This is a genomic window from Actinocorallia libanotica (genome assembly GCF_039525175.1).
Lineage (GTDB): Bacteria > Actinomycetota > Actinomycetes > Streptosporangiales > Streptosporangiaceae > Actinocorallia > Actinocorallia libanotica.
Window position 1 is genome coordinate 1 of sequence record NZ_BAAAHH010000006.1, and the last position, 54707, is coordinate 54707.

Genomic DNA, 54707 nt, shown 5'->3' on the forward strand with positions numbered 1-54707 from the left:
GATCGAGCCAAAATTAAACACCTTCCGGACAATCCCATTGTAGTGGGACCACTGTCCGGAACCTTCGGGGCGCTTCAGTGGGAGAAGCGCGACGGGCCGACGAACTCGACCAAGCACATGACGGCCAGGAGGGGGTCCTTGCCCCAGCCCTTCAGGCGTTGCAGCACACCCTTGCGGTTGGTGAAGCGGCCCATCTCGTCAAGCGCATACCAGTGCAAGACGAAGCGGAGCTGTTCCATGGTGAAGCGCCACGGGCCGCCATCTTCGGCACGCAGATACTCCGCGCACCAACCGGCAATCTGCCACCCGAGCGTGTACTTCGGGAGGAGCCAGGAGCCGTCCGGATTCTTCATCCAGGTAGGCCCGTAGAACGACGGCTCAAGGGCCTCGATGTCCTCGACGGTCAGAGTCGAAATGAGGCTCACCCCCCGTCGAGGTCCATCCCTTCCGTCAGCGGTTACGGACGTCGATCACGATGGTTCGTTCGTCCTGCCGTCCAGCCGCGGTGATGATCCGATTCGTTACTGCGTAGCTCCGAGAGGCCGCGCCTCCCGAAAGCCAGACGATGGTTCTCGTGCCGTCGATCGAGGGGGCCGGATCGGTGCTGATCACGATCCCGGTATCGGCTACCCACGACGACGATTCGATCTCGTCGCCGTTCAGCCAGGACCCCCACTCGAAGACGTAGTCCAGGACCGCATCGGGGTCCTTGGTGTAGCGCGCCAAGAGGACTCCTATCGGTCAGACGCGAACGGTGCGGCCCTCGGCCGCGATCACATACATGCGGTCCTCGTAGGGGACCGTGAAGAGATGGCCCTTCAACGGGAGCGGACCATTCGACCCGGCTGCCTTGGCCGTCGCCGAGAAGGCGAACGAGACCGAGCCCGAGCCCCGCACCGCACGGACGCCGTACGCCGAAGCAGAGAACCCGAACGACGCGACGGCCGAACCCGAACGAGCGGACTCGCCCCACGCGGAAGCACCGAACGACAGCACGACCGAGGCCGAACCAACGACGTCCCGAGCGCCCATGCCGGGCGCCGAGAACGCCCAAGAAGCCGTGCCCGAACCGAGCCGCTCGACCCTGCCCGAGGCACTCGCCTCCAGGCCACCGAAGACGGCCGAAGCCGACCCCTTCTGAGTCGAATCGCTCGATGCCGTCGCCTCGAAAGACCACGACGCAGACGCCGAACCGAGGGCCTCCCTCGCTCCCGAGGCCGAGGCTTCCAGCCCACCGAAGGTGACCGAGCCCGAGCCCTCCATGACCCGCACGCCGGAGGCTGTTGCAGACAGCCAACCGAAGGCGGCCTCGGCCGAGCCTGCGGTCTCTCGCGTTCCCGAAGCCGACGCCGCAAAAGAGGGCGCCGTCGAGGCCGAGCCGAGCACTGTTCGCTGCCCGCTCGTCGAGGCCGTCGTCGACCAGCTCGCGGACGCCTGGCCCGTCGCCGTCCTGGTGCCGATCGCACTCGCGGACAGGCCGCCGAAGGTCGGCGAGGCGGAGCCGCGCACCTCTCGCTTGCCCGCCGCCGTAGCGGTCAGACCCACGAAGGTGGCAGTCGCCCCGCCGTATGCGACCGGCGAGTGGTTGACGTTGTCGAACTCCGCGTAGCCCGCCGCCCCACCGTCCCGGTGAGTGATGAGCTGAACGTCGTTCGTACCGGCATTCTCAGCGGCAACCCACGGGGGACTCGCTACCGTGCGCCGGTTCGTCCACGCCACCCCGTCAGGGGAGGTATCCCAGAACGTTTGAGTGGCCGAGGCCCTGATCCGCCACCAGCGGTGAGCCACCGGATCGTATGGGATCGCCGTCGCTGTGGCTTCCCAGTAGTTGGCTCGCGCGCTGAACTTGATTACGCCTTCGAGCGCGTTGTGCTCGAAGCAGATGTCCGTGCCCTCGGTCGCGCTGCGCACGACGATCTGAGTCCACGCCTCGGTCGTCGCCGTACCGGCTGCGGCCGGATGAACGCGCACATGGACCGAGCTGTTCTGGAGGGTGTAGGACTTCGCCGAGATGATCTGGTTGTAGTCCACGGTCGAGGCGACGCGGGCACGGCCCTCGACGAGGGTGACGCCATCACTGACGACCGGCCATTTGGCGCGGTCGATCGTGGCGCCACTGAAGTGTTCGGTAAGGGTGGACAGCAAAGGCATCGTTCACCCCCGAGTGGCTTAGCTGGCGAGGCCGCCCTGGACGACGTCCAGCTCCCCAACGGGGATGGAGAAGTTGTCATTGACCAGAACCGCGTTCGCGGTCATGAGGCCGGAGAACTCGAAGGTCCCGCCCGTGGCGGCCGACCACGCCGAGAAGTGTGTGTAGTCCTCGTTCCCGGTCACGCCGCTCCACGTCAGCGCGGTCGTGTTCGAGATCTGGCCGTTCGCGGCATCCGTCGCGAAGACGGCCTGGACCCGACGAGTCTCGGCCGCGGGGTTGGCGGTCCCGTTCCCTCCGGGGTCACCAACGTGCAGCTTGATGTAAACCCCAGCCGGAGGGGTGAACGCGGAACCCTTGCACAGGGAGTTCAGGAAGGCGTGCGCCCGAGTAGCAGAAAGGCCGACAGGCATAGAGGTACTCCTTAAGGTCTTCGAGAAGGGGGGCTCAGACCAGCCCGAGGCCGGCCTTGTAGTCGTTGATCGCGGTCACGCTCGCCGTCTCGCCCTCTTCCTCGGGCTCTTGCAGCTCAATGCGTACGCGGCGCCGATCGCCCTCGGCGACCAGCAAGCGCTCGAAAGCGGAATAGATCGTCTGAAGCATCTGCCCGCTTCTCTTGCGGGACTTCTTGTACTCCGACAGGTCTTCGCACAGCGAGTAGGCGAACGCCCAGTCGCTGTTCTGGTAGAAGTCCGCCTGACCCGAGGTCTTCAGCGAATCCCACAGACGGCGCGCGATGGGGTGCCAGTCGCTCGGCGCGTTCGGAACCTTCACCGGGCGCATCACGCCCTTGGTCACAGGATGAATGTCCGCGCCCTTGCGCTCGCGAGGACGGGCGAGGTCGCTCTCGCGGTTGGGGACCGGGCCACGAGCGCCCATGAGGCGACCTCCTTTCGTCTTACAGCCAGCCGCCCGACATGAAGTGAACGGTGAGCCAGGTCATGAAGCCCAGCAGGGCGACCCGGCGAATCTGCACCCACGTGGTGCGCTTGGGGTGGTGGCCGTTAGTGCCGATGCCGAACCACTTCCACACCTTCTCGCTCAAGGTGTCGCCGGGCTGGCCGCGCTTGAGCGCGACCCCCTCGACAACCACGAAGGCTCCGATCCAGCCGAGCCAGATTCCATCCCAGACGTCGAACTCCACCGGGCCTCCTTTCGAGGGGCTTACCTTGCTGGGCGGGCAGGACTCGAACCTGCGACCGACGGTTTTGGAGACCGTTGCTCTGCCAACTGAGCTACCGCCCAAGAGCCCCCTGGGATGAGCCACCAGGGGGCGGGGCACCGCGCCAGGGGAGAGGGAACCCTGGGGTGCCGAGCGCGGCTCAACAGCCGCTTGCGGGGCTGGAGCAGCGCACTTATAAAAATCCGACAGTATTGATATTAATGCAAGGACCGATTCGGGATGTTCTGGCTACTTAGGAGTAATTTCCTGTTCCCGTGCGCCCTGAAGGCTCGCCGTGCTAGCCTGCTGAAACAACACCATGTAGGTGGAATTAGCAGGGGTGAGCTTCGCCGGTAGGAGACTCGCCCGCCGATGACGTGATGCCGTAGGGGGCGCCGCTTCGCTTGGTCTGCTAGGGCCGAAGCAAGCATTTCCTGAGATCCCTCTGATACCGGAATGGGCACTCAGTTCAACCAGAGAAATCTGGTCGAGCTGAGGCATGTCCGCCCCGCTCGGCCAGCCGAGTACGGGAGTGGAATTCCGTGGAATGGTGGGTTCCCGTGGTCGTCGTAGCGGCCATGTCCTTCGTCATCTACATGACGAAGCTGATCCTCGATCATCGCCTTCGCCGACTCCTTGCCAAGGAGATGCTGGCCGGGGCCTCGCCTGCCGACCGCGCCGTTGTCGCCGATTCGCTGACCGGTGTGTACGGCGTGCTGAACAAGGCGCCCGAGCAGAGGGCGCCCCAGATCACGCCGGGGCAGGTGCTTCCGATCGACCCCCAGCAGGCCGGCCCCCCGGTCGCCTGACGTAGGTCACCGCAGGCCGGGGTGATCCTCGGCCCTGCGGAATCTCTTGTCGTGCCTTCGCCAGTTGGCGACTCTCGCCGCCCCTCCCTCTCGGGAGGACTTGGCCCGGTGATGCCACTCGCAGAGTGAGGTCAGGTTGGCCTCTCGATGGTCATCACCGGGCCGGACGTGGTCCACATCCGTCGCGGCCTCGTCGCACCGAACGCCGTAGGCGTCCCTTGCAGTGCAGCGATGACCGTCCCGCTTGAGGACTCGGCGCCGAAGCTGGGACCAGTTGTCAGGCAGGCGCGAACGTCTGTCTGAGCCCTTCCAGTTCGGCATCGAGGCACCTCCCTGGGTGGTGTGGAGCTTGGCCCCGACCACGTGTGCAAGGGTCTCTTGCGTGGACTCGGGGTGTCTCGGTGCCTCTACTTGTAAGTAGTAAGTAGCTAGCCGCTTACCGCCTGTCACTTAAGCCTGTGTAGGTGTAAGTCTCATCGAGCCCCCGCAAGGGGGCTCAAGCCTTCTGGCCTGCGATTTCGTCTTACTGTCTAGCTACTTACACTTATATATCCGGGAAACGATCTTGGTTAGGCAAAGACGAACCCGTGTGACTCTGGTCACACTTACACATAGGGCAGCGGCGAAGTCGTAAGCGACGGCGAAGGTGTTGGCGAAGTCGCCCCCCTTCGGGGGGCCTACCAGGTCTTCCCCCTACGAAGCGCTCAGGGGCTGGCTGACGCCAGCCCATTAAGCCTTGGGGCTCAGGGCAAGCCTCTTGCTACACTCGCCCACATGAGCAACTCAGACGCACACGAGACAGGCAAGCAGTTCGCCGAGATCGTCCTCGGCGTGAAGATCGTAGACACCCCTCCTCCCGCGGACTCTGTCCACGGACGACTGCTCGCCTTCAAGGAGGCGAACCCCGACGTCGAGATCACGGCCGAGCACGTGGCCAAGGCGAAGCGCGGCGAACTCTGACGGCGCCGATCACCCCTCTAACCCGCCGTCGCCCCTGCTCAGGGGTGGTTTGGCGGCGCTTCCACCGCCCCTCTGATCGACCCTGAAACCGTGGCGGAATCCGAGCGGCTAAGACGAGGCGGTCGGCCGTCAGGCCGGCTCGGGGTCTCCCCCCACCCCCCGCACCCCGCCTGACCTGCGCAAACGCGCCGAATCCCCGCCGACCACCGCGCCGACCACCCCGCCGCCATCCCCCCGAATTCCCGGCTTGACCAGCGGAAACGCGCCCGGACGGGGCAGGCCGGCTGATCTTGAGACCGGGGGGAACGGGCACGGCAGGCACGGCAGGCACGGCCCTACGGGGCGACGAACGGCACGGCACGGGCACGGCACGGGGCAGGCAGGCACGGCCCTACAGGGCAGGATCAGGGGCGCCCAGACCCCCGCCACGCGGCGCGTTTGCCCAGCTCAAGCCCGACTTTCGGGGGTCGTGTTGACACGAGCTGTGCAAGTGTGCCAAGCTGTGGCCACGCCGAACGGGAGACCGGGAAGCGGGGCAGGACCAGCAGGACCGGCCGGGAAGCACAAGTTGCACACCGACCGAAAACCTGCTAGGCTTCAGCCACAGCAACACAGCAAGACAGCGTTTCTTGAGAACTCAACAGTGTGTGCAAGCAAGGTGCAGCGCACGGGCCTCGCGCCCGGTAAGTCGCCTGGTCATGCAAGTCCCCCGAACGGGGGGCGTACGGGTGAGTAACACGTGTGCAACCTGGCCTTGGCACCGGGGGTGACCCCGGATACGACACTCCCCCGCATGGGGAGGGTGTGGAACCTGCCAAGGGTGGGCACGCGGCCTATCAGCTTGTTGGTGGGGTAACGGCCTACCAAGGCGACGACGGGTAGCTGATCACAAGATCGGCCACACCGGGACTGAAACACGGCCCGGATCTCCCGCGAGGGAGAGCAGCAGACCAACGGGCACGGCGCACGGTATCGAGCGGATAAGGCCCTTCGGGGTACTCAAGCGGTACCGCCATGCCCAAGATCAGCCGGCATCCGGCTCCCACTTTGCCACCCTTCCCGATGATCGCGCTGAAGCGTAGGGAGGACGCCGCTATGCCCAACGGGATAGGCGACCTAACGGGGTGGCACGGGAGACGCGAGAGACGCTGAGCAACATGCACAGCTTGACGCACACTAGCGAGTGTGATAGTGTCGCTGACATCGCAAGACGCCGCGACCCCGCAAGGGGAGACGGTCCTGCGAGTCCGATTCTTGAGAACTGAACAGTGGACGGCGAACTTTCCCCGCCAGGTCGAGATCTCCAGCCCGAGCACGATGGGCCGGCTGATCTTGCTACAGCCTGGCCGGATGTCAATCGTGCCTGCCAGGACGTATGAGTCCTGGGGGCCTCTGCCGAGACTTGGTCTCGGGTCCTGGGTCGTGCCAGGGGAGGCTACTGTCTCACACGCACAAGGTGTGTGAGTGTCGCTACTCAATCGAGGAGTGCATCATGCTTGAAGTTCGTCGCGTCTCCCTGGAGATCTTCCGCGCCATGCTGGGTCACGCTCGCAACGAGTCGGCCCTGATCGCGGACATGACCTCGACGCCGGAGCAGATGCCGGAAACCGCCACGTACTACGTGAGCGCTGACGGTAGGTCCGGGTTCGGTGTCGCCCACAACGGCGAGCTGATCGGGGTGTTCTCCCTGGAGCGTGGGCGCGGTGAGGCCCTGGTGTCTCACGCCGTCGCCAATGGGGCGCGTCGCCTGGACTGCTTCGACGGCTACCTGCCGAAGCTGTACGCCCGTCACGGGTTCTGGGAGGTGGCCAGGGTTGCGAACTGGACCCCCGGTGAGCCGGACGTGGTCTTCATGGAACGCCTGTAGTTCGTGGCGGGGTGTGTAACTTGCGCATCCCGCATGGCGAAACATCCCCTCATCACGGGATGTCCGTCCGGAGTGGTGTCCGGGCGCCGATGATGCCAGCCATCACTGATGAACCACCGCCCATGAGGGCCGGATGCCGCTCATGGATGAGCTGTCTTTCGGGACACGTCAGAGGGACGTGCCCTGACCTATAAGGAATGACATGCGTTACGCAATCACACAGGTTTGGCTCGACGCGCGACGGGATCGCGAGGACAGCACCGGCTACCCCGGAATCCACAGGAGGACGGGGGGAGTAGTGCCCTCATGATCAGCCGGCCTGTGTGCCTACCCCCCCTGCAAGACCCGTCTCCCGTGACCGGTCGGTCGCGTACCTAGCGGGAGACATCTGCGCCCCCTCCCTGACTGGACATCTCCGGGGGAGGGGGTACGACGAAACACCCCTCATTACGGGTGTCCACCGGATTGGCATTCCGGTGCCGATGAGTCTGCGTGCAGATCACTGAGCCTTGCCATCCCATCCCCCTATCGCGAAAGCGAGAGTGCCATGCGCTACGAAGTCGCCGTGACCCCGATCTCCGCCCCCGTGTCCCTGGAGAAGGACCCTCGCGACATTCGGATCGCCGAACTGGAGCGACTCCTGGCCGTCGAGACCTACAAGCTCCAGGGGCTGGAGCAGGCCACCCGGTCCACCTTCGCCGAGTTGGTGGACGATGGTGTGGTGGCTCGCGAGGACGCGAATGACTACCTGGACAACCTGGGTGTCGAGCCCCTGGAGCCGAAGTACGACGTCGAGTACACCGTGACCTTCAAGGTCTCCGGCCTGTCCCCGAAGGACGGGGTCGCCCTCGACGAACTCGACGTGATCAAGGCGTTCACCCCCGTTCTGGAGGTGGCGTACGGGTTCACCTACGGCGAGTACGAGGTGACGAACATCGAGACCACCGAGTTTGACGAGCATGTGTAAGTGATGCTGAGGCGAAACCTCTCGGGAGGGAGGTAGTGCGGGTGTAGTGGCCCGTGCCTGAAGATGCCAGCTCGCATCGTGTGTAACTGGGAGCGACCCATGACGCACCTTGACTCCGAGTACCTGGAGAAGGCCGCCCGCGAGGCCCTGACTCGGCCCCGTGACGCTGCCTTCTGGGACGAGCGCCTGTTCACCACCCACGGGGCGACCTTCTCGTGGGCCGAGCGTGGCGACGACCTTCTCGAAGAGTCCAACTACTTGACCGCCCTGGAGGAGATCCAGGGTGCGGCGGGTGACGCCGCCGACGAGCACGTAATCGACTCGTCCGCCCGACACTTCGCCTGCGGCTCGCTGCGCCAGATCTTCGTCCAGGTCTACGAGACGGCCCGCCCCTGCGCGTCGATCTTCTGTGACGACCTGGCGGAAGTGAACGTCTTCTCGCCGGACCTGGGTCACGGGGTGGCCCTGTGCGAGGACCACTGGGACCTGCGTCACGACGCCGGCGGGGAGGACCCGTGGGTTCGGCTCGGCCCCAGTGTCGAGCGTGACGTCTCGATCGACGAGTCGACCTTCGAGCGCCTGGAGCTGAAGTTCACCGCGGCCTTCGTCAAGGCGGCCGAGCTGGCGGACTACCTCCGTTGCGACGGGTCGATCTTGGATGAGTCGGACTACTGCGAACGGGAGTGGAAGGCGTACGAGTCGGCCGTCGAGGAGGCGATCGAGCGCGCCCAGCGTGAGTTCGACCTCGACAGCGCCGCTGAGATGGTCGCCATCCGTGACCTGTTCTTCGAGTCCGCCCGGTTCTGTGGCCTCGACTGGCACCGGGCCGAAGACGTGGATGAGGACGTGGTGGCGGAGATCTACGGCGCTGCCCGTGACGCCCACTTCGATGCCCTGCTGCGCCACCTGCTGTACGGCCCGATCGAGGGACAGATCCCCCTCGACCTGTGATCGCTGATCAACCCGACGAAACCTCCCGAAGGGAGGTCTGGGGGGCTGGCATCCCCCTACCGATGAGTCTGCCGCGATCGAAAGCGAGTGATCTTCATGCGCAACGTCAACACCTTCGAGTCCCGCCGCGCCGACAAGGCCCGGACCCTGGCGCGCAAGCAGGCCCGCCTCCTGAAGAACCTGACGCAGGCCAACGGCACCGAGGACGTGCAGCAGTGAGCGGCCGATACGACCGGGTGGTGGGTGTGGTCTCCCGCGCCCCCCTCCCCAACCACAAGCGCCCTGATGAGGACTGCTCGGACGGCCGTAACGGGTGGGGTTTCTACCACGGAGGCTTCCTGTCCCGAATCGACTCGACGACCCGCGCGCTCACCAAGGACTTCCCGAACGGGATGAGCCGAGCGACCTGGTACGACGCCGAAGGACGGCCGATCATGACCGGCTGGTTCCGCAGGCTGCGGGGTGGTTCCGCGTGACGCGCCCCCCGATCAAGCTCCCGACTCGTACGACCTACCGACCCCGCAAGAAGCACTGAAAGAGGGACACCTCCATGATCATCAAGAACACCTTCGCCCTGGCCGTGGCCTTCCTGATCTCCGTCGCCGTGCTGGCGGTGCCGTCGAAGACGGAGGCTCACGACCGCCCGCACCTGCCGAGCAAGCCGTGCGCCAGCGAGGACTCGGTGAACTGCTTCTGGGATGCCGGGCGCCGGGGCAACGGCAAGGGCTTCTCCTTCTGGGTCGACCGCCACGGGAACGTGACGTACCTGGACCCGCGCAAGAACTGACGCAACACCAAAGGCGAAACCTCTCGGAAGGGAGGTCTGCCGGAGTGGATCTCCGGTACCGATGAGCCAACCAGGTGTGAAAGTGAGACAACCATGAGGGCATGGGCACATCTGCACCTCCCGAGACTGCGCTCCGGTGAGAGCCCGGACGTGATCTCTCTGAAGGTGCCCGGACACAGGATCGACTACGTCTCGGCCGTGAGGCTGAGGCGCCCCGAGTTCAAGGTGCATGAGGCCGGGCGCCAGCGGTGCATCCGTGAGCAGCGCCGCAACGTCCACGCCTGGGTGGTTGGTGAGGTCGAGCACCTGGAGCGGGGTGGAGTCGAGGCCGTGACGCGAGACGAGCGTTACCGGCGCGCTGTGTACGACCCGTGGAAGGGGTCCACGTTCGTGGACGCCGAGACCTTCGAGCCCGTGATCACCGCCAGCGAGGCCGTGATGGTCGGCAAGGACGTTCATTACCTGCCCTGAGTGTGCAGGTGTAGCAGAGGAGAGCAGTATGGAGACCGTCTTCACCTTCGAGGTTCCGGAGGGAACCGTCAACGTGGTGATCCTGGCCGCGACCCTGGAGCAAGGGCACAGCCGGGAGAAGGGCGCGCGGATTGAGATCACGACGGACACCTTCGGTGAGTCGGGTCGCGAACCTGGCTTCCTGAAGATCCGCGGGCGCCGGTACCGCTTGAAGCAGCGGTTCCAGTTCGCGACGAGCCGGTGGGGCGATGGCCCCTACTGGCGGACCGAACACGACGGCTACAACACCGGCTACTGGAACGACAAGGGCCAGCCCGTCGGCTACGAGACCGCCGCCCGGACCCGCCTGTACGCGATCGAGCTGGAGATTCGGGAGCAGTTCGAGGCCGATCAGCCCGAGTGGCAGGCAGTGAGCACGGTCCTCGGCCTGCGCGATGAGTTGCACGGCGAGGAGAAGGTGATCAGCCGGCTTGAGGCCGAGATCGAGACGCGCACCGCGCGCATGTCCAAGCTCGTCGAGCAGATCACCTCTCTCGGCCAGCCCATCTTCGAGTTGTCCTGACCCGACGAAACCCCCCGGAAGGGGGTCTGGGGGGCTGGCATCCCCCTACCGATGAGTCTGCCAAGGACGGAGTACGCCATGACCGATAACCGATTCGCCTACGTGGTGCCCGAAGGCACCGTGTACGTGACGATCCTGCCCGGACGGGACGTGATCGGCTGGAACGAGACCGAGCACAAGACGGAGACCCTCGACTGGCCGAAGGTGCTCGTCACCACCGACGAGGAGGACGCGCCCGGACACCTGGTGATCCGCGGTCGCAAGTACCGGATCGACGAGGAGTTCCTGTGGACGCCGCCGAGCCAGCGCGTCAAGGGCGTGCGGATCTGGCAGCGAGACGTCTGCTCGGAGCGTGACGGCTACCTCAACGAGGAGGGCAACGAGGTCGGGTCTTCGGTGAAGGCTCGCTCGATCCTCCTGGACCTGACCGATCGGGCGCTGGCCGAGTTCGAGGCCGAGCGTCACGACTGGCGCAACGAGAGCGCGCGCCTGCTGTTCGAGCAGCGTTCCCGGTACTGGCGCCAGCGTGCGCTGAGTGCGCAGGCAGAGCTGAAGTACGCGCTGAAGATGCTGGCCGACCTGGACGCCGGGGCGCTCGTCTCGGCCTCCGCGTAGAGAGGAAACACAGAGTGACCTACGACCTGACCGCGGACTTCGCTGCGCTGGAGCACTCCCTGTCGGGAGTCTTCGGCCTCTTCGAGGTGGCCGAGGAGGAGATCGAGAAGGCGCAGAAGCGCCACGGTGAGCCGGTGGGGGAGCGCGGTCCGATCTGGAACACCTTCCGCCACCTGAAGCCGGGGTTCCTGGCCGACTCGGAGATGCTGTACCGGGCGCACTGCGTCGAGCTGCTCGACCGGGTGGCAGAGGGCCGTGACCTGCGTCCGCCGACTCGCCCCGAGATGATCGCGGCGCTGGCACGGGCGAGCAAGTCCGCCCCCCTGACGTCGGCTGCGGCAGGACTCTACATAGAGCTGTTCGAGGAGGTCTTCCCCGCCGAGTCCCGCGAGGCGTTCTCGGAGCACCCGAACATGGCGGCCGACTACCGCCGCGTTCACGGGCAGCAGATGGACGACCATCGCGAGTGGCTGCGGGGCACCCTGCTCCAGGCCGACCGGGGCGAGGGCAAGTGAGTACGACGGTGATGACGATGATGAGCGGCCCGCGCTGGCGGGTCCGCATCGTCCTCGACGAGGATGCCCGCAACCCGAATCACGAGTACGACCAGCTCGCGCACGTCGTCACCACCGACGACGACCGAGGCCGGTACCTGCCGATCTCGGACGAGACTGGCCCGCTGGGCTGGGTGTGGGACCGAGTGAAGGACAGCGCTCACTCTGGTGAGGTGTTCGAGCGGTACGCCCGCATGTTCCACGGTGCGGTGTGCGTCGAGGACACGCAGTGCCCCGGCTCGTCGGGCATCTGGTACGTGACGGGCGAGAAGATCGCCCGCGACGACCTGACGCACGGGGAGGTGGTCGAGGACATCGAGTCGCAGATCGAGGTGTACCGGAAGTGGGCGGCCGGCGAGGTGTACGAGTGCGTCGTCGAGAAGCTGACCACGTGGGTCGCGGTCGACCCTGACGTCGAGCCTTCCACGAAGCTGGACTGGGTCGAGGTCGAGCGGGTCGGGAACCTGTACGGGATCGAGACGGCCGAGGAAGCGGCGCGTAGCGAACTCGACCACTACGCCCGGAGTGGGGTGGCTGCCTGATGACGACCCCCTTGATCGGACTCAGCGGGTATGCCGGGTCCGGGAAGGACGCCGTGGCCGATGCCTTGGAGAGGCGTGGGTGGGAGCGTGCGGCCTTCGCCGACCGGATGCGGGAGTTCCTGATGCTCCAGGACCCTTCGGTTCCGACCCCGTTCTCGTCGCCTGTGCGCCTGTCCTCCCTGGTCAGGATGTACGGGTGGGACTCGGCCAAGCGCACCTTTCCGGAGGTGCGCGCCCTGCTCCAGAGGACGGGGACGGAGGCGGGTCGAGGAGTCCTCGGTGAAGACGTCTGGGTCAATGCCCTGCTGGGTCCGTGGGATGGCAGGCCGCTGGTCGTCAGCGACGTGCGGTTCCCGAACGAGGCGCAGAGGGTGCGGGACCTGGGTGGTGTGGTGGTGAGAGTGGTGCGGCCGGGTGTTGAGCCTGGCCGCACGGCCCACCGTAGCGAGACGGCTCTGGACGAGTGGCCCTTCGACGCTGTGATCGAGAACAGCGGGAGCCTCGGCGACCTGAGTCGAGCGGTGTCCAAGCTTCTGACCTGGGCAGACCTTGCGGACCACGGGCCGAATGTGTAACTTGTACCCACGTCAGCGAGAGGGGGTGTGCAAGTTGAAGTGGAAGCGGGTGAAGGCTACCCGAACCGACAACCCCTGTCGCGACATGAGGTGTGCGGCGAGGTGCCGGGGCGTTGAGCCCCGGTGCCCGCTGCCCGAGGAGAAGGGAGCCGAGGCGGCGTGAGGATCACCCCCCGCAAGGAAGAGATCGAAGAGATCAAGGCTCTGCTCGAAGACGACAGCTTCGAGTCGGCCGACCAGATGGCCAAGGCCATCTTCAAGGCAGTGGCCGACACCCTGTGGTTCCGCGACTGGCTCGCGATGGTCCACATCTACCCGAGCGGTGCGCACGGGGTGAACTTCGGCCCCTTCTCCAGTGAGGCGGAAGCCAAGGCGGTCGCCGCCAAGCTCGGCACGGGAGGCACCGCCAGGTTCGTGAAGCTCTACGCGCCGGGCGTCCTGCTCGGCAACACCGAGGGCGCCAAGGGGCGCAAGGGATTCTGTGCGGTGCCCGAGTGCGGGCACGCGCCCTTCGCACACTCGACCTCGGGAGGTCCGGGTCGGAGCAAGTGCATGTTGCCCGGCTGTACCTGCCCGAAGTGGGAGGCCACCGAGACGAAGACCAAGAAGAAGTGAGAGAAAGGTGTGTAACTTGATCCGAGAGGACTTCGCAGCCGCGGGAGGTTGCAGCACGGGTAAGAGGCTGGCCGGGGTCGAGGGTCGCGTGGTCGGCGTCGAATGGGACGCGGACGCCGTGGCCACGGCCAGAGCCGCGGGACACGAGAGACTCCACGCCGACGTGCGCAGCGACCTGATCCGAAGGCGCAACTGGGGACAGCTCGACGGCTACACCGCCGGCCCCCCGTGCCAGACGTTCACCACCACGGGCAACGGCGACGGACGCCGAGCCCTCGACCACCTGAAGAGAGCGGCCGAGCTGGTCGCCGAGGGTGCCCGGCCCGAGAACGCCATCGCCAGCGTGTGCGACGAGAAGCTCGACGAGCGCAGCGTCCTGGTGCTGGAGCCCCTCCTGGTGATCGCCAGGCACAGGCCCAAGTGGGTCCTGCTGGAGCAGGTACCCACGGTCCTGCCGATCTGGAAGGCGTTCGCCGAGATCCTCGCCGAGAAGTGGGGGTACCACGTGCGCGCTGAGATCCTGAACTCCGAGCAGTACGGCGTCGCCCAGACGCGCAAGCGCGCCTTCCTGGCCGCGCACCTGGAGCGTCCCGTCTCGATGCCCGCCCCCACCCACAGCCGCTTCTACGCACACGACCCCGAGCGCCTCGACGCCGGGGTGTGTAAGTGGGTCAGCATGGAGGAGGCGCTGGCCGACGAGGGGCTGCCCGCCTACGGCGGCCTGTACCTGCGCAGCAACTACGGCACCGGAGGAGACGCCTCCCGCAGGGGTGAGCGGCTGATCTCTCAGCCCTCCTTCGCCGTGACCGGGAAGGTCGGGCGCAATAAGTGGCACGGACGCCTGTCCGGCAACGAGCTGCGCAGGGTCAGCCACATGGAGGCGGGAGTCTTCCAGTCCTTCCCCGCGGATTACCCCTGGCAGGGCGCCAGCGGCTCCCAGTACCAGCAGATCGGCAACGCCGCCCCGCCCAAGCTCGTCGCCGCCGTGATGCGTGAGCTGGTCGACGCCAAGCCCGTCGCCCTGGCCGCGGCTGCGTAGGGGACGCCATGGGATTCAAGACCGTCGACTTCAGGCCTTGCCCCTGCGGCAAGCGGGGGTTCGAGGACGAGAGACAGGCCGACAGAGCCCTCGGCAGGGCGCAGGCCAAGCGCAATCGCACCGCCGACCGACACGGGACACGGCGAGGCATCGAGAGGGAGCGCCGCTACTACGAGTGCGAGTTCGGCACCTTCCACCTGACCCACAAGAACCGAGAGAGGGAGGCAGCGTGAGCGAGAGAGCGATCGAGAACGGATGGAGCTGGGTCCTGGGGCTGGGCTCCGACGCCCTCGGAAAGAGCCGCCTGACGGCACTCGACGAGACCCGCAGGACCGACGACGAGGAGGCGAGCCAGTGAGCAGGCCGAGAGACCGCAAGCACCAGGACATCAGCTTCGGCAGCCGCCCGAGCCTGCCCGAGCACCTGATGGCCGACCCCGATGACCTCCTGGTCGTCTTCAACATGGTCCAGGCGAGCCTGTACCGCCAGTTCAAGCCTTCGCAGGTCATCACCTACCTCACCCCTTGGGAACTGCGCGGAAGGCGTCCAAAGCGGGTGTTCACCACCGGACTGGGCATCTCCGACCAGGCTTGGCGGTTCCGCGGAGAGCTGGAGCTGCTCGCCCACAAGTTCGGCACGGAGATCTACGGAATCGAACAGTACGACGAGGTGTGCGGCCTCGCTGAGCTACAGGAGGCTGTGTAAGTGAGTGCCAAGATCGAGTTCCGCTCGGACATGACCGTCAAGCTCGGTCGGAGCCTGGCCCACGACCTCGACGTGACAACGACGGCCCGCGTCTCGACCCTCGGTCCCGAAGTGGACGAGCAGGTCGCTTCCTTCGAGGACAACCTGAAGGGCAACGTCGGTCTGATCAACTACCTGATGCGCGAGCGACACGGTTCCCCGTTCGAGCACACGCGCTTCACCTTCTACGTCGAGGCTCCGATCTTCGTCACCCGGCAGATGCTCAAGCACCGGGCGGGGACGTCGATCAACGAGGAGTCGGGTCGGTACCGCGAGATGCTGCCCAGCTTCTACATGCCGAGCCTGGTGCGACCGCTGGTCCAGACGGGCAAGGTCGGCGCGTACCAGTTCGAGGCCGGCGACGAGGGCCAGCACCTCACCGTTGAGCTGATGTTCGAGCGGGCCTGTCACGCCGCCTGGAGTTCCTACGAGGCCATGCTGGCTCGCGGGATCTGCAAAGAGGTGGCGCGCATGGTGCTGCCGGTGTCGACCTACTCGACGCTGTACTTGACCTGCAACGCGCGCAGCCTGATGCACTTCCTGAGCCTGCGCACCACCAACGAGGGGGCCAGGTTCCCCTCTCACCCCCAGTACGAGATCGAGCTGGTGGCGCAGAAGATGGAGGCGCACTTCGCCGAGCTGATGCCCGTCACCTACGAGGCGTTCGTCAAGCACGGGCGGGTGGCGCCCTGATGCGGGAGTTCCTGGAGTTCATGCTGGCCGCAGTGCTCGGCACCGCCCTCGGGTGGCTGCTGTGGGGGCTGTTCTTCTCCTCGACGGGGGAGGTCCCGTGGCCTGGGTGAGGCTGGCCCTTCTGTCGATCGCCTTCGTGCTCAGTGCGATCGCGACGGCCTTCTCCTTCCTGATCCTGGCCGCGGTGGTGCTCGGATGACCGGAGAGGAGTGGCTGTGCAAGTGGGTGAGCGAGGCCCCGGAGCTGAGCAGCGATCAGATTGACGAGATCCTGTACCTGATGGACCTCTCGTAACGCGCCAAGGCACCCTCCATTGCGGGGGGGTGCCTTTGGGTTGTTCGGCTACAGGAACGCCGGTTCGATCCGGCTGGAGTCGAAGCCTCCGCCTCGGCCGTGTGGAGACGGGTGGACGATGACGCCCGCCAGCACGGTTCGGACGATCTTCCGCTGGCGCTCCAGCGACAGGCCGCTCCAGCCCTTCTTGACCAGCTCGGGGGTGACGAGCCGCAGTTCCGGGCTCACGTTGTGGAGGGCGCGCTGGCCGAGCAGTTCCTTCTTGCGCTCCTCCAGCTCGTCAAGGGTGAGGAGGTAGAGGGCTGCCTTGACTTTCTTCTCTGCCCAGAGCTGCTTGATCTCGCGGATCTGCTCCTCTACGTCGGCGAGGTCGGCCTCCCCCTCCCACGGCTCGACCTTGGGGGCAACCTTGCGTGCCTTCAGGGACTTCTCCACCTGCGCCCAGACGAGTTCTTTGATCAGCTCGTCGACCCGAGGCCCGGAGACTCCCAGCTTCCCGCAGGCGTCGGGGTCCGTCTTGGTGCAGTTGTAGGCGAAGCTCGGAGTCTTCTTGCCTCGGACCCAGACGGGCTTCCCGTTCATCTTGTTGCCGCAGCGTCCGCACCGGACGATGTTGGTCAGTAGGTACTTGGCCGCGTCCTTTTCCTGCGGCTTCTTCGACGCCACATTCTTCATCTCGTTGAGCGCCTCGTAGGTTTCGATGGAGATGATCGGCTCCCAGTCACCCATGACATAGTTGCCGTCGTCGTCGAAGAGGGGCTCGTCCAGATGGACGCGGATTCCCGCATTGCGGGCGCGATAGATCAGAGTCTTCGTGCCAGCCCACGTGAATGGCTTATTGGTGTTCGGGTTGACGACCCCCTGAGCGGAAAGCCATTTCATAATGGTGCTCATTCGGTCGCCGGCGAAGTGCATCTCGATGGCCTTCTCGATGTGGCCAGCGGCCTTGCGGTCAAGCTTGGTGCGGTCATCTTCTCGCCATCCGTATGCGAGCTGACCCCCGTGGTACTTGCCCTTCTTCGCCTTGGCGAGGTTGTCGCGCTTGATGCGCCGACTAGTGTCCTCGGATGCCTTGTTGGCGATGTTCACGAAGAGGCGAGCAGAGAAGCGCCCGTCACCGGTGGTCAGGTCGAAGTTCATACCGGACTGGGTGTCGAAAATGAGGGGCCGCTTGGAGGACTCGTAGATGTCGATGACCCGCTCAAGGTCTCGCGGCTGCCGGTACACCCGGTCGATGTCGTAGGCAACGATCCCGTCGATCTTGCCCTGTCGCAGATCCTTGATCATGCGCTCGAAGTCAGGGCGGCGCACGTTCCGCTTGAAGGCGGAGAGGTCGTTGTCCTCGTAGATGACAACCTCTCGGCCGTGCTGGCGACCCAGCGCGCGAACGTCCTCGTGTTGCTTCAGGACGCCTCGGCGCTCCTCTTCGGCGCCCTCCTCGGGGGTGATCACCCCGTCCTTCACCTTGCGCCGGATCTCTGCAAGGTCCGCCTCGGAGATGCGGCAGTACCCGGCCAGTGGCTTCTTCTCCATGCCCCCTCCTCGTGTAAGTGGTGCAAGGAGGAGTAGACACTTACTACGCGCCTGTGTCAAACTTGGACCTACGGCACCTACCGCATCGAGCTACACTTAGACAAGTACGGAACAGAATCGAACCTTGGATGGGCGGGGTAGGCGTGGTAGCAGTTGGTCCAGACGCGGCCGGCCTTGATGGCGCGGCCGAAGCGGTAGGCGGTGTTGCCGTCGCGGGTCCAGACGCCGGCGCCGAGGCCGTACAGGGTGTCGTTGGCGATGCGGAGCGCCTCTTCGGGGGTGTCGAACGTGGTCACCGAGACGACGGGGCCGAAGATCTCCTCCTGGAAGATGCGCATGTCGTTGGTGCCGCGGAAGATGGTCGGCTCGATGTAGTAGCCGCCCTCCAGGCCCTCGACGGTGCGGGGGCCGCCGCCGGCGAGGACCTCGGCGCCCTCCTTACGGCCGATGTCCAGGTAGGACAGGATCTTCTCGTACTGGTCGTTGCTGGCCTGCGCGCCGATCATCGTCGCGGGGTCGAGGGGGTCGCCGGCGACGATCGCCCGCGTGCGCTCCAGCACCCGCTCCATGAACGCGTCGTAGATCGACGACGCCACCAGGGCGCGCGAGGGGCACGTGCAGACCTCGCCCTGGTTGAGCGCGAACATCACGAACCCCTCGACGGCCTTGTCGAGGAAGTCGTCGTCGGCGGCCGTCACGTCCGGCAGGAAGATGTTCGGGCTCTTGCCGCCCAGCTCCAGCGTCACCGGGATGATGTTCTCGGACGCGTACTGCATGATGAGGCGCCCGGTCGTGGTCTCCCCGGTGAAGGCGATCTTGGCGATGCGCGGGCTGGACGCCAGCGGCTTGCCCGCCTCGATCCCGAAGCCGTTGACGACGTTGACGACGCCCGGAGGCAGGAGGTCGGCGATGAGCTCCATCAGCAGCAGGATGCTCGCCGGGGTCTGCTCGGCGGGCTTCAGCACCACCGCGTTGCCCGCCGCGAGCGCGGGCGCGAGCTTCCACACCGCCATCAGGATCGGGAAGTTCCACGGGATGATCTGGCCGACCACGCCGAGCGGCTCGTGGAAGTGGTAGGCGACGGTGTCGTCGTCGAGCTGGCTGAGCCCGCCTTCCTGCGCGCGGATCGCACCCGCGAAGTAGCGGAAGTGGTCGACGGCCAGCGGCAGGTCCGCCGCGAGCGTCTCGCGCACCGGCTTGCCGTTCTCCCACGACTCCGCGACGGCCAGGCGCTCCAGGTTCTCCTCGATGCGGTCGGCGATCCGGTTGAGGATGTTCGCGCGCTCCGCCGCGGACGTGCTGCCCCACGACTCGGCGGCGGCGTGCGCGGCGTCCAGGGCGAGGTCGATGTCGGCGGCCGTCGAGCGCGCCACGCTCGTGAAGACCTGCCCGTCGACGGGTGAGGGGTTGTCGAAGTACCGGCCTTCCACCGGCGGCACCCACTTGCCTCCGATGAAGTTGTCGTAGCGCGCCGCGTACTCGACGACGCTTCCCTCGGCCCCCGGCTTCGCGTAAGTCATGTGACGACCCCTTCCCGCTCGCGGATGTGACGTAGCACACGATGCGCCGCCGAGGTTGGCGAAAGGTTGGCGTCAGAGGTCGAGGGCCGCCTGGTTGATCCGGGAGAGGACGAGGCCGCGCCTGGGGTCCTCGCCGAGGAGCGCGAGGGCGCGTTCGTGCACCGCCAGATCCTCCGGATGCAGTTCGCCGTAACGCAGCGCGTGCTCCGGGTCGGCGGAACTCAGCACGGCCTCCCGCAACGCGACCTCGATGTGGTCGCGCCATACTGCGATCCCGGGTGCCTCGGAATCGGGTAGCAGCGGCCCGCCGTACGAGCGGAGCGCCTCGCCCGTACGGCCCGCACGGAGCGCGGCGAGCACGTCGGAGGCGTCGCAGCCGACCAGTTCCGTCAGCTCGTACCGCCGTACGGACAGCGCTCCGCGAAGCGCCCGGCGCAGGTGGGATACCTCCGCCTTCAGCGTCGCGGGCGTCACCCGCCGGTTCCCGTACAGCGCCGTACGCAGGAATTCCGGCGTCAGCGCGCGCCCTTCGAGGACGAGCAGCGTGAGGATCTCGACCTGCCGGGGACGCAGCCGCACCGGCACACCGCCCCGAGCCAGGTCGGCCCCGCCCAGGCAGCTCAGCCGCCAGCCGTCGTACCCCGCGACCAGCCCGCGTTCGGCCAGGCGCTCCTCCACGGCGCCCGCGAGCGTGCGCAGGGCGGGCATGGCCAGCGGATGCGAGCGGTCCCAGGTGCTCGACAGGTCGAGCACGCCGAGCACCGTCCCGTCGGGACCGTGCAGCGGCGTGCAGTAGCAGACCCACCCGTGCAGCGCGTGCACGAGGTGTTCGGCGGAGAAGACGGTCGACGCGGTGCCGTTGCGCAGCGCCAGCGACAGGGCGTTGGTGCCCATCGCCTCCTCGCCCCACCGACCGCCCGGCGCGAAGTTGACGGCCCCGGCCCGGCGCCGCATCTCCCGCCCTCCGCACGTCCACAGGATCGTGCCCGACTCGTCGGTGACGGCCGCCACGAACCCGGCGTCGTCGGTGATCGCCCGCAGCTCGTCCGCCACGGCCAGCACCGGATCCCGCAGCGGCGACTCCCGCCACCGCCGCCCGGCGTCGTCGTCCGCGCTGGGCGCGCTGCCCTGCCCCGGGTCCACCGTCGCCAGCGACCGCCGCCACGACTCGGCCACGTCGGCGCGCAGCTCCGCCGCGCCCGCGCGTCCGGAACCGCCCTGCACGTACCGCGTCCAGACCGCCTGCAACTCCGCGCGCCGCCTGCGCAGACTCTCCCGTGAAGGCATGCCATCTCCGACCTCGGGCCTGTGCCCCGGATCGTACGGAACCAGAGGCAGACGCGCACCCGGATGGGCGGCGATACCTGTCAAGGGCGTGCCCGGATGCGGTCACCGGATGCGGAGAAAAGGGGTAGGAGCAGGAAGAACGCTCATGGAGTTACATCCGCGGAACAGATGATCATAGAGTGATTCGGGGGGAGGGCGAACCTTCCCGGAGTGTCAGTGCTTAGATGCGCCAGTGGGCAGAAAGTCGCTTGCGGCCCTGGTGGCCTGCGTGCTGATGACAGGACTCCTGATCGCTCCCGGAGAGGGGGCCGGCGCCGGACCGAAGTTCCGGCATCCCGGCGTGCAGGTCGACCGGAAACAGCTGGACTACGTCCGGGCGCACCTGAAGGCCAAGCCGTTCAAGGGCGCCTTCGCCGCGCTGAAGAAGGACCCGGCCGTCTCGCTCAAGGCCGAGCCGCACCCGTGGGCGCACCCCGTCTGCGAGCCGTTCGGCGTCGGATCCAACGGCGGGTGCGCCGCCGAGCTGCACGACGCCAACGCCGCCTACGCGACCGCGCTCATGTGGTACCTGACCAGGGACAAGCGCTACCTGCGCAAGTCGGGCGTCTACATGAACGCCTGGTCGCGCTCCCTGAAGGGCCGCTCGGGCGGCGACGCCCCCCTCCAGGCGGGCTGGGCGGCGATCAGCTGGGCGCGCGCCGCCGAGATCGTGCGCTACTCGATGCCGAAGGGCACCCGCTGGAAGCAGGCGGGCCGGTTCGCGACGATGCTCCGCACGCACTACCTCCCCTGGACGATCGACGGCTACCACCGGCTCGCCATGAACGGCAACTGGGACCTGGTCCTGGCCGACGCGACCGTCGACATGGGCGTCTTCCTGGAGGACCGCCACGCCTTCGAGCGGGGCATCCAGGTGATGCGCTCGCGCGTCCCGGCCTACTTCTACCTGAAGTCCGACGGCCCGCGGCCCCACCAGCCCGTGGAGCCCGTCTGGGACCTGGACAACTACTGGTACCAGCCGTGCAGCGAGACCATCAACCCCGAGGAGCCCGAGGACGCCCGGCGTCCGTGCGCCCCGGGCCAGCACGTCGTCTACCTCAAGGGCCAGACCCAGGAGACCTGCCGCGACCGCCTGCACGCCACCTACGGCATCGCCGCGGTGATGCAGCTGGCCGAGACCGCCAAGATCCAGGGCCGCAACCTCTTCCCCTCGCTGCGCGACCGCGTCGTCGCCGCCAGCGAGCTGACCTCCCGGCTCAACCTCGCCGGCGTCCCCGCGACCCTGTGCGGCGGCCGCATCAGCAAGGCCACCGGCGCCCCCGCCACCGCCTTCGAGATCGTCTGGCGCGAGTACCACAAGAAGAACAAGCTCCCCTGGACCAAGAAGATGGTCGCCAAGCAGCGCCCCGGCACCGTCCGCGAGTTCATCGCCTGGGAGACCCTCACCAACGCCCGGGCCTGACCCGCCGACCGCATGCGGACATCGATATATCGGGACCCTTCTCGTTCGGTCGAAAGGGTTCGAGAGGCGGTTACAGTGATCTAGATTTTCCGCATATCGTCGGCTTGGGGGAATGTCCGCATGATCGTGGAGTACATCCGCTACCGCATCGACACGGGGGACGCGGCGGAGTTCGAGGCCGCCTACGGGCGCGCCGCGGTGCCGCTGGCGGCCGCGCCGCAGTGCGTGGACTACGAGCTCTCCCGCTGCGTCGAAGAGCCCGAATGGTACGTCCTGCGCATCACCTGGACCTCGGCCGAGGACCACATGCGGGGCTTTCGCGGCGGCGAGGACTTCAAGGCGTTCTTCGCCGAGATCAGGCCGTACGTCCGGCAGATCGAGGAGATGCGCCACTACGAGCGCACCGCCGTGCGCGGCGAGGGGTCTTCGGTGCCCGGCCTGTACGCGTGGGCGGGCGGCGCCGAGGCGTTCGAGCGCCTCACCGAGACGTTCTACGCCCAGGTCCTCAAGGACGAGCTGATCGGCCCCCTCTTCGCCCACATGGACCCCGAGCACCCCAGGTACGTCGCGATCTGGCTGTCCGAGGTCTTCGGCGGCCCGTCCCGCTACACCGACGAGCGCGGCGGCTACCACCACATGCTCCTCCAGCACCTGGGCAAGGGCATCACCGAGCCCCAGCGCCGCCGCTGGGTCGCCCTCCTCATGGACGCCGCCGACGAGGTCGGCCTCCCCGACGACCCGGAGTTCCGCGCCGCCTTCTTCGGCTACATCGAATGGGGCACCCGCCTGGCCTTCGCCAACTCCCAGCCCGGCGCGAAGCCCCCGATGCAGGCGCCCGTCCCCCGCTGGGGCTGGGGCGTCGCCCCGCCCTACACGCCCGCCCCCTGACCTCCGCCCGCCAAGGGCGCGTCCGCCGTCCTCCCCGGGCCGCCCCGGGCCGCGGGTCCCGGTCAGGCGGCCGAGGTGGGGTGGATGCGGTCGGGCGGGTCGGTGAGGGCGAGGGCCTGCTGGACGAAGAGGCGGTGCAGGTCGCGGGCGGCGCGGGAGACCGAGCCGGAGCGCTGGGCCTGGATGGTGAGGAGGACGTGGGGGACGGGCGGGGCCAGGGGGCGGTAGGTGATGCAGCCGGCCCGCAGGAGCGGGTCGTCCATGACGCTGAACTCGGGCAGGACGGTGACGCCCAGGCCCTCGGCGACCATGAGCTTGCCCATCTCGGCGCCGTCGGTGGAGTAGGAGAAGGACGGCGGGGCGCCGCCGAGGAGGCGGTGCACCAGGCGGTGCATGATGTAGCCGGAGCGCATCATGATCACGGGGCTGCGGAGCAGGTCGGCGGTGCCGATCGCCGGGAGCGCGGCCAGCGGGTCGTCCGGGCGCAGGCACACCACGGCCGGGCCGCGCAGCAGCTCGGTGGAGGTGAAGTCCGGCGGCGGGTCGTCGCCGTCCAGGAGGTTGACCAGGCCGAGGTCGAAGCCGCCCTCGCCGATGCCCTGGTGGATCTCGGCCTGCCGGGCGCCCACGACCTCCACCTGCGTCATCGGGTGCAGCGCGCGGAACGTGCGGATGACGGGGATGACCAGCGGCACCGTCGCGGTGTTGACGGTGCCCAGCCGCACCGTCCGGCCGGCGCGGTGCTGCTCGTCGGCGGCGCGCCGCAGCCGGTCGACCGCCTCCAGCACGCCCTCCATGTACGGCAGGAGCTCCCGGCCGCGGTCGCTGATCTTCGCGCCGGACCGCCGCCGCTCCAGGAGGCCGACGCCGAGCTCGCGTTCGAGGTTGCGCACGGTCTCGCTCAGCGCGGGCTGGGAGAGGTGGAGCTCCTCGGCCGCGCGCCGCAGCGAGCCGAGCCGGGTGACCGCCTGGAGGTATTCGAGCTGCTCTATCCGCACGGGGCCAGTTTAAAATAAAATCGACCAAATTGATAGGAAAAGCCGTGTGGCACCCGTCTCCGCGCACCGGCCACGCGGCCGGGCGCGGTCAGACGGCCGCCGCGAACGGCACGCCGACCTCCCGGTCCCCGCCCGCGCCGAAGGGATGGCGCCACAGGCCGTCGGCGGCCAGCAGCGGCAGCACGCCCTCGCCGAACCAGTACGCCTCCTCCAGGTGCGGGTAGCCCGAGAGCACGAACTCCTCCAGGCCGAGCGCGTGGTACTCGCGGATCCGCTCGGCGACCTCGGCGTGGCTGCCGACCAGGGCCGTGCCCGCCCCGCCGCGCACCAGGCCGATGCCCGCCCACAGGTTGGGGGCGACCTCCAGCCGGTCGAGGCCGCCGCCGTGCAGGGCCAGCATCCGGCGCTGCCCCTCGGACTCGCTGCGCGCCAGCCCCGCCTGGACCGAGGCGATGGTCTGCGGGTCGAAGCCGGACAGCAGCCGCTGCGCCTCCCCCCACGCCTGCTCGGCGGTGTCGCGGGTGATGACGTGCAGGCGGATGCCGAAGCGGACGGTGCGCCCCCGCCGCGCCGCCAGCTCCCGGATCCATGCGATCTTCTCGGCGACCTGCGCGGGAGGCTCGCCCCAGGTGAGGTAGACGTCGCAGTGCTCGGCCGCGACGTCGCCCGCCGCGGGGGAGGAGCCGCCGAAGTAGACCGGCGGCACCGGGTCGGGCACCCGCTCCAGCTTCGCCTGCTCCACGCTCAGGTGCTCGCCCTCGAAGTCGACCGTCTCGCCCCGCCACAACGAGCGGACGATCTCCAGGAACTCCCCGGTGCGGGCGTAGCGGGCGTCCTTGTCCAGGAAGTCGCCGTAGGCGCGCTGCTCGTGCGCCTCGCCGCCGGTGACGACGTTCAGCAGCAGCCGCCCGCCGCTGTGGCGCTGGTAGGTCGCGGCCATCTGGGCGGCGAGCGTGGGGGCGACCACCCCCGGCCGGAACGCCACCAGGAACTTCAGCCGCTCGGTCTCCCGGGCGAGGAAGGCGGTGGTCAGCCAGGCGTCCTCGCACCAGGCGCCGGTGGGGGTGAGCGCGCCGACGAAGCCGACCTGCTCGGCGGCGCGGGCGATCTGGGTGAGGTAGCCCAGGTCGGCGGGCCGCTGGCCGCCCGCCGCGCCGGCGGGGAGCCCGTGGCCCCCGCCGACGACGTGGCGGCTGTCGCCGTAGGTGGGCAGGAACCAGTGGAACTGCAAGCTCATGTGTCTCTCCGTGGAAGGGGTGGTTTCACAGCAGCCCGTGCCGGGGCGGACGCGCCCCGGTGAGCACGTACCGGCCGATGTGCTGGAGCTTCCAGCGCACGGGGTCGTGCAGCGTGTGGGTGCGGGCGTCGCGCCAGTGGCGGTGGAGGTTGAGGGAGTCGTCGGCGGCGCGGGTCCCGGCCAGCTCGAACAGTGCTCCGGAGACCTCCACGGCGACCTCCGCCGCCTGCACCTTCGCGGCGGCCACCGCGATGGACGCCTCCGCGGCCGTGTCGTCGGTGAGGCCGGCGATCGCGGAGTCGACGGCGCCGCCCGCCGCGCCCAGCAGCGCCTCGGCCGCCCGCAGCCGCAGCCCGAGCTCGCCGAACCGCTGGACGAGCAGCGGGTCCTCGACGGCGCTGTCCAGCCCGCTCTCGAACCAGGGGCGGCTCCTGGTGCGGACGAACTCCGCGGCCTCGGCCAGCGCCGCCGCGGCGATCCCCGCGTCGATGGCCGCGTGCAGCAGCTGGGCGACCGCCCCGTGCACCTGCGGCCCCTGGAACGTCAGATGGTGGGGGACGACCCGGTCGGCGGGGACCCGCACCCCCTCCAGCCGGACGGTTCCGCTGGCGGTGGTGCGCTGGCCCATGCCGTTCCAGTCGTCCACGACCGTCACGCCCTCGGCGTCGCGCGGCACGTAGGCCACGTGCAGGGAGCCGTCCTCGACCCGGGCGAGCACGGGGATCCACTGGGCGAACAGCGCGCCCGTCGAGTAGTGCTTGAGCCCGTCGAGCACGTACGAGCCGTCGCCCGCGGGGGAGAGCCGGGTCCGGATGTCCTGGACGTGCCTGGTGCCCGCCTCGGACTGGGCGTTGCCGAAGCGCCTGCCGGAGAGCACCTCGCCGAAGAAGAACTTCTGCTGCTCGGGCGTCCCCTGGCGGCGCAGGACGTTGATGTACACGAAGTGGCTCTGCGGGATCTGGGCGAGGCTGGGATCGCCGGTGGCCAGCAGCCGGATCACCTCGGCCAGGGTGCGCACGGGCACGTCGGCGCCGCCGTGCCCGGCCGGCACGGTGATGCCGAGCAGGCCGCTGGCCGACAGCCGCGCGACCTGCTCGTGGGGGAGCCTCCGCTGCGCGTCCCGTTCCGCGGCGCCCTCCCGGAACTCGGCGGCCAGCCGCGCCGCCGCCTCGACGGCCTCGGCGGCGTCGCGGATGACGTGGACGGGTTCGGCGGCGGGCGGGGATGGGTCGGTCATGGGCTGCTCCGGTATGCCTTGTCGGGATGGCCGCCACCATAACCACGGGTTGACGCGCCGGTCGAAGAGGTGTTTCCGATGCCGCTATAGGCCTCCCCTCGCACCGCCGGCGTCCGCCCGCCGGGGCTCTGGCCTGCGGACACGCTGCAAGGGAAACCCTGGCGGGCTATCGCCGATCCATACTCGACTTTTTCAGTAGGATTAGTTCTAATCGGTCGTGGTCGCAACCTTCGAGGAGAACCCCATGGCCGTCGTCCTTTCCGTGTCCGGAAGCCCCTCCGCCACCTCCCGCACCGCGCGCCTCCTGCGCCACCTCGACGCCCGGCTCGCCGCCCAGGGCCACGACGTGATCCCGCTCGACGTGCGCGACCTGCCCGCCGAGCCGCTGCTGCGCGCCGAGTTCGGCCACCCCGCCATCGTCGAGGCCACCCGCTCGTTCGCACTGGCCGACGGGGTCGTGGTCGGCACCCCCATCTACAAGGCCGCCTACTCCGGCCTGCTGAAGTCCCTGCTGGACCTGCTCCCGCAGTACGCGCTGGAGGGCAAGACCGTGCTGCCGCTGGCGACCGGCGGCTCCACCGCCCACGTCCTGGCCATCGACTACGCCCTGCGCCCGGTGCTGTCGTCCATGGGCGCCACGCACATCGTCCCGGGCTGGTTCACCCTCGACAAGCACCTCGCCACCGGGCCGGACGGCTCCCTGGAGATCGAGCCCACCACCCGCGTGGAGCTCGAACGCGTCCTCGACACCTTCTCCGAAGCGCTCGGCAGCCGCCCCGCGCTCGCCGACATCGCCTGACGAGACCAGAAAGCGACTCCCATGACCCTCCCTCCGCTGAAGTTCAACGCGATTCAGTAAGGAATCTGGGCCGTCACGGCCGGGAGGAACTACTCCCCTCGCAGATGGGCGCCGCGAGTCGGGCGCACCCGTCCCGCATAGCGTGCTCGCAGTGAGCGGAAGCAGATGAGTAGGGCGCTGGTGGGGACGCCACGCTGGTATCTGGCGACGAAGACAAGATGTACATGCAGGTAGGAGGGGACGTTTCGCTCCTCTGTGTATGCCGGGCCCGAAAACCAGCTCGCTGGTGTGTTCGAGGCGTTACGTTGGGTGCGTGAAGCTGGTGGTGCAGGTGAAGCTCCTTCCGGACGAGGCCACCGCGGTGGTTCTCCGGGAGACTTTGCATGCCTGCAACCGGGCCGCTGACCACGTCTCTCGCCGTGCGTTCGAGACCGGTATTCAGGGCAGGATGCCGCTTCAGCGGCTGGTGTACGGGGAAGTGAAGGCGATGGGTCTGTCCGCCCAGCCTGCTCTCCATGTGATCCGCAAGACCGCTGACGCCTACGCCGTTTTGAAAGCGAACCTGTCGGCCGGGAACTACGGCTCTGAGGGCTCCAAGCGACGAAAAGTCGTGGAGTCCAAACCGGTTCGCTTCCGCAAGGACGCCGCCCAGCCGTTCGACGACCGCTGCCTGTCCTGGCAGTTGGAGGCCCGCACCGTGTCGATCTGGACCGTCTGCGGCCGCGTGAAGGGCATCGCGTTCCAGTGCTCGCCCGCCCAGCTGAAGATGCTCACCGCCCACCGGCGCGGGGAGTCCGACCTGGTGCTGCGGGGTGGTAACTGGTACCTGTACGCCACCTGCGAGGTTCCCGAGCCCGCGCCGGCCGATCCGGTCGCCTTTCTGGGTGTGGATCTGGGCATCGTGAACATCGCCACCACCAGCGACGGCGACCGGTACGCAGGTAAGCACCTCAACCAGGTCCGCCACCGCAACCGGCGTCTGCGCCAGAAGCTGCAGAAGAAGGGCACCAAGTCCGCCAAGCGGTTGCTGCGCAAGCTGTCGGGCCGGGAGGCGCGTTTCGCGGCCGACACCAACCACCGCATCGCCAAGAAGATCGTGGCCGAGGCTCAACGCACCTGCCGCGGTGTCGCCCTGGAGGACCTGGGCGGTATCCGCGACAGGGTACGGCTCCGCAAGCCCCAGCGGGCCACGCTGCATTCCTGGTCGTTCGCGCAACTGGGCGGATTCGTCTCCTACAAGGCTGCTCTGGCGGGGGTGGCGGTGGTGTTCGTCGACCCCCGGCACACCTCGCAGGAGTGCAGCCGCTGCCATCACATCAGCCGGGGCAACCGGCCTGATCAGTCCACTTTCCTCTGCACGTCGTGCGGCTTCGCTGAGCACGCCGATGTGAACGCAGGCTGCACCATCGCCCAGCGCGGTGAGGCGGTCTGGGCAGTGAGTCACGCTGCCGGCGACGCGGCCTGAACCACACCTGCCAGGTGTGGTGAAGAGCTGTGAGCTCGGCCCTTCAAGGTCGAGAAGTTGACCGCGTTCGCTATGAACGGTGTCTCCCACATCAACCACGGCCATTGGAGGTGCCCGGACACCGAACAGACCTCCTCTACCGCACCCGACGCCTGGGACGAGCTTGCGAAGACCTTGGAGAGGAAAGTTCGGTGCCCTCTCCCACGGACCAAGAATTCGTCACCCGCAATGCCGAGGGCGTTAACGTCCTCCTCATCGAACTGGGCAAAGCCGACTCCTATCTGCCGCAGCTCCTGCGCGACCGCATCGCGTTCGTCAGACGGCGCACCCGCTACGGCTTCGGGCCCGCGTGGCACTGCCTCGCGAGGGTCCACAAGTCCAGCAGGTGATCGGGGAGGTCTCCGTTCTGGCGTTCGGCGTGGTTGCCGCAGTCCGCCAAGCCGCCCTGGCCGTTCAACACCTCCAGGACCTGGAGCGATTGGGTGAGGCCGTGACAGAGGACTATTGGGCGGCAGAAACTGCCGTTCATCAGGGGAAACTGGTGGTCATTGAACACACCCTGAGGCCACCGCCGACCTGTTCCGCGTCGGCGGAGCCTCCGCCACCAGCGAGACCCGGGCCCTGGACCGCCACTGGCGCAACGCCCGTACGGTCTCCTCCCACAACCCGGAGGTCTTCCGCGCCCGCTCCGTCGGCGACCACCTCCTCAACGGAGGCTCGCCGTCCCTCACGTCCCTGTCCGACGCGACGGGCGCGCCGGCGGGCTGAGGGGGAGCCGCCGCGCCCGAAGGGTGGCACGGGCGCGGCGGAGTGCGTCAGCTCACCGTGATGGCGCGCTCGGGGCAGCCGGACGCGGCCTTGCGGACGGACGCCTCGAGACCGGCGGGGATCACGTCCAGCAGCACCACGGCGTACCCGTCGTCGTTGATGTCGAAGACCTCGGGGCAGACCGCGCAGCAGACGCCGTGGCCCCGGCAGTTGTCGTCGTCGATCTCGACACGCATCAGGCTTCGGCCTCCGGGAGGGTGAACTCCAGGTGCAGGTTCATCAGGCCCCGGAGGATGAAGGTGGGCAGGTACTGGTAGCTGCGGTCGCCGGCGGGGCCGTGGACCTTCTCGGACACGCGGATGTCGGTGGTGCGGGCCAGGAGGCGCTCCAGGCAGATCTTCGCCTCGGCGCGGGCGAGGGGCGCGCCGGGACAGGTGTGGACGCCGCGGCCGAACGCGATGTGGTGGCGGGCGTTCTTGCGCTCGAGGTCGAAGACGGCGGGGTCCTCGAAGTGCGCGGGGTCGCGGTTGGCGGCGCCGTTCATCAGCATCACCGTGGTGCCGGCGGGCAGGTCGACGCCGCCCACGGTGACCGGCACCTTCGACAACCGGAAGTCGCCCTTGATCGGGCTCTCGGTGCGCAGCGTCTCCTCGATGAAGTTGCCGATGAGCCCGGGCTCCTCGCGGAGCCGCCGCTGGACGTCGGGGTTGTCGGCGAGGATCTGGAGCGCCGAGCTGATGAGGCGGACGGTGGTCTCCTGGCCCGCCGAGTACAGGTTGGCGGCCACGCGCACGACGTCCATGACCTCGGGGAGGGAGCCGTCGGGGAACGTCGCCTGCGCCATGGCGGTGAGGACGTCCTCGCGCGGGTCGCGGCGGCGGTCCTCGATGTAGTCGACGAAGCTCTTGTAGAGGAACTCCATCGGGGAGTGGGACAGCTGGCCCTCGGTGCTGCCCAGGGTGCTCGTCTCGACGTCCTTGCCCTGCAGCACCGCGGCGAACCGGTCGCGGTCCTCCTCGGGCACGCCGAGCAGGTCGGCGATGACGTACAGGGAGAAGGGCACGGCCAGCTCACTGATCGCCTCGCCCTCGCCGCCGGCGAGGAAGCCGTCCAGGACGCCGTCGGCGAACTCCGCGAGGCGGTCGCCGTTCTCCTTGAGGCGCTTGGGGGTGATCAGCTTCATGAGGAGGGCGCGGTGCTTGGTGTGCACCGGCGGGTCGAACGTGGGGAGCTGGTCGTTCATCGGGAGCTTGTCCCGGTGCTCCTCGATCAGGCCGCTGACGTCGTCGCCCTCCAGGGGGACGGGGAAGGCGGCGAAGGGGCCGATGACCGAGGTGCAGGAGGACCACCGCTCGGCGTCCTGGGCGACCTCGACGACCTCGTCGTACCCGGTCAGCATCACCACGCCGTGGTGGGGTTCGGGCGTCACGGGGCACTTGCCGCGCAGGTGCTCGTAGTACGGATACGGGTCGGCGACCAGCTCAGGGTCCTGGAAAAAGTTCATCTCTTCGAACCGGTTCAACGTTCCTGCTCCCTTGTCGGCACCGCGAGCGCGTGGGTGTCCTGGCCGGCCATGAGGTGAAGGGCACGCGCGCCCGGGCGGCGGACGCGGCCTCCCCTTTCATGAGAGTAGCATTCTCGCAGAAGGATATTAGGTTTTCATAGGGCCGATCCATGATCGCGCACCGGCGGCCGGGCACCGCCCGGTGGAAAGAGAACACGTTCTAAAATCATCCCATGCGCCATGGCATCGTGCTCTTCACCAGCGACCGGGGCATCACGCCCGCCGAAGCCGCCAAAGCCGCGGAGGACCGCGGGTTCGCCACCTTCTACGTGCCGGAGCACACCCACATCCCCGTCCGCCGCGAGGCCGCCCACCCCGGCACGGGCGGCGCCGAACTCCCCGACGACCGCTACGCGCGCACCCTCGACCCGTGGGTGTCGCTGGCCACCGCGGCCCAGGCCACCTCGGTGATCGGCCTGTCGACGGCCGTGGCGCTGCCGGTGGAGTCCGATCCCATCACCCTGGCCAAGACCCTCGCCACCCTCGACCACCTCTCCGGCGGCCGCCTCACCCTGGGCGCAGGGTTCGGCTGGAACACCGACGAGCTCGCCGACCACGGCGTGCCGCCCGCCCGGCGCCGCACCGTCCTGCGCGAGTACATCGAGGCGATGCGCGCCCTGTGGACGCGGGAGCAGGCCTCCTACGCCGGGGAGTTCGTCTCCTTCGGCCCGTCCTGGGCCTGGCCCAAGCCCGCGCGGCCGCACATCCCCCTGCTGATCGGCGCGGGCGGCGGCCCGAAGACCCTCGCCTGGATCGCCGCCCACGCCGACGGCTGGATCACCACGCCCACCGAGCGGGACGTCCTGCCCAAGATCGCCGAGCTGCGCGCAGCCTGGGCGGACGCGGGCCGCCCGGGCGAACCCGAGGTCCGCGTCCTGGCCGCCGCCCGCCTCTCGCCCGAGACCATCGCCGCCTGGGCGGAGGCCGGTGTCACCGAGATCATCTGGGGCCTGCCCGACAAGCCGGCCGACGACGTCCGCGCCTTCCTCGACCGGCACGCCCAGCGGCTGGGCCTGTAAATCCGCCGCGGCTCCGGGCGGCCGCGTCACTCCGCCGTCTTGGGACGGGCGGTCCGGGGACGGCGGGCCGGCTTGGCAGGAGCGGCGTCCCCGGCCGAGGAGCCCTCGGCGCCCTGGCCGTCCGCGCGCTTCACGCGGGTGGAGGCGGTGCGCGTCGCGGTGGTCGCGGTACGGCGGCCGCGGCGCGGTGGGAAGGGCCACAGGGCGTCCGGGTCGTCCAGGGGCTTGGCGTCCTCGGCCGCGGCGGCGGCGGCCGGCTGGCGCTTGCGCACGGCGGCGGCCATGGAGTCGGCCTCGGCGGTCGCCGCGCGGGCCGCCTTCGCCGCGGACGGCGCCGGGGCCGGGTCCTGGGCGGGAGCCGGGTCCGGCGCGGGCTCGGCAGGCGGCGCGGGCGCCGGAGCAGGAGCAGGAGCCGGGACGGAAACCGGATCCGCGGCGGGAGCCGGAGCCTGCGGGACGGGGTCCACCGCGGGAGCCACGGGCGCCGCGGGAGCCACGGGAGCCACAGGTGTCGCGGGAGCCACGGGCGCCGCGGGAGCCACAGGCGTCACGGGAGCCGCGGGAGCCGCGGGAGCCGCGGGCCGCTCGGCCGGCCGTTCCGCCGGGGCGGTGAGCCGCTCCGCCTTCGGGGAGCGCGCCTGCCGGGGCACCGTCACCGTCACCGGCGGCGGGGGCGGCACGCTGGTCACCGGCGGGACGGTCTCCGCCGTGACGGGGGAGGGCGCCGCCCAGGGCGCGGGCGGCCGCAGGTCGAGCAGGGACTCGGTGTTGTAGAGCACCGCCAGGCGGCCTACGAGGATCTCCTCGGGCGCCTGGGCGCGGCCGGCGTCGGTGCCCAGGCCGGTCAGCTCCGCCGCCCGGTCCATCGCCTTGTCCAGCTTGCGCAGCGCCTTGGTGTAGGCCTTGCGGTCGCCGCTGTCGCGGGCGATGCGCGCCTTCTTGGCGGCCAGCGCCAGGCGCATCAGCCGGTGCTGGGAGCCCGCCTCCGAGGCGGTGCGGTCGGTCGGGTCGGCCAGGCCGAGCCGGGTGAGGACGCGTTCGGGGGTGAGCGTCCAGTTCAGCCCGCCCACGCCGGTGCGGCGGCGCCGCTCCAGCTTCATCTCCCGCTCCCACGCCCACGCCGCGGCCAGCGGCACCGACAGGCGGAACAGGGTCTCGCCGAGACCGTGGGCGTGGGTGGCGGCCAGGATCGCCGACAGGATCGTGAACGTCCACATCGCGATGCCGTCGATGCCGGCGCTGTACTTCTCCTGCATCGAGGCCTTCGCCCGCAGCGCCGAGCCCAGCACCATGATCTCCAGGAACGCGAAGAACACGATCCGCAGCAGGGGCGGCACCTCGACCGAGTCCCGGAAGAAGACGTACATGCCCTGGGCCGAGAGTCCGGTGGCGATCGCCGCGCCCAGCAGCGTCACCACCCGCTGCCCCTCGACCTTCCCGCGCCGCAGCGCGCGCAGCGCCCGCGCCGTGAGGGCCATGACCAGGAGCATCGCCACCAGGCAGCACCCGGCGACGACGGCCGCCTCGACCGGGTGGCGGTCAAACGCGTCAAGCAGTTGCATGATCGGGTTCTCCTTCCTCCAGAGCACGGTAGCCACGCGTGAGGAAAGAGAGCCGTCAGTGACCGGCTTGGCAACCTTAAAACGAAGGGAAGGGCTGCGCGGCGGCCAGAACGGGCACATCACGCGAAGCACCGGGCGGGCGGCGCTCCGGTTTGTTAGTGTCCGACTACTATGAGTCGATCGCTGGAGCCCCCCACATGACCTCTCCGAGCGCGCACAAAGCACCGAGCAGGGCCGTCGGCGGCATGAAGTTCGGCGACCACCTCTGCCTCCCCTACGACAACGACCTCGTGCGAAGGTCCGTCCTCGCCTCGTTCGTGGCCGACGGCCTGACCGCGGGGGAGAAGATCGTCTACGTCTCGGACGGCGGGGAGCCGGACGCGGTGCTCGACTGGCTGCGCGCCGAGCCGGGCGCCGCCTCCGCCGACCTCGACGGCGCGGCCGCGGACGGCAGGCTGGTGATCGTCCCCGCGGCGTCGGCCTACCTGTCGACCGGGCGGTTCGACCCCGACGAGGTCGTCGCCATGTTCGGCAACCACCTGGAGATGGCGATGCTCCAGCAGCACGCCGGCCTCCGCCTGACCTGCGAGAAGACGTTCTCCCTGCGGGGCTGGCCCGGCTCGGAGCGGTTCGCCGAGTTCGAGGAGAAGATCGAGGCGGTCTTCCGCAGCGCCCCGGTGAACGCGATGGCGCTGTGCCAGTACGACACCCGCTGGTTCGGCCGCCGCTCCCTGGAGCACCTCCTGGGCGTCCACGAGAGCGGCAACGTCCGGGCCGACGACGTCTACGACGACGGCGTCCTGCGCATCTCCCCGCTCTTCCTGCCGCCGGGCCTGTCCCTGCACGGCACGGTCGAGGAGTCGACGTTCCAGGCGCTGGCCGCGGCGCTGGAGCGGCTCGGCGAGCGCACCGACCTGCTCTGCCTCGACCTGGCGGACGTCGACTTCTGCGACATGGCGGGGCTGCGCGTGATGCTCGACGCCCGCACGTCCCCGCGGGGCCGGGAGCGCCAGCTGATGCTCCGCGAGGTACCCGAGCCGATCGTCGAACTGATCCATGCGGCAGGGTGGGGGGGAATGCCCGGCATCCACGTGGAGGAGGCCTGACCGGTGCCCGCTGTCCGGAACGACCAGAGGCTTCTGGTCCACCGGCACTTCTCCTACCGGGAGGAGACGGAGTTCCTGGCGGCGGGCGGCGGTTTCCTCAGGTCCGCCCCGCCCGGCGGACGGCTCGTCGCGGTGGCCTCCCCGCGGCGGCTCGAGGCGCTGCGCGAGGCCGTCCCCGGCGAGCTGGAGTGCCACCGGACGGACGCGTGGTTCGGCACGCCGCCGCGCGCGCTGGCCGCGCTGATGACCGAGGGCCGGGAGCGCTGGTGGCGTGACGGCGTCGCCAGCATCCTGGTGGAGCAGCGGTGGGCGGAGCGCGACAGGCGGGAGCAGCGCGAGTGGCTGCGGTACGAGGCACTGCTCAACGTGGTGCTGGCCGGCACCCCCACCCGGATGCTCTGCGCGTACGACGCCGAGCGCGACCCCGCCGACGTCCTGCGCGCGGCGCCGCGCACCCACCAGGGCGACGGCTACACCGACCCGGCCGCCTTCGTCGCCGAGTGCGACCGCGCCCCGCTGCCCGTCCCGCGCGAGCCGCTCGCCGTGCGGCGCTTCCACCGCGGCGACCTGACGTCCCTGCGCGCCTTCACCGACCAGAACGCCCGCGCCCTGGGCCTGGTCCGCACGATGCCGCTGCTCGTGTCGGTCAACGAGGTGGCCACCAACATCCTCAAGCACGGCGGCGGCGCGGGAGTCCTGTACGTCTGGTCCGACGGCGCCTCGGTGGTCTGCGACCTCATCGACCCCGCCTTCCGGCTGGCCGACCCCTTCCTCGGCTTCATCCCCCCGCACCCCGACCGCACGGGCGAGGCGGGCATGTGGGCGGTCCGCCAGCTGTGCGACCTGGTGGAGATCCGATCCGGCCGCGACGGCACCCTCTTCCGCCTCCACCAGGGCCTTCCCTGACCGGCCGCCCGGCGCGCGCTCAACCGGAAGGGCGGTCTCCGTACCTCCCGGCCGCCCGTCTGATGCGTTCGGTGAGGAGGTCGAGGTCCGCGGGGGACAGGGCGGCGATTCCGGCGGGGAGGGCGGTCTCCAGGTCGGTGAGGACGTCGAGGACGAGCTCGTCGAGGACGAGGGCGGGGTCGTCGCCGGTCTTGGAGCGGGCGCCGGCCAGCCGGACGCCGCCGACCATCCGGGCGGCGAGTTCGCCGAGCTCCGCCGGGGGGACGGGGCGGCGGGGGTCGAAGGGGACGGACCGGTCGAACGTCTCGTCGCGCATCTGGGGGATCTTCCGTTTCCAGGCGCGCAGGCCGCCGAGTGAGGACCGCCGGTCCGGCCACAGCACGAGGCCCTCCGCGACGTTCCCCTCGATCACCGGGAGCCCGTCCCGCCCCGGAGCGGCGGGCGGCCGGAGGACCGGCAGCTCCGCCACCCGCCGGTGGGCCTCCCCGCGGGCGACGGCCGGCACGGCGCCGATCCCGGGGCGGCCGTCGACCGCGAGCTCCATCTCGGACGGCGCCAGCAGCTCCCCGTCGCCCTCTCCGGGTGCGGCGAGGAGGATCGCGAACGCGGCCACCCGCAGCTCGGGCCCGTACCAGATCCCCGTCTGCACCGGGTCGGCGGAGGCGAGCGCCGGAACGGCGGGATGGGGGTAGCCGCCGCCGTGAAGCTCGGAGTAGACGACCAGATCGCGCTTCTCGGCTCCGGGGACCAGCGACGCGATCTCGTGCATCGCGTCGGTCAGCCGTCTTCTGAGCACCTGCCACCCGAAGAACGGCTCCCCGTCCGCGAGCCACGCCTTGCGTTTCCCGAACCGCACGGTGCCGTCGGCACCCCGGCCGAGGACGAGCTGGGCCCCGTGCACCTTCTCGAAGGCGATCCACTCCCCGGCGGGGGAGTCCGGCGGCGCGGCTTCGGGAAGCTTGGGGAACTGCCGGAATCTCATGTGCCTTCGCTCCTCGGGCGCTCTGCCGGCGGGACTCCCGCGGTCCGTGCCCATGCTGCCGACCGCTCCGGGCCGCCGTCATCTCCTTTTCCGTCCTTCGGCGCCGCCGCGTTCTGGAGCGGTGTTATGGGATGTCAGGGAAAGGGTAGGTCTGCTGCTGATAGCTCTACTGCGGCATGTAAGAGCAATAAGAAGGTTGTTTGCTGATAGTTGGCATTATTCGTCGTGTTTGAGCCCTCCGACGCGGAGAACGTCTGTTCCGACGGGCGCGTTCACGGGCGACCTCCCCCAGGCCTGCAGCCGCATCGGCGTCATCTCCGGCGGAGTCGACCTCGCGCGAGCGGGAACGGGGGAACGAAATGATCAACAGGCTCGTCGTCTTCGGTGCCACCGGTGACCTCAACGCGCGCTACCTGCTGCCGGCGCTGGCCGCCCTGCGCGCGGAGGGCCGGCTCGGCGACCGGTTCCAGCTGACGTGCAGCGGCCGGAAGGACTGGACGGGCGAGCAGTTCCGGCGATGGGCGGCCGAGCAGCTCGACCGGCACGGCGCCGCCTCGCCCGCCGCGGCCCGGAAGGCGGTCGCGGAGTCCGCCGGCTACCGCAGGGCCGACGCCACCGACGCCGCCGACGTGGCCTCGGTCATCTCCGGGGACGAGCCCGTCGCCGTCTACCTCGCCCTCCCGCCGGGGATCTTCCCCGACGTGGTCAGGGCGCTGCACCGGGCGGGCCTGCCCGAGGGGAGCCGGATCATCCTGGAGAAGCCGTTCGGCGAGGACCTGCGCAGCGCGGTGGAGCTGAACCGGCTGCTGGCCTCCGTCGTGCCCGAGGACGCGGTGTTCCGCGTCGACCACTTCCTGGCCATGACGACCGTCCAGAACGTGCTCGGCGTCCGGCTGGCCAACCGCGTCCTGGAGCCCATCTGGAACAGCGCGCAGATCGCCGAGGTGGAGATCGTCTGGAACGAGACGCTGGCGCTGGAGGGGCGGGCCGGCTACTACGACGGCACCGGCGCGCTCAAGGACATGGTGCAGAACCACCTGCTCCAGGTGCTGTGCCTGGTGGCCATGGAGCCGCCGCTCAGCCTCGGCGAGCGCGACTTCCGCGACCGCAAGGTCGACGTGCTGCGCTCGATCCACCCCCTCACCGACGAGGACGTCGTGCGCCACACCCGCCGCGCCCGCTACCTGGCCGGCCGCATCGGCGACCGCGAGATCCCCGCCTACACCGAGGAGGAGGGCGTGGACCCCGGCCGCGGCACCGAGACGTTCACCGAGGTGGAGCTGCGGCTGGAGACCTGGCGCTGGGCCGGCACCGTCTTTCGCCTGCGCACCGGCAAGGCGATCGAGGACGACCGCAAGGAGATCGCGGTGCGCTTCAGGCACGTCCCCCACCTGCCCTTCGGCGACGGCGAGCGGGCGGTCCCCAACGTCCTGCGCTTCGGCCTCGAACCCGAGGGCGTGACCCTGGAGCTGACCGGCCACGGCACCCGCCCGCAGTCCCTGGCGCCCCTGGACCTGACGGCCCCGCTGCAGCCGCCCACCCTCCCCGCCTACAGCCTCCTCCTCCTGGACGCCCTGAGCGGGGAAGCCGCCCTCTCCATCCGCGCCGACGAGGCCGAGGAGGCATGGCGGGTCGTGACCCCCATCCTCTCGGCCTGGTCCAGAGACCTCGTCCCCCTGGAGGAGTACCCGGCGGGCTCCGCCGGTCCGCCTCTGCGTTCGGAGGTCCCCTGACCGCGCGCCTCCGGCACCGCGCGCCTCCGGTCCGGGCGGGCCGGAGGCGGTGCGGGAGTCAGGAGGGCTTGCGGGCCAGGTCGGGGTGGGCCCTGCCGGTGATGAGGGGCAGGTCGAGGTAGGTCTTGACGCCGGGCTCGGCGGCGCACACGTACGGGACGGAGTTGACGCAGTGCGCCGAGGCCACCACGACGCCGGGGTTGCGCGCGAGGCCCTCCTCGATGGTCTTGGCGTGCCAGCCGTGGATGGTCACGAACGCGGGCGGGTCGCCCTGGACCTCCACCTCGAAGCGCTGGCCGCCCGGGCCGAGCGTCCAGGCGGGATCGAGGTTCTCCTCGCCCATGAGCCACACGGCGCCGACCCGCACGACGACCCGGCCGTCGACCACGGCGTCCCAGTGGAAGCGCTCGCCGGCGACCTGGCCCGGCTCGATCGTCCCGAAGGGGCACGCGATCGGCGCGGTCGCCATGGCCAGCTCCAGGGACGGCCGGATCTCGGCGTCGGCGAACCCGAGCGCGTCCAGGCACATCCGCACCGACTGGGTGTAGCCGTGGCCGATCCGCTCCAGGATCGGGCTCTCCCGCACGTGCTCGGGGGTGTGCCCGAACCCCATGACGTCGCGCAGCACCTCGGGGGTGTTGTAGTCGCGCAGGTCGCTGAACTCCTCGCCGCGCACGAACGTCACCGCCGACGACAGCGCGGCGAACGTCAGGGGGTGCAGGTCGGTGGCGCCGCCGGGGTCCACGCCCGTCCCGTGGAGCGTCGTGCCGCCCTCCAGGCAGGCGTCCCGCACCCGCGCCGCGTCCTCGGGCGTCGGGTAGAACCAGTTCAGCGGCGTGATGACGTTCTTGCCCGACCGCAGCAGGGCGGCGATCTCCCGGGTGCGCGAGAACGCCGGCGCGTAGATGACGGCGTCGGCCTCCAGCGCCAGGATCTCCTCGACGCTGCCGGTGGCGACGACGCCGATCGGGCCGGTCCCGATGATCTCGCCCACGTCCCGGCCGTGCTTGTCCTCGGAGTGGACCCAGCAGCCGACCAGTTCGAGGTCCGGGTGCTTGAGGATCATCTCGATGGCGGCCCTGCCGACACCGCCTGTCGCCCACTGGATGACGCGCAAGGTCAACGGACTCTCCTCCACGGTTCGAGATCCGATCTCGTTCGCACACCCTAGCCTGCGGCAACGGACTTTTCTATAATTTGTTCTAGTTTCTGGCGGGGAGGGGCGGCCGACGGAAACCCGCGGTGCCCACCGCCGCGGTTCCCGTGACCGGATGCGGTGCGGGAGGGCCGGACTCCCGGCCCGGCGCGTTCCGGCGCCGTCCCGGGCGCCACGATTCCGGCCGTCGCCTGAGCGGGGCACATCTCCGTTCGTTTTCGCACGGTCGCGGAGGGTAGTTGACCTCCCGTGGGCCGCCGGCCTCCCGGGCCGTGCCGTCCGCCGAGGGCCTGCGGGGGAGGACATGACATGCCGGATGTTCCCGACGCGGCGGGTCCGCCGGAGATCCGGGCGGCGGGGAAGCGCAGGATCTGGTTCTGGGCCGTCCTGATCGCGGTCGGCGGCTTCCTGTTCGGATTCGACACCGGGGTCATCTCCGGGGCGCTGCTGTTCATCAAGACCGACTTCCACCTGTCGGCGTTCGAGCAGGGCAGCGTGGTCAGCGTCCTGGTCCTGGGGGCGATGGTCGGCGCGCTGGCGGCCGGCCGGCTGGCCGACCGGATCGGCCGCCGGAGGCTCATCGGGCTGGAAGGCGTGGTGTTCCTGATCGGGACGCTGATCGCCGTCCTGTCCACCGAGTACTGGATGCTCGTGGCGGCGCGGGCGGTGCTCGGCCTGGCCGTGGGCGCGGCCTCGGCGACGGTGCCGCCCTACCTGTCGGAGATCTCCCTGAAGGAGTTCCGGGGCCGGGTGCTCGCCCTCAACCAGCTCATGATCACCGTGGGCATCCTCGTCGCCTACGTGATCAACCTGGTCTTCGCCGGCTCGGGGAACTGGCGGGCGATGATCGGCGCCGGCGCGGTGCCCGCGCTGCTGATGGTGGTCTCGTCGCTGTGGATCCTGCCGGAGTCCCCGACGTGGCTGGCCACCCGCGGCGGGCGCGGCGGGACGCACGGTCGGCCCGGCGGCGGGGAGACGGTCGAGCGCGTCGTGGAGCTGCGCGAGGAGGAGAGCCGGGAGGAGGCCCCGCAGGACCGCGAGCTGCGCACGGGGTGGCGCGTCCTGCTGAACGAGGCGGTCAGGCCCTCGCTCGCCGTCGGTCTCGTGCTCGCCGCCGCCCAGCAGTTCGGCGGCATCAACACGATCATCTACTACGCGCCGACGATCATCGAGCGGACCGGGCTGACCGCCTCCAACGCGATCTTCTACTCGATCGCCATCGGCGTCATCAACCTGGCGGCGACCGTCGTCGCCCTCCGGCTGATCGACCGCGCCGGGCGCCGCGCGCTGCTGGTCTTCTCCTACGCGGCGATGGCGGTCACCATGGCCCTGCTCGGGCTCTCCATCGTCTCCGACTGGCATCCGGTGGTGACGCTGGTCTTCATGGTGCTGTACATCGCCGGGTACGCGGTCGGGGCGGGGCCGGTGTTCTGGACGATGATCGGCGAGGTCTTCCCGCCGCAGGCCGGCGCGGTCGGCTCGGGCGCCTCCACGGCGGTGAACTGGGTGTCGAACTTCATCGTCTCCCTGGCGTTCCTCTCGGTGGTGCACGCGATCGGCGAGGGCCAGACCTTCTGGATCTTCGCCGTCGTCTCGGGTCTCGCCCTGCTGTTCTCCGCCAGGTTCGTCCCCGAGACGAAGGACCGCGACTACTCCGCCATCGACGCCGACCTCCGCGCCCGCTTCGGCCGCCCCCCGCCGGCGGGCGGCTGACACCGGCCGCGACCGGTCCCACCAGCGGTCGAGCGAAAGTTACCGGTCCGTAACCTACTGGCGGGTTACCTACCGGGTGATCTCCGCATTACCCTCCGATCGACTAGCCGATCGGCTAAGGAAAATGTGGAGGGGGCGCCCGGTGAAGGCTTTCCGGACAGGTTCGATGTTCCGCGGCGGGGCGGCGGCCGCCACCGGGCTGGCCGCGGTGGCGGCCCTGGCCCTGACGGCGGTGCCGGACGCGTCCGCCGCGCCGAAGCGCGAGGTGTCCCGCGGGGTGCGGATCCCCGCCTTCTACGATCCGCCGGCGCGCCTGCCCCGCCAGAACGGCGCGCTGGTCCGGACCGAGCCCCTGCCGCTCGCGCTCACCCTCTCCACCGTCGACGGCCCGCTGCCCGGCAGGGCCACGCGGTTGATGTACCGGTCCACCGACGCGACCGGCCGGCCGGTCGCCGTCACCGGCGCCTACCTGGAGCCGACCCGCCCCTGGCGGGGCCGCGGACCGCGCCCGCTGGTCGCGATGGGCGCGGGCACGATGGGGCAGGGCGACCAGTGCGCGCCCTCCCTCGCCCTGGAGAACCCGCTGACCCTCCAGGCCGAGACCGTCTCCGTCGGCTACGAGGACCTGGCGGTCTACCGCCTCCTCGACCAGGGCGTCGCCGTCGTGGTCACCGACTACGTCGGGCTGGGCACCACCGACCGCGTCCACACCTACGCCGAGCGCTTCGACCAGGGCCACGCGCTGCTCGACGCCGTCCGCGCCGCCTTCCGGTTGCCCGGCACCTCACTCACCGCCGGGTCCCGCGTCGGCCTGTACGGCTACAGCCAGGGCGGCGGCGCCACCGCGTCCGCCGCCGAGCTCCAGCGCGACTACGCGCCCGAGATCCGCCTCGCCGGCACCTACGCGGGCGCCCCGCCCGCCGACCTCGCTCAGGTCATCAAGGGCATCGACGGCAGCGCCCTCGCCGGGGCCCTGGGCTGGTCCATCAACGGCCTCGTGCGCAACAACCCCGCCATCAAGCCCGTCCTCGACGCCAACATCAACGCCAAGGGCCGCGCCGCCCTCGCCGACCTGTCCACCATGTGCGTGGGCGACGCCATCTTCGGCTACGCCTTCGCCCGCAGCGAGCAGTGGACCACCGGCGGAAAGTCGCTCTCGGCCGTCATCGCCGCCCATCCCGCCGTGAAGAAGGTCCTCGCCAGGGAGCGCCTCGGCAGCCTCAGGCCGTCCGGCCCCGTCCGCCTCACCACCGGCGTCCTGGACGACATCGTGCCGCACGCCCAGGCCCGCCGCCTGGCCGTGAACTGGTGCGCCAAGGGCGCGAAGGTCACCTACCAGCCCGTCGAACTCCCCAACCTCGGCGACAAGCTCCTCACCAACCACTTCGCCCCCCTCCTCACCGACCAGACCGCCGCCGTCTCCTGGCTCACCGCCCGCCTGAACGGCAAGCCCGCCCACTCCAACTGCTCCGCCCTCCCCGACCTCCCTTGACCTGTTCTCTCGGGGTCAGGCGCCGCGCTCGGGCAGGGCGGTTGACGCCCATGTGCAGATTGCGGCCAAAGGCTCTTGGAGTGTCCTGCCGAGAGGGGTCAGTGAGTATTCGACGTGTTGCGGCGCGCTTTCCTTGAGGACGTCGCGCCGCACCATGCCGTCGGCCTCCATGCCGCGCAATGTCTCCGTCAGCATCTTCTGGGTGATGCCGGGGATGCGTCGGCGCAGCTCCGAATGGCGCTGTGGTCCCGCCAAGAGCGCGTAGACGAGCAGGATCCGCCATTTGGAGCCCAGCCGCTCCAGGGCCTGCCGGGTGGAGCACGCCTCTTCGAGAACATCCGGTATCACCAGCGACATGGGGCCTCCCGGTAGGAAGGGCACTTGAAAGTGCCTTCTTTCACGTGGGGGACGGGGCGCTTAGCGTCCCGTTCATGACAGAGCTTAAAGACCGCGCTGACACGGAACGCATCGTCTTTGGGACCGTCGGGCTCACGGGCCTTCTGCGCCTTCCTTCGAGTCCGGGGCCATGGCCTGGGGTCGTCCTCACCGGTCCGTTCACCGGCGTGAAGGAACAGGTGGCCGGGGCGTACGCCGAGCGCCTGACGGCCGAGGGGTTCGCGACGCTCGCCTTCGACCACCGGGGCTTCGGCGAGAGCGGCGGACGGCGCGGCCACGAGGACACCCAGGGCAAGCTGGAAGACCTTCGCGACGCCGTATCCGTTCTCGCAGGCCGCTCCGACATGGCCGGGATCTCCGTGGTGGGCATCTGCCTGGGTGGTGGTTACGCCGTCCGCGCCGCCGCCTCCGATCCGCGCGTCAAGGCCGTGGCGGGCATCGCGGGTGCCTATAACAGCCCCGCTCACCTCATCGAGTCGATGGGAGTGACGAACTACCGGGCAGCCCTCGCCGGCTTCCTCGACGACTACGACGAGTTCCTTCCCGCCGTGGCACCCGACGGGGGAGAGGCCGCGATGGGCGGCGATGAGCCCTACGCCTACTACGGCACCTCCCGTTCGGCCTCCCTCCACTGGGAGAACCGGGTCACCCGCGGCTCCCTCCACTCCCTGATGACCTTCGACGCGCTGAGCGCCGCCGACCTTCTCGGCGACACCCCGCTCCTGGTCGTCCACGGCCGCACCGACGCGTACTGCTCGCCCGACCTGGCCCGAGCCCTGTACGACCGCTCGCCGGGCCCCAAGGAGATCCGCTGGCTCGACACCGAGGAGCACATCGACCTCTACGACGTCGAACCCCACGTCACCGCAGCGACCGAGGCCACCGCCGCCTTCCTTCGCAGCGTCCTCGCCTCCCCGCCGGACCGCGAAGGGGCGTGACCCCGGAGGTGGCTACGATCAGGGACCGAAATCGCTCCCACGAAAGGCAGACATGTCCGATCAGTACACAGCGGTGTTCGCCCGGTACGACGTCGACGGCGACGGCCGGCTCACCGCCGACGAGGTGACCGCGGCGATCGCCGGCATGTTCCCCACGACCGAGCTGAACGACCTCTCGGGCATCGTCCGCGCCCTCTTCGCCGAGTACGACACCGACCACGACGGCTTCCTCTCGGTGACCGAGTTCGTCCCCCTGGCCCAGAACCTCCCCGAACTCGGCTGACCCCGGAACACCCCGCCGCCCGGTCCCACGCGCCACCGGGACGTTCCGGGGGCTCATCGCCGAGCCGGGGGCCCGCGGAACGTGCGGCTCGGCATGTCGGGGCCCTGTGTTCAGGAGGTGGGGACGTCGGCGAGAATCGCGCGAAGGATCCTGTCCCGCCGTCGCGCGTCGGCGTCCCGCCACGCGTGGCCGCAGGACGGGCACCGCCAGTTCGGGTCGTCCGGGCTCACCTGGCAGCCGCTGTCGCAGGCCGCGACCGACCCCGCCTCCAGGGCGCGCATCATCGCCGAGCCGGGCAAATGCAGCCCGCCGACCAGCGGGACCGGAACCCCGGCGCAGTGCGGGCACGGTGGCGGCTCCGGAGGCCCGGGAGGGTCGGGAGGGCCGGGAAGCCGCTGGAAGGGGAGCGCGAACGCGTAGGCGCGCCGCGCGGCACAGCCTTGGCAGGTCCCGAAGAACCGCGAGACCAGGTGGTCGCCGGCTTCGACGAGGGCGTTACGCCAAAGGCAGCGGAACTCCCCGCACGCACACGACCGATGGGCGACGTCGAGGAACGCGTCGAGGTGGGAGCCGTGACCTTCCTCGATCGGCGGCCGGTGGAAGGCGTCGGCACCGCCGGAGCCGTCGACGTCGGAGACCCCGTGCCGCTCGTCCCGCTGGGACGTTCCTTCCGCGGTGACGCATCCTTTTCCGCCGCACTCGACACAACTGCCCGGCCCGGCATTGCCCGCGATGCACCAGCACCGCCCCCAGCCGCCCGCCCTCCTGCTCCGCCCGGTGCCCTCGCAGTCCAGGCACGCGCCCCAACCGTGGCAGTCGGCGCACAACACCCCGCCGCCGACCGTGCTGAGCGTGAACCGCGGCTGCCTCAACGACCGCCCGGTGAACACGACCGGCGTCCAGCCGGTGAACGTCACAAGTCCCGGCCCACGCCCCGCGTGGACCCTGACCTCGAAGTCCTCCCGCCCGGCCGCGACCCGTTCCTCCCCGGAACCGTCCTCCCACCGGGACACCGTCCACCCGTCCGCCGCGAAGGCGTCCACCACCTCGTCCATGGCGAGGAACACGGGCCGATCGCCCCCGCCGACGGCCACCAGCACCAGAGAACGTTCACCGACCGGCTCAGGTCCGCGAAGCCGCACCGCATCGCTCCACTCGCGCACCACCACCGAACGGAGCCCCGGATACAGCGCGGAGGCGAGTTCCAGCAATCCCTCCCTCAGCCACACCGCGCTCCCCGGAGCAGCGGGTTCCGCACTCCGCGCCTTCCGAACGCCCTCACCGGTCATCGAACGCCTCCTCGGCTCCGTCCCATCCTCCAGGAGGGAACGGGTGCCGGCGAGGAAAGGGAGATGATCATTTCCAAGCCTCCATTAGGCCTCGGTGATGCGAATCTTAAAGCTGACTTAAGGCCGTTTTGCTCTGCTCTTTCGCTGCCTAGGGTGACGGGTGTCGGAGGCCGTGGCATTTCCTTTCTGGAGCGCGAATGAAGAACAAGGCGATGATCACCCGGCGGAGGCGGGCGGCCGTGGTCCGGCCGAGGCGGGATTCCCTCCCGCTGCGGTTCCCGCGGGCGGCCTGACACCGTTCCGGCGGGCGGCGGCGGCCGCCTCGGGGCGTTCGAAGGGACCGGCGGGCACTCCGTCGTCGCGGGTGGGGGCCACCCCGCCGACGGAGCGGTCCTTGCGCACCGTTTTCGGGTCGGTGGCGGACGGAGCACGGCCGTCACCCCGCCACGGGCATGCGGGCGGCGACAGACCGCCCGCATCTCCTTGTTTCGATGGATTCAGGCCGCTGCGTCGGCGCATCGAAAATTCGTAGAACTCGAATGAGGGCTGGGAACACATCCCGGGTGAAACATGCGAAATTTGCTGGGTTTTCAGGACCACTGGTCCGGCAGGGGCGCCGTGGTGAAAGCCGCAGCGGCGAACGAGGTGAGGCCCGGGGTGCTCCACGGCATGGCCGCCCCATGAACGCCCTCCAGTGGTTCGGTCTCGGAGCGATCGTCATCTCCCCCTTCCCCGTCCTGTTCGCCCTCTTCCGGCCGGCGCTCCTCCACCCTCTGCAGCCGCGCCCCCGGGGCAGGCACCGGGCCATGTTCCAGCGCGCCCGCCAAGGTCGGCACAGAGCCGGCAGCTTCGACCTTCCCTTCCTCCCGGACGAACCCGCCACCCCCGTCCGCCCACCGCTCCGCCCCGCACTCGCCCCGCCTCCCGCCGAAACGCCCGCCGTCCCGAAGACGGCACCCCGGCCACTCCCCGGCGGCACCGGAACAGACCGCCTTGTGGCGGGCGGAAAGACCGTCGCCCGGCAGCACGAGAACAGAACCGCCGACGCGCGGGAACGCCGGCCCGGCCCTGGACGGCCGCGGACCGCGGAGCAGCAGCGGTCCGCACCGCAGGAGCGCCGCGCACCCCGCAGCCGCGAGGAGATCCGCCGCGACACCCGCCCGCCAAGGCCGCAGGGCACCCCGCGGCCGCCCGAGCGCACGACCGACCGCACCCCAGGCCAGAACGACCGCACCCCGGTCCGGACCGACCGCGTCCCAGGCCAGAACGACCGCGCCCCGGGCGTGGGCGGCCGTGCCCCGGTCCGGACCGACCGTGCTCCGGATCGGAACGGCCGTGCCCCCGACCAGGACCGCGTGGGGCGGCACCGGCAGAACTCCGACCCTCTTCCCGGTTCGGATCCCCGCACCGCCCGCGTTCCCCGGCCGGCCGGCCCCCCGCCACGGTCGGCAGCGGGGGAGCGCTCACCAGGGCAGGCCGCTCCGCCCCGGGAACGCCAGGACCCGGCACGCGCCCGCCGTCCCCAGGCTCCGCCGAAGCGCCCGGCGGCCGTGGCGCAAGGAGGGCAGCGCCCGCCCTCTTCCGAACACCGCGCCGCTCCCGCCGAAAGAGCACCGCGCGGGGCAGCGGAACCGGACCCGCGAAGAGGCCCCGGCGATCCGTTCGGGCGGGCCCGCGATGGCGATCCGCGCGTCCCTCGCAGGTGAAGGCCCCGGCGAAGCCGACCGCCCGGAGGGAGAAGCCGTCACCGGCTCAACGCGCCGAGCGCGCCGCCTCGACGAAAGCGGTGATCAGAGCGGGATCCTTGACCCCGCGGCTGCTCTCGACACCGCTGGAGACATCGACCCCCCAGGGCCGCGCGGACCGTACGGCCTCCCCGACGTTCTGCGGAGACAGGCCGCCGGCGAGGATCCAGCGGTCACCGGCCCCGGCGAAGTCCTTCACCGTCCAGTCCCAGGTGGCACCGGAACCGGGGACGGGCGCGTCGAGCAGGAGCAGGTCCTCCCCGAACTCCCCGTAGCGGGGCGAGGACTCCCGGCAAGAGGTCGCACGGATCAGCGTCACCCCCTCACGCCGAAGCGCCGCGTAGTCCTCCGCCCCTTCGTCCCCGTGCAGCTGGATCCCGCGAACCCCGGCGAGGCCGGCCAGCCGCCGCACCTCGTCCACCGCCTGGTTGCGGAACACCCCCACGGTGAGCACGTCCTCCGGCACCCGCCGCGCGAGCCTCGCGGCCGTGTCGGCGTCGACGCGGCGAGGACTCTCGGCGAAGACGAACCCGATGGCATCCGCCCCGGCCTCGACCGCGGTGTCCACGTCCTGCTCCAGCCGCAGCCCGCACACCTTGACGAACAGCTTCTCCATCCCGCCATCGTCGCGCCTTCCCCCCGCGAACACCAATTCACCTCCCGGTCGGTGCCACGGAGCCGGGGTCCTCGGTGAGGAAGCCGCCGGACTGGTGGTGCCAGAGGCGGGCGTAGGAGCCCTGGGCTTCGAGGAGCTCGCGGTGGGAGCCCTGTTCGATGACGCGGCCGCGGTCGAGGACGACCAGGCGGTCCATGCGGACCACGGTGCTCAGGCGGTGGGCGACGACCAGGGCGGTCCGGTCCCGCATCAGGTGCCACAGGGCCTCCTGGACGAGGATCTCGCTTTCGGAGTCCAGGGCGCTCGTCGCCTCGTCGAGCAGGAGGACGGGGGCGTCCCGCAGGATGGCGCGGGCGAGGGCGACACGCTGCCGCTGGCCTCCGGAGAGTTTGACGCCGCGTTCGCCGACCAGCGTGTCCCAGCCGGCGGGCAGCTCCTCGGTGAACTCGGTGACGTGCGCCGCCCGCGCGGCGCTCAGGACCTCGGCGTCGGTGGCGCCCGGCCGGGCGAAGGCGATGTTGTCGCGGACCGACCGGTGGAACATCGCGGGTTCCTGCGGGACGTAGGAGATGAGGCTGCGCAGGTCGCTCTGGCGCAGGCGCGCGATGTCCTGGCCGCCGATGAGGATCCGGCCGCCGTCGACGTCCATGAGGCGCAGCAGCAGCCTGGTCAGGGTGCTCTTGCCGCCGCCCGAACGGCCCACGAGCCCGATCTTCGACCCGTCGGCGATCTCCAGGTCGAGCCCGTCGAACAGGGTGGACGCGCCGCCGTGCGCGAAGCGGACGCGTTCGAAGCGGACCGCCGCGCCGGCCGGCCGCAGCGGCAGGGGGGAGACCGGGTCGACGATGGCGGGCGGCTCCATCAGCAGCTCGGTGAACTGGGCGGCCTCGGTCAGCGTGCTCTCCAGCCGCCGGTAGATCTGGTTGAACTCGAACATGATCCGCGTCGCGCTCGAGTAGTACGCGAACGTCACCACGATGGCCTCGGGACCGAGCCCTCCGCGCAGCGCCATCGCCAGCAGCAGCCCCACCGTGCTGGTGAGCACCGACATCGGGGCGACGACGGCGTCGACCCGCAGGTTCCCGTAGTCCCACGAGAGCAGCGACAGCCGGCGCTGCTCGGCCAGCCTCTCCCGGTACTCGGCGGCCTCCCGGTCCTCGGCCGCGAACGCCCGCACGGACTCCATGTTGGTCAGGACGTCGGCGACGTGCCCCGACACCCGCACCTTCGCCGCCTCGCGGGCGTTGACCAGCGCCTGCCGCCGCCGGATGAACGGCGCGGCCATCAGCCCGGTGACCGCGATGAGGCCCACGAGCGCCAGGACCAGCACCGGGTCGTAGAACCACAGCACCACCGAGGCGAACACCACCGGGATCACCCGGGCCATGATCGAGAAGGTGAGGGCGTCGGCGAAGGACTCGAACCCTCCGGAGAACCCCAGGACCCGCTTGGTCAGCGACCCGGCGAAGGAGTTCTGGAAGAACGCCGCGTCCTTGGCCAGCAGCTCGTCCATCCCCTGCGTCCCGAGCCGCTCGACGCCCCGCGCCACGGTCCGGTTGAGGAAGTGGAACCCGATCCGCCACAGCGCCTCCCCGGCGAGCAGCATCCCGCCGAAGCCGAGCACGTACGGCAGCAGCTCGCCCGTCGAGGCGTCCCCGCCCTCGGCCAGCCGCCCGACGAGCATCCCCACGAACAGCGGGGCCAGATAGGACAGGCAGACGTTGCCCAGGGCCGGGAACATCAGCGCGGGCGACGCCGTCTTCCACTGCCGCCGCATCTCCGCCAGGTACCGGTGCAACGCCAGCAGCATCGCCGTCTTCCGCATGGATCCGGCCTCCGCCATCAGCTCTCCCCGCAGCCGCCGAAGCATCCATGCTGCCTTCGCACGCCGTCCCGGTCGACTCCTTTTCCGGGGTTGTACCGGCCACGGAAGGCAGCTATGTCCGGACTGTCACGGTTGGCGATGTCAGATGGCGGTCCAGTCGGGCTGGCGGAGATCGGCGACGCGCAGGGGGTTGCCGAGGAGGGCGACCTCGCGGAACTGGAGGAGGATGGCGCCCGTGGGCGCGTGGATGGTGGTGCCGGGCCCGAGGCGCATCTGGAGGAGCGGCCCCTGAGCCGTGTCGTGGAAGTGGACGACACCGTCGCCGGTCAGCCGTGCCAGAGGCAGGTAGTGCACCGAGGCGACCTCATCCGGACACGGTGCGAGCGGTCCCAGGACCTCCGGAACCACCACGACCGGTGTGATGACGAACCCGGAGGACGCGGGAAAGTCGTCGAGACGCCCCAGCACGTCGTCCGGGCTGAGAGCGACGCCGAGCTCCTCGTGGAACTCGCGGAGCGCGGTCTGCTCCACGCTCTCCCCGGGCTCCCCGCGCCCCCCGGGCAGGGCCCACTGCCCGGCGTTGCGCCCCCGCGGAGACCGGCGGATCAGCAGAACGCAGGCCTCCCCGTCCCGCTCGGCGACGCAGAGGACGACGGCGGCCCGACGCATCCCGGGCCTGTCCCCGATCTCGACCTTCTCGAACCCCGCCACATGCCGAGCGATCCGCCGCCTTGTCTCCATCATGCGGACATTGTCCACCTCGGCCTGCCGCGGGCCGGAGGGGGCGGCACCGGGCCGCGGCGGGACGGAGGAAGCCGGCCGGCAAAGGCCCGTCAGAGGAAGCGGCGGATGGGCTGCACCGCCAGTTCCCGTGCCCGCTGCAGGGCGGAGCGCCGCTTCCAGCGGCCCGGCCGGATCAGGTCGCTCGCCTCGACGTCCGCCTCGAAGTGCTCGTCCAGCTTCGCCGTGAACACCGGGTCCAGGACCGCGAGCATCACCTCCTCGTCGTGATCGAGGGAGCGGCGGTTGAAGTTGGTCGAACCGATCAGCGCGGCGATGCGGTCGACGGTGATGACCTTGGCGTGCATCATCGTCGGCTGGTACTGGTGGATCTTCACCCCGCACGCCAGCAGGTCCTCGTAGAAGTGCTGGCCGGCCAGCTGGCACACCCGCTTGTCGGTGTGCGGGCCGGGCAGCACGATCTCCACCTCGACCCCGCGCCGCGCGGCGGCGCACAGCAGCTCGATGAAGTAGGCGTCCGGCGAGAAGTAGGCGGTGGCCAGGCGGAACCGCTCCTCGGCCGACTCGATCATCACCCGGATCAGGGTCTGCATGTCCTGCCAGCCGATGCTGGCCGAGCCGCGCACCACCTGCACGATCGCATCACCCTGCTGGGGGTGCTCGATGAACCGGTCGCGCTCGTCGAACAGGTCGTCGTGGCACTCGGCCCAGTTCTGGGCGAACGCCGCCGCGATCCCGTCCACCGCCGGCCCGCGCACCTCGACGTGGGTGTCGCGCCATTCGTTCGGGTTGCGGGCGTCGCCGCACCACTCCTCGGCGATCCCCACCCCGCCGGTGAACGCCACCTCCTCGTCCACGACCAGGACCTTGCGGTGGCAGCGGTGGTTCTGCTTCAACGGCGAGAGCCGGATCGGCCTGCGGAACCAGGCCACGCTCACGCCCGCCCGCTCCATCGCCTCGAGCTGCTCGGCCTCGATCAGCCGGCTGCCGAACCCGTCCAGCAGCAGCCGCACCCGCACCCCGGCCCGCGCCCGCTCCGCCAGCGCCTGGGCGAACTCCCGGGCGATGTCGCCCTTCCAGTACACGAACGTCATCATGTCCACCGTGTGCTCGGCGGCGCGGATCGCCCCCAGCATCCCGGCGAAGATCTCGTCCCCGTTCCTCAGGGGGACCAGCGCGTTGCCCTCGGTCGCCGCGATGCCTATCAGCCGCTCCAGACGGCGCCGTATCCGCGCCGTCCGCACCTTGAGGATCTCGGCATCCCCGGCTCCGGTCCGTTCCCGCGTACTGGTCATGGCATCTCCTCACCGGGCGCAACAGGGAAGAAAAGCCGCGAACGTCCTGGTCCGGCACGGAACGCCGCAACATGGGCGACTGTACCCGCCTGAGAACGCACTCCTGCCAGGACCTCTCCGGCCGAGAAGATCGGACCTGGCCATCTCTTTCTGCGAGGAGGACGCGGCGAGGCGCGGAGCCGACGGCTCAGGAGTCGGGGACGGCGCGGTGCAGCCCCAGGCCGGGCAGATCGAGATGGAAGCGGCGTCCGCGGCCGACCATCGTGGCGCTGTAGACGAGGTCCGACAGGTCGACGTCCAGGTTCCGCAGCTCGTCGACGAGCATGCGGGCGGCCGTCCGGGCGTGCTCGCGGCTGCTGTCCATGGCGTTGGGAAGGCGGCATTGCCACATCGAGTGCGACGATCTCCAGCCTTGCCGCGTCAGCCGGTCGGCGTCGGCGAGTTCCGGCCGGTGCCAGTAGCCGGTCGCCTCGACCACCAGGTCCAGACCGTGGTTCCAGAACTGGACGAACCGCAGCGGGTCGCGGGCCGACCTCAGGTGCACGATGAACCCGCCGGGAAAGAACGGCGCGTCGTAGTTGAGGCGGTTCAGCGCGCGGGCCAGCTGCTCGCGCACCTCGTCCCAGTCGGCGGCGGGCCGGGCCGGCACGGCGGAAGGCAGGTCGGCCGGTTCGGCGGCACGCCAGAGGCCCCGGGTCCCGGCCCGCCCGGCGGCGTCGGAGTCCCGGTCGGTGCACAGCAGCTCGAAGCTCAGCTCGCCCCCGTCGTGCGTCTCGACGAGAAAGCTGGTGCCGGGACGCCGCCACAGCATCCAGGCGTCACCGCCACCCCACATCGTCGGCGGCCCGAGCACCTCTTCCATGATCCACCAAGCGGCACGAAGCTGACCCGCGCGCTCCTGGACCTCCTCGGGGGGCAGGTCGACGACGCGCACGTTCAGCTTGAGCGCCTGACCCGGATCGGAGGCATCGGCGTGCACGCTGCCGTACCCGCCCCAAGGCCCCTTGCGCGGAGCGAACCAACGCAGGGATATGTCCTCTTCAAGCTCTCCGAGCTCCCACCCGAGTGCGGAGACGGCGTGCTCGACCTCGCCCATACGCCACCCGCCCATGTCCAGTGGGACCGTCTGCCGCACCAGCCGCTCGAACGCGTCGGCCTCGAGCCAGCGTCCACGGGGAAGTTCGTTCTCCATGCGGCGGAGAGTAACGATCATCCCGAACCGGGCAAAATCCCGGAGCCGGATATTCCAGAGGAGCGGCGGCGTTCCGCCCTTCAGATCTTCTCCTGCCCGGCCTCCTGGGACCACCCGGTCCGCCGCCACCACCCCATGTGAGCCCGGAGACGAGCCGGCGATCACGCGTCCGGCGCCACCGGGCTCATGCGCGCCGCAAGCCGCTCCAGGAGGAGTTCGGTGACGGGAGTGCGCACGTCGGGGTGGCTGATCAGGCCGACCCGCACACTCGTCTCGGCGCCTTCGGAGTCGACGACCACGGAACCGCCGTCCGGGGTGAGGCTGCGCGGGACGACCAGCAGGCCCATGCCGCGGGAGTGCAGATCCCACGCCATGGCGGGCGTCGAGACCTGGACGGCGATCTCGAGGCGGACGCCGGCCCGCCGCGCGGCGGACTCCAGGGCGTCGCGCGAACCCGCGCCGGCGTCGAGGACCACCAGCGGCCGGGCGCGCAGGTCGGTGACCGGGACGGAGGCGGCCGCGGGCGACAGGCCGACCACCGTGAGCGGGTCGCGCATCAGCTCCTTCCACCGCAGCGGCGTCCGACCCGTGCGCACCACGATGGCGATGTCCAGGGCTCCGTCGGACACCTCCTGCTCCAGGTCGGCGGACGAGGCGGAGGTGATGACGAGCTCCACGCCGGGGAACTCGGCGGCGAACGCGGCGAGGACCTCGCCCAGTTCGAGGATGTCGGCGCCGGCCACCAGCCCCAGCCGCACCCTCCCGCGGCGGATCCCCGTGACGTCGTCCACGGCCTGGCGCACGCCGTCCAGCGCGACCAGCGCCGCACGGGCCTTCGGCAGCGCCGCCTCGCCGGCGGGCGAGAGCCGGACCTGACGGCTCGTCCGGGTGAACAGCCGCTGCCCCAGGAAGGACTCGAGCTCCTTGATCCTCGAGCTGACGGTCGACTGCGCCACGCGGAGCCGGGCGGCGGCGGCACCGAAGGACTCCTCCTCGGCCACCGCGACGAACGCCTCGAGTTTGAGGGTATCCATCATGTTTTTCGATTCTAGCGATCAATTCGATCGGTTGGATTAATCGATGCGGGCCGTCCAGACTGGGGTCCGGCACGAAGGAGGGGAAGATGTCGAAGCTCGAAGAGAAGGTGGTGGCCGGTCTGCCGTGGCTTTCGGCCGTCGGGGCCGTCGCCATGACCGGTGCGGCCGTGGCGAGATGGCCGAAGCTCGACGCCGTGAACCGGGTGGCGTTCGGTCTGGACGCGGCCGTGTACGCGGCGGCCGTCCTGCCGCTGGCCCGCCGGCGGTCGGCCGGCTGGTGGGCGCTGTACCTGGCCACCTTGCTGCAACCGGTCTTCGGCGGCATCGAAGCCGCTCAGGACCGTACCCGATGGCCCTCCGCCGCCGGACGGACGGCGGGCGCCGCGGCCGTGGCGGCCGGTCTGCTCGGGGTGCGGGAAAGCTATGCCTGACGCCCCGGCGAGGCCCGCCGACACCCTGATGATGTCGCTTTTCCATGCGGCGCTGCGCCGCGATCTCGAACGCGCCGCGCTTCTGCTGGAGAACCCCGGCACGCTCTCACTCCGCCGGAGCCGCCGCCTCGGACGC

General features: G+C 69.9%; 59 protein-coding genes, 1 tRNA gene, 3 other RNA genes, 2 pseudogenes and 1 other annotated feature (1 of these 66 running past the window's edge). Of the genes and pseudogenes, 39 read left to right on the plus strand and 26 right to left on the minus strand.

What is annotated here, in order from left to right; genetic code table 11:
• Positions 1-74: 74 nt before the first annotated feature.
• The 7 genes from ABD140_RS09975 to ABD140_RS10005 all read right to left on the minus strand — a co-directional run bounded on the left by ABD140_RS09975 (position 75) and on the right by ABD140_RS10005 (position 3394).
• The gene (locus ABD140_RS09975) at positions 75-425 is read right to left on the minus strand and encodes a hypothetical protein (protein WP_344239159.1); all 351 of its coding nucleotides are present in this window, start codon (positions 423-425) and stop codon (positions 75-77) included.
• 25 nt (positions 426-450) lie between these two features.
• Positions 451-726, minus strand: a complete 276-nt coding sequence (locus ABD140_RS09980) for a phage fiber-tail adaptor protein (RefSeq protein ID WP_344239161.1) — start codon at positions 724-726, stop codon at positions 451-453.
• A gap of 15 nt (positions 727-741) precedes the next feature.
• Positions 742-2151: a TrbL/VirB6 family protein gene (locus ABD140_RS09985; protein WP_344239163.1), complete on the minus strand. Its 1410-nt coding sequence runs from the start codon at positions 2149-2151 to the stop codon at positions 742-744.
• Positions 2152-2169: 18 nt separating this feature from the next.
• The gene (locus ABD140_RS09990; protein ID WP_344239165.1) at positions 2170-2562 is read right to left on the minus strand and encodes a phage tail fiber protein; all 393 of its coding nucleotides are present in this window, start codon (positions 2560-2562) and stop codon (positions 2170-2172) included.
• A 34-nt stretch (positions 2563-2596) separates the two neighbouring features.
• A complete protein-coding gene (locus ABD140_RS09995) occupies positions 2597-3028 on the minus strand; it encodes a phage terminase small subunit (RefSeq protein ID WP_344239167.1) in 432 nt (143 codons plus the stop codon).
• A gap of 19 nt (positions 3029-3047) precedes the next feature.
• Positions 3048-3293: a hypothetical protein gene (locus tag ABD140_RS10000; protein WP_344239169.1), complete on the minus strand. Its 246-nt coding sequence runs from the start codon at positions 3291-3293 to the stop codon at positions 3048-3050.
• Between the two features lie 28 nt (positions 3294-3321).
• Positions 3322-3394: transfer RNA gene (locus tag ABD140_RS10005), tRNA-Trp, on the minus strand.
• Positions 3395-3871: 477 nt separating this feature from the next.
• On the opposite strand from ABD140_RS10005, the gene ABD140_RS10010 reads away from it, so the two are divergent.
• The 23 genes from ABD140_RS10010 to thyX all read left to right on the plus strand — a co-directional run bounded on the left by ABD140_RS10010 (position 3872) and on the right by thyX (position 16062).
• Positions 3872-4120, plus strand: a complete 249-nt coding sequence (locus ABD140_RS10010; protein WP_344239171.1) for a hypothetical protein — start codon at positions 3872-3874, stop codon at positions 4118-4120.
• 774 nt (positions 4121-4894) lie between these two features.
• Complete coding sequence (locus ABD140_RS10015; RefSeq protein ID WP_344239173.1) at positions 4895-5080, plus strand: hypothetical protein; 186 nt, start codon at positions 4895-4897, stop codon at positions 5078-5080.
• A 695-nt stretch (positions 5081-5775) separates the two neighbouring features.
• Positions 5776-6031, plus strand: a sequence feature (16S ribosomal RNA rRNA prediction is too short).
• A 541-nt stretch (positions 6032-6572) separates the two neighbouring features.
• Positions 6573-6947, plus strand: coding sequence for a hypothetical protein (locus tag ABD140_RS10020; RefSeq protein WP_344239175.1), 375 nt, complete (start codon positions 6573-6575; stop codon positions 6945-6947).
• Between the two features lie 34 nt (positions 6948-6981).
• Positions 6982-7052, plus strand: an RNA gene (locus tag ABD140_RS10025) — hammerhead ribozyme type II.
• 442 nt (positions 7053-7494) lie between these two features.
• On the plus strand, positions 7495-7914 hold the full coding sequence (locus tag ABD140_RS10030; RefSeq protein WP_344239177.1) for a hypothetical protein: 420 nt from the start codon (positions 7495-7497) through the stop codon (positions 7912-7914).
• 9 nt (positions 7915-7923) lie between these two features.
• An RNA gene (locus ABD140_RS10035) (hammerhead ribozyme type II) lies at positions 7924-7990 on the plus strand.
• Between the two features lie 23 nt (positions 7991-8013).
• Positions 8014-8865, plus strand: a complete 852-nt coding sequence (locus tag ABD140_RS10040) for a hypothetical protein (protein WP_344239179.1) — start codon at positions 8014-8016, stop codon at positions 8863-8865.
• 96 nt (positions 8866-8961) lie between these two features.
• Positions 8962-9084 carry a hypothetical protein gene (locus ABD140_RS10045; RefSeq protein WP_344239182.1) on the plus strand — a complete coding sequence of 41 codons (123 nt, stop codon included), beginning with the start codon at positions 8962-8964 and terminating at the stop codon, positions 9082-9084.
• Positions 9081-9341 (plus strand): hypothetical protein, encoded by a 261-nt coding sequence (locus tag ABD140_RS10050; protein WP_344239184.1) that lies wholly within the window; start codon positions 9081-9083, stop codon positions 9339-9341. The genes ABD140_RS10045 and ABD140_RS10050 overlap by 4 nt, the downstream gene beginning before the upstream one ends.
• 74 nt (positions 9342-9415) lie before the next feature.
• On the plus strand, positions 9416-9652 hold the full coding sequence (locus ABD140_RS10055; protein ID WP_344239185.1) for a hypothetical protein: 237 nt from the start codon (positions 9416-9418) through the stop codon (positions 9650-9652).
• 11 nt (positions 9653-9663) lie between these two features.
• Positions 9664-9727, plus strand: an RNA gene (locus tag ABD140_RS10060) — hammerhead ribozyme type II.
• A 75-nt stretch (positions 9728-9802) separates the two neighbouring features.
• Positions 9803-10123, plus strand: coding sequence for a hypothetical protein (locus tag ABD140_RS10065; RefSeq protein ID WP_344239186.1), 321 nt, complete (start codon positions 9803-9805; stop codon positions 10121-10123).
• A 28-nt stretch (positions 10124-10151) separates the two neighbouring features.
• Positions 10152-10685 carry a hypothetical protein gene (locus ABD140_RS10070; RefSeq protein ID WP_344239188.1) on the plus strand — a complete coding sequence of 178 codons (534 nt, stop codon included), beginning with the start codon at positions 10152-10154 and terminating at the stop codon, positions 10683-10685.
• A 78-nt stretch (positions 10686-10763) separates the two neighbouring features.
• On the plus strand, positions 10764-11300 hold the full coding sequence (locus tag ABD140_RS10075; RefSeq protein WP_344239190.1) for a hypothetical protein: 537 nt from the start codon (positions 10764-10766) through the stop codon (positions 11298-11300).
• A 14-nt stretch (positions 11301-11314) separates the two neighbouring features.
• Entirely contained in the window at positions 11315-11815 is a 501-nt protein-coding gene (locus ABD140_RS10080) for a hypothetical protein (RefSeq protein WP_344239192.1), read from the plus strand.
• Complete coding sequence (locus ABD140_RS10085) at positions 11812-12396, plus strand: hypothetical protein (RefSeq protein ID WP_344239193.1); 585 nt, start codon at positions 11812-11814, stop codon at positions 12394-12396. The genes ABD140_RS10080 and ABD140_RS10085 overlap by 4 nt, the downstream gene beginning before the upstream one ends.
• Positions 12396-12971 (plus strand): deoxynucleotide monophosphate kinase family protein, encoded by a 576-nt coding sequence (locus ABD140_RS10090; RefSeq protein WP_344239194.1) that lies wholly within the window; start codon positions 12396-12398, stop codon positions 12969-12971. The genes ABD140_RS10085 and ABD140_RS10090 overlap by 1 nt, the downstream gene beginning before the upstream one ends.
• 159 nt (positions 12972-13130) lie before the next feature.
• Positions 13131-13586: a hypothetical protein gene (locus ABD140_RS10095; protein WP_344239195.1), complete on the plus strand. Its 456-nt coding sequence runs from the start codon at positions 13131-13133 to the stop codon at positions 13584-13586.
• A 16-nt stretch (positions 13587-13602) separates the two neighbouring features.
• Entirely contained in the window at positions 13603-14625 is a 1023-nt protein-coding gene (locus ABD140_RS10100; protein WP_344239196.1) for a DNA cytosine methyltransferase, read from the plus strand.
• A gap of 8 nt (positions 14626-14633) precedes the next feature.
• Positions 14634-14858, plus strand: coding sequence for a hypothetical protein (locus ABD140_RS10105; RefSeq protein ID WP_344239198.1), 225 nt, complete (start codon positions 14634-14636; stop codon positions 14856-14858).
• Positions 14855-14983, plus strand: a complete 129-nt coding sequence (locus ABD140_RS10110) for a hypothetical protein (RefSeq protein WP_344239200.1) — start codon at positions 14855-14857, stop codon at positions 14981-14983. The genes ABD140_RS10105 and ABD140_RS10110 overlap by 4 nt, the downstream gene beginning before the upstream one ends.
• Entirely contained in the window at positions 14980-15330 is a 351-nt protein-coding gene (locus ABD140_RS10115) for a hypothetical protein (RefSeq protein WP_344239202.1), read from the plus strand. Before ABD140_RS10110 ends, ABD140_RS10115 begins: the two co-directional genes overlap by 4 nt.
• Positions 15331-16062: an FAD-dependent thymidylate synthase gene (gene thyX, locus ABD140_RS10120; protein WP_344239204.1), complete on the plus strand. Its 732-nt coding sequence runs from the start codon at positions 15331-15333 to the stop codon at positions 16060-16062.
• Between the two features lie 342 nt (positions 16063-16404).
• On the opposite strand, the gene ABD140_RS10125 is transcribed toward thyX, so the two are convergent.
• The 3 genes and pseudogenes from ABD140_RS10125 to ABD140_RS10135 all read right to left on the minus strand — a co-directional run bounded on the left by ABD140_RS10125 (position 16405) and on the right by ABD140_RS10135 (position 20696).
• A complete protein-coding gene (locus ABD140_RS10125; RefSeq protein ID WP_344239206.1) occupies positions 16405-17889 on the minus strand; it encodes a recombinase family protein in 1485 nt (494 codons plus the stop codon).
• 119 nt (positions 17890-18008) lie between these two features.
• A pseudogene (gene adh, locus ABD140_RS10130) lies at positions 18009-19409 on the minus strand (aldehyde dehydrogenase); the annotation flags it as partial.
• Between the two features lie 72 nt (positions 19410-19481).
• Positions 19482-20696 carry a transcriptional regulator gene (locus ABD140_RS10135; protein ID WP_344239208.1) on the minus strand — a complete coding sequence of 405 codons (1215 nt, stop codon included), beginning with the start codon at positions 20694-20696 and terminating at the stop codon, positions 19482-19484.
• Positions 20697-20970: 274 nt separating this feature from the next.
• Between ABD140_RS10135 and ABD140_RS10140 the strand changes: the two genes are divergently transcribed.
• Together ABD140_RS10140 and ABD140_RS10145 are read left to right on the plus strand one after the other, a co-directional pair.
• The gene (locus ABD140_RS10140; protein WP_344239210.1) at positions 20971-22158 is read left to right on the plus strand and encodes an alginate lyase family protein; all 1188 of its coding nucleotides are present in this window, start codon (positions 20971-20973) and stop codon (positions 22156-22158) included.
• 120 nt (positions 22159-22278) lie between these two features.
• Positions 22279-23046 (plus strand): globin domain-containing protein, encoded by a 768-nt coding sequence (locus ABD140_RS10145; protein WP_344239212.1) that lies wholly within the window; start codon positions 22279-22281, stop codon positions 23044-23046.
• A gap of 62 nt (positions 23047-23108) precedes the next feature.
• Here the strand turns inward: ABD140_RS10145 and ABD140_RS10150 are convergent, their stop codons facing one another.
• From ABD140_RS10150 to ABD140_RS10160, 3 genes are all read right to left on the minus strand, one after another.
• The gene (locus tag ABD140_RS10150) at positions 23109-24044 is read right to left on the minus strand and encodes a LysR family transcriptional regulator (protein ID WP_344239214.1); all 936 of its coding nucleotides are present in this window, start codon (positions 24042-24044) and stop codon (positions 23109-23111) included.
• A gap of 88 nt (positions 24045-24132) precedes the next feature.
• Entirely contained in the window at positions 24133-25281 is a 1149-nt protein-coding gene (locus tag ABD140_RS10155) for an LLM class flavin-dependent oxidoreductase (RefSeq protein ID WP_344239216.1), read from the minus strand.
• A 25-nt stretch (positions 25282-25306) separates the two neighbouring features.
• On the minus strand, positions 25307-26518 hold the full coding sequence (locus ABD140_RS10160; RefSeq protein ID WP_344239218.1) for an SfnB family sulfur acquisition oxidoreductase: 1212 nt from the start codon (positions 26516-26518) through the stop codon (positions 25307-25309).
• A 244-nt stretch (positions 26519-26762) separates the two neighbouring features.
• Between ABD140_RS10160 and ssuE the strand changes: the two genes are divergently transcribed.
• The 4 genes and pseudogenes from ssuE to ABD140_RS40090 all read left to right on the plus strand — a co-directional run.
• Positions 26763-27317, plus strand: a complete 555-nt coding sequence (ssuE, locus tag ABD140_RS10165) for an NADPH-dependent FMN reductase (protein WP_344239220.1) — start codon at positions 26763-26765, stop codon at positions 27315-27317.
• Between the two features lie 313 nt (positions 27318-27630).
• Complete coding sequence (locus ABD140_RS10170; protein ID WP_344239221.1) at positions 27631-28782, plus strand: RNA-guided endonuclease InsQ/TnpB family protein; 1152 nt, start codon at positions 27631-27633, stop codon at positions 28780-28782.
• A gap of 191 nt (positions 28783-28973) precedes the next feature.
• Entirely contained in the window at positions 28974-29171 is a 198-nt protein-coding gene (locus ABD140_RS10175) for a hypothetical protein (protein WP_344239222.1), read from the plus strand.
• A gap of 184 nt (positions 29172-29355) precedes the next feature.
• Positions 29356-29550 (plus strand): annotated as a pseudogene (locus ABD140_RS40090) (hypothetical protein); the annotation flags it as partial.
• 47 nt (positions 29551-29597) lie between these two features.
• On the opposite strand, the gene ABD140_RS10180 reads toward ABD140_RS40090, so the two are convergent.
• Positions 29598-29786: a ferredoxin gene (locus ABD140_RS10180; protein ID WP_344239224.1), complete on the minus strand. Its 189-nt coding sequence runs from the start codon at positions 29784-29786 to the stop codon at positions 29598-29600.
• The gene (locus ABD140_RS10185) at positions 29786-31072 is read right to left on the minus strand and encodes a cytochrome P450 (RefSeq protein ID WP_344239226.1); all 1287 of its coding nucleotides are present in this window, start codon (positions 31070-31072) and stop codon (positions 29786-29788) included. Before ABD140_RS10185 ends, ABD140_RS10180 begins: the two co-directional genes overlap by 1 nt.
• 215 nt (positions 31073-31287) lie before the next feature.
• On the opposite strand from ABD140_RS10185, the gene ABD140_RS10190 reads away from it, so the two are divergent.
• Positions 31288-32133, plus strand: coding sequence for an LLM class F420-dependent oxidoreductase (locus tag ABD140_RS10190; RefSeq protein ID WP_344239228.1), 846 nt, complete (start codon positions 31288-31290; stop codon positions 32131-32133).
• A gap of 26 nt (positions 32134-32159) precedes the next feature.
• Here the strand turns inward: ABD140_RS10190 and ABD140_RS10195 are convergent, their stop codons facing one another.
• Entirely contained in the window at positions 32160-33695 is a 1536-nt protein-coding gene (locus tag ABD140_RS10195) for a hypothetical protein (RefSeq protein WP_344239230.1), read from the minus strand.
• Between the two features lie 197 nt (positions 33696-33892).
• Between ABD140_RS10195 and ABD140_RS10200 the strand changes: the two genes are divergently transcribed.
• Together ABD140_RS10200 and ABD140_RS10205 are read left to right on the plus strand one after the other, a co-directional pair.
• The gene (locus ABD140_RS10200) at positions 33893-34801 is read left to right on the plus strand and encodes an MEDS domain-containing protein (RefSeq protein ID WP_344239232.1); all 909 of its coding nucleotides are present in this window, start codon (positions 33893-33895) and stop codon (positions 34799-34801) included.
• Positions 34802-34804: 3 nt separating this feature from the next.
• A complete protein-coding gene (locus tag ABD140_RS10205; protein WP_344239234.1) occupies positions 34805-35707 on the plus strand; it encodes an anti-sigma factor RsbA family regulatory protein in 903 nt (300 codons plus the stop codon).
• 19 nt (positions 35708-35726) lie between these two features.
• On the opposite strand, the gene ABD140_RS10210 is transcribed toward ABD140_RS10205, so the two are convergent.
• Positions 35727-36689, minus strand: coding sequence for an RNA ligase family protein (locus ABD140_RS10210; RefSeq protein ID WP_344239236.1), 963 nt, complete (start codon positions 36687-36689; stop codon positions 35727-35729).
• 359 nt (positions 36690-37048) lie between these two features.
• Here ABD140_RS10210 and ABD140_RS10215 point away from each other — a divergent pair, with 359 nt between their 5' ends.
• Positions 37049-38422: a glucose-6-phosphate dehydrogenase gene (locus ABD140_RS10215; RefSeq protein WP_344239238.1), complete on the plus strand. Its 1374-nt coding sequence runs from the start codon at positions 37049-37051 to the stop codon at positions 38420-38422.
• 58 nt (positions 38423-38480) lie between these two features.
• Here the strand turns inward: ABD140_RS10215 and ABD140_RS10220 are convergent, their stop codons facing one another.
• On the minus strand, positions 38481-39545 hold the full coding sequence (locus tag ABD140_RS10220) for an NAD(P)H-dependent amine dehydrogenase family protein (protein WP_344239240.1): 1065 nt from the start codon (positions 39543-39545) through the stop codon (positions 38481-38483).
• A 342-nt stretch (positions 39546-39887) separates the two neighbouring features.
• Between ABD140_RS10220 and ABD140_RS10225 the strand changes: the two genes are divergently transcribed.
• On the plus strand, positions 39888-41291 hold the full coding sequence (locus tag ABD140_RS10225) for a sugar porter family MFS transporter (protein ID WP_344239242.1): 1404 nt from the start codon (positions 39888-39890) through the stop codon (positions 41289-41291).
• 142 nt (positions 41292-41433) lie between these two features.
• The gene (locus ABD140_RS10230; RefSeq protein WP_344239244.1) at positions 41434-42783 is read left to right on the plus strand and encodes a lipase family protein; all 1350 of its coding nucleotides are present in this window, start codon (positions 41434-41436) and stop codon (positions 42781-42783) included.
• A gap of 15 nt (positions 42784-42798) precedes the next feature.
• Here the strand turns inward: ABD140_RS10230 and ABD140_RS10235 are convergent, their stop codons facing one another.
• Positions 42799-43140 carry a winged helix-turn-helix transcriptional regulator gene (locus ABD140_RS10235; protein ID WP_344239246.1) on the minus strand — a complete coding sequence of 114 codons (342 nt, stop codon included), beginning with the start codon at positions 43138-43140 and terminating at the stop codon, positions 42799-42801.
• Between the two features lie 74 nt (positions 43141-43214).
• On the opposite strand from ABD140_RS10235, the gene ABD140_RS10240 reads away from it, so the two are divergent.
• Together ABD140_RS10240 and ABD140_RS10245 are read left to right on the plus strand one after the other, a co-directional pair.
• Positions 43215-44117, plus strand: coding sequence for an alpha/beta hydrolase (locus ABD140_RS10240; protein WP_344239248.1), 903 nt, complete (start codon positions 43215-43217; stop codon positions 44115-44117).
• A gap of 52 nt (positions 44118-44169) precedes the next feature.
• On the plus strand, positions 44170-44400 hold the full coding sequence (locus ABD140_RS10245) for an EF-hand domain-containing protein (RefSeq protein WP_344239250.1): 231 nt from the start codon (positions 44170-44172) through the stop codon (positions 44398-44400).
• A 110-nt stretch (positions 44401-44510) separates the two neighbouring features.
• Here ABD140_RS10245 and ABD140_RS10250 read toward each other — a convergent pair whose 3' ends face one another.
• The 7 genes from ABD140_RS10250 to ABD140_RS10280 all read right to left on the minus strand — a co-directional run bounded on the left by ABD140_RS10250 (position 44511) and on the right by ABD140_RS10280 (position 54140).
• On the minus strand, positions 44511-45629 hold the full coding sequence (locus ABD140_RS10250) for a hypothetical protein (protein ID WP_344239252.1): 1119 nt from the start codon (positions 45627-45629) through the stop codon (positions 44511-44513).
• Positions 45630-47441: 1812 nt separating this feature from the next.
• Complete coding sequence (locus tag ABD140_RS10255; protein WP_344239254.1) at positions 47442-48050, minus strand: phosphoribosylanthranilate isomerase; 609 nt, start codon at positions 48048-48050, stop codon at positions 47442-47444.
• Between the two features lie 37 nt (positions 48051-48087).
• Entirely contained in the window at positions 48088-49893 is a 1806-nt protein-coding gene (locus ABD140_RS10260) for an ABC transporter ATP-binding protein (protein WP_344239256.1), read from the minus strand.
• A 123-nt stretch (positions 49894-50016) separates the two neighbouring features.
• Positions 50017-50619, minus strand: coding sequence for an NUDIX hydrolase (locus ABD140_RS10265; protein WP_344239258.1), 603 nt, complete (start codon positions 50617-50619; stop codon positions 50017-50019).
• A gap of 89 nt (positions 50620-50708) precedes the next feature.
• Positions 50709-51911 carry a phospholipase D-like domain-containing protein gene (locus tag ABD140_RS10270; protein ID WP_344239260.1) on the minus strand — a complete coding sequence of 401 codons (1203 nt, stop codon included), beginning with the start codon at positions 51909-51911 and terminating at the stop codon, positions 50709-50711.
• A gap of 187 nt (positions 51912-52098) precedes the next feature.
• Positions 52099-53103, minus strand: coding sequence for a TY-Chap domain-containing protein (locus tag ABD140_RS10275; RefSeq protein ID WP_344239261.1), 1005 nt, complete (start codon positions 53101-53103; stop codon positions 52099-52101).
• 161 nt (positions 53104-53264) lie between these two features.
• Positions 53265-54140: a LysR family transcriptional regulator gene (locus ABD140_RS10280; RefSeq protein WP_344239262.1), complete on the minus strand. Its 876-nt coding sequence runs from the start codon at positions 54138-54140 to the stop codon at positions 53265-53267.
• An 86-nt stretch (positions 54141-54226) separates the two neighbouring features.
• Here ABD140_RS10280 and ABD140_RS10285 point away from each other — a divergent pair, with 86 nt between their 5' ends.
• Positions 54227-54571, plus strand: a complete 345-nt coding sequence (locus ABD140_RS10285; RefSeq protein ID WP_344239264.1) for a hypothetical protein — start codon at positions 54227-54229, stop codon at positions 54569-54571.
• Positions 54564-54707: the 5' portion of a hemerythrin domain-containing protein gene (locus ABD140_RS10290; RefSeq protein ID WP_344239266.1), read on the plus strand. The gene runs 552 nt beyond the window's last position; the window shows 144 of its 696 coding nt (coding positions 1-144); it begins with the start codon at positions 54564-54566; its stop codon lies off the right edge, out of view. The genes ABD140_RS10285 and ABD140_RS10290 overlap by 8 nt, the downstream gene beginning before the upstream one ends.

Excerpts from the sequence above, each read along its gene's own strand:
- ABD140_RS10240 (WP_344239248.1), top strand. The coding sequence starts at position 43,215 with ATGACAGAGCTTAAAGACCGCGCTGACACGGAACGCATCGTCTTTGGG.
- ABD140_RS10105 (WP_344239198.1), top strand. The coding sequence starts at position 14,634 with ATGGGATTCAAGACCGTCGACTTCAGGCCTTGCCCCTGCGGCAAGCGG.
- ABD140_RS10275 (WP_344239261.1), bottom strand. The coding sequence starts at position 53,103 with ATGGAGAACGAACTTCCCCGTGGACGCTGGCTCGAGGCCGACGCGTTC.
- ABD140_RS10040 (WP_344239179.1), top strand. The coding sequence starts at position 8,014 with ATGACGCACCTTGACTCCGAGTACCTGGAGAAGGCCGCCCGCGAGGCC.
- ABD140_RS10260 (WP_344239256.1), bottom strand. The coding sequence starts at position 49,893 with ATGGCGGAGGCCGGATCCATGCGGAAGACGGCGATGCTGCTGGCGTTG.
- ABD140_RS10045 (WP_344239182.1), top strand. The coding sequence starts at position 8,962 with ATGCGCAACGTCAACACCTTCGAGTCCCGCCGCGCCGACAAGGCCCGG.
- ABD140_RS10270 (WP_344239260.1), bottom strand. The coding sequence starts at position 51,911 with ATGACCAGTACGCGGGAACGGACCGGAGCCGGGGATGCCGAGATCCTC.
- ABD140_RS09995 (WP_344239167.1), bottom strand. The coding sequence starts at position 3,028 with ATGGGCGCTCGTGGCCCGGTCCCCAACCGCGAGAGCGACCTCGCCCGT.
- ABD140_RS10265 (WP_344239258.1), bottom strand. The coding sequence starts at position 50,619 with ATGATGGAGACAAGGCGGCGGATCGCTCGGCATGTGGCGGGGTTCGAG.
- ABD140_RS10235 (WP_344239246.1), bottom strand. The coding sequence starts at position 43,140 with ATGTCGCTGGTGATACCGGATGTTCTCGAAGAGGCGTGCTCCACCCGG.
- ABD140_RS10145 (WP_344239212.1), top strand. The coding sequence starts at position 22,279 with ATGATCGTGGAGTACATCCGCTACCGCATCGACACGGGGGACGCGGCG.
- ABD140_RS10070 (WP_344239188.1), top strand. The coding sequence starts at position 10,152 with ATGGAGACCGTCTTCACCTTCGAGGTTCCGGAGGGAACCGTCAACGTG.
- ABD140_RS09985 (WP_344239163.1), bottom strand. The coding sequence starts at position 2,151 with ATGCCTTTGCTGTCCACCCTTACCGAACACTTCAGTGGCGCCACGATC.
- ABD140_RS10140 (WP_344239210.1), top strand. The coding sequence starts at position 20,971 with ATGACAGGACTCCTGATCGCTCCCGGAGAGGGGGCCGGCGCCGGACCG.
- ABD140_RS10155 (WP_344239216.1), bottom strand. The coding sequence starts at position 25,281 with ATGAGCTTGCAGTTCCACTGGTTCCTGCCCACCTACGGCGACAGCCGC.
- ABD140_RS10225 (WP_344239242.1), top strand. The coding sequence starts at position 39,888 with ATGCCGGATGTTCCCGACGCGGCGGGTCCGCCGGAGATCCGGGCGGCG.
- ABD140_RS10160 (WP_344239218.1), bottom strand. The coding sequence starts at position 26,518 with ATGACCGACCCATCCCCGCCCGCCGCCGAACCCGTCCACGTCATCCGC.
- ABD140_RS10055 (WP_344239185.1), top strand. The coding sequence starts at position 9,416 with ATGATCATCAAGAACACCTTCGCCCTGGCCGTGGCCTTCCTGATCTCC.
- ABD140_RS10020 (WP_344239175.1), top strand. The coding sequence starts at position 6,573 with ATGCTTGAAGTTCGTCGCGTCTCCCTGGAGATCTTCCGCGCCATGCTG.
- ABD140_RS10090 (WP_344239194.1), top strand. The coding sequence starts at position 12,396 with ATGACGACCCCCTTGATCGGACTCAGCGGGTATGCCGGGTCCGGGAAG.
- ABD140_RS10195 (WP_344239230.1), bottom strand. The coding sequence starts at position 33,695 with ATGCAACTGCTTGACGCGTTTGACCGCCACCCGGTCGAGGCGGCCGTC.
- ABD140_RS10015 (WP_344239173.1), top strand. The coding sequence starts at position 4,895 with ATGAGCAACTCAGACGCACACGAGACAGGCAAGCAGTTCGCCGAGATC.
- ABD140_RS10075 (WP_344239190.1), top strand. The coding sequence starts at position 10,764 with ATGACCGATAACCGATTCGCCTACGTGGTGCCCGAAGGCACCGTGTAC.
- ABD140_RS10200 (WP_344239232.1), top strand. The coding sequence starts at position 33,893 with ATGACCTCTCCGAGCGCGCACAAAGCACCGAGCAGGGCCGTCGGCGGC.
- ABD140_RS10030 (WP_344239177.1), top strand. The coding sequence starts at position 7,495 with ATGCGCTACGAAGTCGCCGTGACCCCGATCTCCGCCCCCGTGTCCCTG.
- ABD140_RS10190 (WP_344239228.1), top strand. The coding sequence starts at position 31,288 with ATGCGCCATGGCATCGTGCTCTTCACCAGCGACCGGGGCATCACGCCC.
- ABD140_RS10280 (WP_344239262.1), bottom strand. The coding sequence starts at position 54,140 with ATGATGGATACCCTCAAACTCGAGGCGTTCGTCGCGGTGGCCGAGGAG.
- ABD140_RS10245 (WP_344239250.1), top strand. The coding sequence starts at position 44,170 with ATGTCCGATCAGTACACAGCGGTGTTCGCCCGGTACGACGTCGACGGC.
- ABD140_RS10210 (WP_344239236.1), bottom strand. The coding sequence starts at position 36,689 with ATGAGATTCCGGCAGTTCCCCAAGCTTCCCGAAGCCGCGCCGCCGGAC.
- ABD140_RS10255 (WP_344239254.1), bottom strand. The coding sequence starts at position 48,050 with ATGGAGAAGCTGTTCGTCAAGGTGTGCGGGCTGCGGCTGGAGCAGGAC.
- ABD140_RS10215 (WP_344239238.1), top strand. The coding sequence starts at position 37,049 with ATGATCAACAGGCTCGTCGTCTTCGGTGCCACCGGTGACCTCAACGCG.
- ABD140_RS09990 (WP_344239165.1), bottom strand. The coding sequence starts at position 2,562 with ATGCCTGTCGGCCTTTCTGCTACTCGGGCGCACGCCTTCCTGAACTCC.
- ABD140_RS10125 (WP_344239206.1), bottom strand. The coding sequence starts at position 17,889 with ATGGAGAAGAAGCCACTGGCCGGGTACTGCCGCATCTCCGAGGCGGAC.
- ABD140_RS10135 (WP_344239208.1), bottom strand. The coding sequence starts at position 20,696 with ATGCCTTCACGGGAGAGTCTGCGCAGGCGGCGCGCGGAGTTGCAGGCG.
- ABD140_RS10285 (WP_344239264.1), top strand. The coding sequence starts at position 54,227 with ATGTCGAAGCTCGAAGAGAAGGTGGTGGCCGGTCTGCCGTGGCTTTCG.
- ABD140_RS10180 (WP_344239224.1), bottom strand. The coding sequence starts at position 29,786 with ATGCGTGTCGAGATCGACGACGACAACTGCCGGGGCCACGGCGTCTGC.
- ssuE (WP_344239220.1), top strand. The coding sequence starts at position 26,763 with ATGGCCGTCGTCCTTTCCGTGTCCGGAAGCCCCTCCGCCACCTCCCGC.